We start from the raw sequence: 56,441 nt of genomic DNA, 5'->3' as shown, positions 1-56,441 counted from the left end.
TCGCGCAGGATCAGCTTGATCTCCATCTCGGACGAGCCGCCGTTCAGATCGGTCACATGGATGAACCCTTCGCGCCCGTCGGTGACTTCGGGGGTCATGGTGGCCTGCGGCAGCGTCTGCACGATCTTGGCCGCCAGGTGGGTCGCGTTCACCATCTTGTCTTTGGCCAGACCCGGGTGAATGGAAATGCCCTCGATCCTGATCACCGCCCGGTCGGCCGAGAAGCTTTCATATTCGATCTCGCCCAGTTGCTGACCATCCAGCGTATAGGCGAAGTCGGCGCCCAGATCCTTGGGAAGCGCTTCGGTCACACCCCGGCCGATTTCCTCGTCGGGGGTAAAGGCGATGCGGATCGGTCCGTGCGCGATCGTCCGATCGGCCAGCAGGTGCCGGGCCATCGTCATGATAATCGACACGCCCGCCTTGTCGTCGGCGCCCAGCAGCGTGGAGCCCGAGGCGGTGATCAGGTCGTCGCCGACCTTGCTGGCCAGATAAGGGTGCTCGGCCGGGGACAGCACCAGTGACGGATCGTCGGGGAAGGTGATGTCGCCGCCATTGTAGCCCTTGATGACCCGCGGCTTGACCCCGGTCGCGTTGAACTGCGGCGCGGTGTCCACATGGGCCAGAAAGCCGATGGTCGGCCCCGGCGCGGTGCCCGGAATGGTGGCCAGAACGACTCCGTAGCCCGTCATGGTCACATCCTGCGTGCCCATCTCTGCCAGCTCCTGCCGCAGCAGGTTCAGCATGTCGTATTGGATTTCCGTGCTGGGGGTGGTGGGCGAGTTTTCGTCGCTCTGGCTGTCGATGGCCGCATATCGAACCAGCCGGTCCTCCAGCTCCTGGTCAAATCTGTTCTGCATGGCACCTCACCTCTCTGGCCAAGACAAAGGCCGCAACCGGCCGCCCGAGTCAAGCGCTGCCTCGGGCCCTGAAAGCGTCAACAACTCCGGGCAAAATCTGTACAAACCGGACAAACCCAGTTGCCCGGCCTGTACAAACCGAAAGACCTTATTGGCCTAGCTTCTGCGCAACCAACTGGTTGACCGCCTTGGGGTTGGCCTTGCCGCCGGTGGCCTTCATCACCTGTCCGACGAACCAGCCGGCCAATTTCGGGTTCACCTTGGCCTTCTCGACCTGGGCCGGGTTGGCAGCGATGATCTCGTCCAAAGCAGCCTCGATGGCACCGGTGTCGGTCACCTGCTTCATGCCGCGCTCTTCGACGATCTGCGCCGGGTCGCCGCCTTCGGTATAGACGATCTCGAACAGGTCCTTGGCGATCTTGCCCGAGATGGCGTCCGAGGCGATCAGGTCGATGATCCCGCCCAGCTGCGCGGGTGAAACCGGCGAGTCGGTGATGTCGCGGTCGTCTTTCTTCAGGCGGCCGAACAGCTCGTTGATGACCCAGTTCGCGGCCAGCTTGCCGTTGCGACCCTTGGCGACCTCTTCGAAGTACACGGCCGATTCAACCTCGGCGGTCAGCACCGAGGCGTCATAGTCAGTCAGGCCAAAATCGTTGATGAAACGGGCCTTTTTCTCGTCCGGCAGCTCGGGCAGCTTGGCGGCGATGTCATCGACCCAAGCCTGCTCGATCTCAAGCGGCAGCAGGTCGGGGTCCGGGAAATAGCGATAGTCGTGCGCCTCTTCCTTGGACCGCATCGAGCGCGTCTCGCCCTTGTCGGGGTCATACAGGCGGGTCTCCTGCTCGACCTTGCCGCCGGCCTCGACGATGGCGATCTGGCGACGCGCCTCGACCTCGATGGCCTGCTGGATGAAACGCATCGAGTTCATGTTCTTGATCTCGCAACGCGTGCCCAAGTGCGAAAAGTCCTGCGTTTCCATGTATTTCTCATAGTCGCCCGGACGGCAGATCGACACGTTCACGTCGGCCCGCAGATTGCCGTTCTGCATGTTGCCGTCGCAGGTGCCAAGGTAACGCATGATCTGGCGCAGCTTGGCGATGTAGGCGGCGGCCTCTTCCGGGCCGCGGATGTCGGGGCGGCTGACGATCTCCATCAGGCAGACGCCGGTGCGGTTCAGGTCGACGAAGGACATGTTCGGATCCATGTCGTGGATCGATTTGCCCGCGTCCTGTTCCATGTGGATACGCTCGATGCGCACCATGCGCGCGGTGCCGTCGCCCAGTTCCACCAGAACTTCGCCTTCGCCCACGATCGGGTGATACAGCTGGGAAATCTGGTAGCCCTGTGGCAGGTCGGGATAGAAATAGTTCTTGCGGTCAAAGGCCGATTTCAGGTTGATCTGCGCTTTCAGGCCAAGACCCGTGCGCACTGCCTGTTCCACGCAGAATTCGTTGATCACCGGCAGCATGCCCGGCATGGCCGCATCCACGAAAGACACGTTCGAGTTCGGCTCGGAACCGAATTTGGTCGATGCCCCCGAGAACAGCTTGGCATTGGACGAGACCTGCGCGTGCACCTCCATCCCGATCACCAGTTCCCAGTCGTGCTTGGCACCGGCAATGGTCTTGGGTTTGGGCAGTTCATAGGTCAAGTCGAGCATGGCGCGCCTCATTTCCGCAGAAGTTCAGGCATGGGTATTATGCCCGGCAAGGCCAAGGGGCAAGGGGCAAAGGGCGCCGAGACGCAATTCTCAGTGGCTGGTCAGTTGCAGACCTGAAGGCGTGAAGGTCACGTCGGTCCCGTTGCGCAATTCCTCGCGGAACAGATCACCGATGGCGCGCAAAGCGTCACGCTGTCCACGTGCCGCGAACCGCTCGGGTGAGTTGACGCGGACCGAGTTGTTGAACCCGTTGGCCGCGTGGGCCCAGATGAGCGGGTGCAGTTCGGTCAAATGATCGCGGATCAGCCATTGGGCGGCCTCCCGGATCTGGCACCGGACCAGATCGGCCTTGTCGTCCAGACCGAACCCATTCTGCACCGTGATCGCGCAATACGAGGCCAGCAGGTTGATCGTTTGCTGGTCCGGCATCCGTTGCACAATGTCGCGCAGACCTTCCAGAAAATACTCGACGTCCAGCCGCGCGCAGGCTTGTTCATCCAAGGCAATTGCGTCGAACTGAACCCACGTGTATCCGCCGGCACCCCACGTGTCGCGCGTGTTCGCGGCATTGCGCAGGGCCTGCACCTCAAGCTCTTCATAGCTGCCGAACCATCGCGGCAGCAGGTGGCTGCCCATCGCGCGCATGTGTCGATGGTTTCGCGGATCCAGCGAAATAAGGCGTTCGTACTGATCCGCCACCCGGGCCCGCTGGGTGCGCTGACCAGCCAGCAGGGCACAGTCGGCGGCGGCGGCCACAGGGCTGTCCGGCAGCGCCTTGCGGCACTCGGGCAGGATGGCTGCAGCCCGGTCAAAATGTGCAGCACAGCGTGAACGATGCAGCGGCGGTAGCGCCGCGTCCAGAGCCGTGCCACGCCACGCCCATGCCAGATCGATGTGGGCCAGAGCGACGATGAGAGCAATCATCGGATCATCGGGATGATCCTGTTTCACACCCTCAAGCTCGGAAATACCGCCAAGCAGGTCGTACTCGGCGATCGCACCGCCGTCGGACAGCGCGTGTTCGGCGGCCAGGACAACATCTGATCGCGCGCCAAACGCCAGAAGATCGGCGATGGGCAGCCCGTCCGGGGCTGTTGTCCGCGCTTGGTCCGCGGCCCGGATCTCGGTTGACAGTTCGGCCCAACGATCCTGCCGAGCAAGATGGCGCCCGCGTTCGATCATGTCCCGCCCGATCAGGTCAGCCGCACCCAGTTCCGCAACGGGAATATTGAGACGCCCGACATCTTCCAGACAGCGGGAACCCGCGTCCGAAACCGGAGCCACGTGAGTTGATATGGGATTGATACGGGCAAGACCTGCCCAGAACGACCGGAACATCGAAAACACTCGAAACTGTACAAACTTGTTAACTAGCGATGAATTCTGAACCGGAATTGTGACCAGTTCAAGGATTCTAACATTAAACTTTCTGCTTCAATGGATCAGACAGGATCAATCTACGCGGATTCCGTGAATCGTTTCAGAAAACCGTGAAATGGTGCCGATCAACCCGGAAGCCGGCTTGTTGCAGCGCCTGTTCCAGCTGTTTGTGCGGCGGTAGGGACTCGTCCGGCAGGCGCAACCGCTTGCCGCTGGTCAACACAATCGACACGCGCACGGAAAAATCCCAGCGCGTGTCGAAGCGGAAGAAGTCGATCTCGGTCAGGTCGATCTCGCCCTGCCGCGCGCCCGAATGCCAGCTCAGTTTGGCCGGGTCCATGTTCAGCCCGGCATCGGTGTCGCGCAGCACGTCCCACAACGCGGGCAGGGTGCCCAGCGCCAGCAACCCGATCAGCCACCAGGCCGCGCCGAAAACCAGCACAAGTGCCAGCAGCCCCGCATAGACAGCGGCCAGGATGGCGATGCTGCGGGGCGACCGGTTGTGTCGGGTAAAGCGAAACCCGGAGCCCTCGGGCGCCGTCATGCCCCGAGGATGCGCGAGATCATCTCGGTCGTGTCGCGCGACAGGTTCGGGGTTTCGGCGATGCGGGTCAGTTGGGCGCGGATCAGGTCCTGACGGTCGGCGTCATAGCGTTTCCAGGTCTGGAAGGCGGTGCACATGCGCGCGGTGGTCTGCGGGTTGACCGGGTCCAACCGGATCAGCCAGTCGGCCAGCAGGGCGTAGGCCTCGCCGCTGGCGTGGTGGAACCCGGCATGGTTCATTGCCAGCCCACCCATCAGCGCACGGAACCGGTTGGGGTTCTTCCAGTTGAAATCCGGATGCTCGGACAGGGCGCGGGCGATCCGCGGCGCATCGTCCGGGGCGGCCAGCGAGGCCTGAAGCCCGAACCATTTGTCCAACACCAGCCGGTCATGGCGCCATTGGTCGTAGAATGCCGCCAGTTCCGCCTGACCTTTGCCAGCACGCAGCAGGCAGGACAAAGCGCTAAGCTGCAGGGTCATGTTGTCGGCCTTGGCATAGACCTCGGCCGCCATCGCCCCGCCGTCCAGCCGGGTGGTCAGGGCCAGCGCGGCGCTGCCCAGGGCGCGCTTGCCCGCCTGTTCGGCATCGGGCGAATAGGGGCCGTCGACCAGCGCCTCGGAGTGCAGGCGGGGCAACAGGTCTTGCATGTGCTGGGCGGTGGCCTGGCGCAGGGTCTCGACCGCGCGCCAGATCGCCATCGGGTCGGGCGTTTCGCCCTGTTCGTGCAGCGCGGCGGCCAGTTCCGACTGGGTCGGCAGGCCCAGCATCAGCGCACGATAGGCCGGGTCCAGATCGGCGTCGCGCAGAACCGCCAGCAGGCCATCCAGATATTCGGCATCGGAGGCCGCGTCCTGGGTGATCATGCGCAACAAACTGTTCTGCGCCAGCGTCCGCCCAGCCTCCCAGCGGTTGAACGGATCAGTGTCATGGGCCAACAAAAACGCGCGTTCGGCGTTTGGGCGGTCGTGTTCAAGGATCACCGGCGCCGAGAACCCCCGCAGGATCGAGGCGACGGGCCGCGCGGCCAACCCCTCGAAGGTGAAGCTCTGGCGCGCTTCGGTCAGTTCCAGCACCTCGGTGCCGCGCACCTCGTCGCCATTGGGACCCAACAGACCTACGGCCACGGGGATCACCTGCGGCAGCTTCTCGGGCTGGCCGGGCGTGGGCGGGGTGTGTTGGCTTAGGGTCAGGGTATAGGTGCCGTCGGCCCAGTCCTCCTCGACCTTCACCCGGGGTGTGCCGGACTGGCTGTACCAGCGCTTGAACTGGGTCAGGTCGCGGCCGGTCGTGTCCTCGAACACTTGCAGCCAGTCTTCGATCGTGCAGGCCTGCCCGTCATGGCGTTCGAAATACAGATCCAGCGCTTTGGCATAGGCCTCGTCCCCCACCAGCGTTTTCAGCATGCCAATCACCTCGGCGCCTTTTTCATAGACGGTCGCGGTGTAGAAGTTGTTGATCTCTTGAAAGCTTTCGGGGCGCACGGGGTGCGACAGCGGTCCGTTGTCCTCGGGGAACTGGCGCGCGCGCAGGTCGATCACGTCATGGATGCGCTTGACCGGGGCCGAGCGCATGTCCGAGGTGAACTGCGCGTCGCGGAACACGGTCAGCCCCTCTTTCAGACACAGCTGGAACCAGTCGCGGCAGGTGATGCGGTTGCCGGTCCAGTTGTGGAAATATTCATGCGCGATGATCGCCTCGATCCGTTCGAAATTGGCATCGGTCGAGGTTTCCGGGCTGGCCAGCACTGCTGACGAGTTGAAGATGTTCAGCCCCTTGTTCTCCATCGCGCCCATGTTGAAATCATCCACGGCGACGATGTTGAACACGTCCAGATCGTATTCGCGGCCATAGACATCCTCGTCCCATTTCATCGACCGCTTCAGGGCTTCCATGCCGAAGGCGCATTTGCCCTCGTCCCCGGGCCGGACCCACAGGTTCAGATCGACATGCCGGCCCGATCTGGTGGTGAAACTGTCGGAATGGGCAAGCAGGTCACCGGCGACCAGAGCGAACAGATAGGCGGGCTTGGGCCAGGGGTCGGTCCATTCGGCCCAGCCTTCGCCCTTGCCCGTCGGGTTGCCGTTGGACAGCAGCACCGGCAGGTCGCCGTTAATGCACACGGTGAAGGTGGACATCACGTCGGGCCGGTCGGGATAGAAGGTGATTTTGCGGAACCCCTCGGCCTCGCACTGGGTGCAGTACATGCCGTTAGACATGTAGAGCCCTTCGAGCGCGGTGTTGTTGCCGGGGTCGATCTCGACCTCGGCCTCCCAGATGAACGGCGCGTCGGGGACGCTTGCGGTCAGGCCCTTTTCGGTGACGTCGGGAGTGATCGGGGTGCCGTCGATGCTGGCGCGGATCAGCTTCAGCTCTTCACCGTGCAAAAAGAACGAGTGGTCGGTGGCCTGCGGATTGGGCCGTAACGCGATGCGCGATGTCACGCGCGTCGCATGCGGGGCCAGGTCGAAGGTCAGGTGAACGCTGTCGACCAGAAAACCGAAGGGCGAATAGTCGGACAGGTAGATCGTGGTGGGGGCAGCGTCGCGCATCTGGGGCCTCGTGTCGGTGTGTTCCCGCGCGACGTTAGGAGGATCGCCGTGGCGCTGCAAGCAGGCGGGTCGGGGCGGCATTACCTTGCACGGTTTGAAGCTGTTTCAGGCGGAATTGAAAGGCGGATTGATGCAGCGGCAAGTTGCCTATCGGAAACAATGCCCCTAATTGAAGACTGCATACAACGGCACACGATGGGCAGGAGATTCGAGTCATGAGCGGCAGAGCTATCCGGAGCGGATTGGACGTAGATCAGGTTCTGATCGATTTCATCGAGGAACGAGCGCTTCCCGGAACGGGCGTTGAGCCCGATGCATTCTGGGCCGGTCTTTCGCGGATGGTGTCCGAGTTTGGCCCAAAAAACCGAGATCTGCTGCAAAAGCGCTCGGATATCCAGGGCAGTGTCGACGCGTGGCACCTTGCGCGCAAGGGGCAACCCATCGACATGGCCGAGTATCAGGCGTTCCTGCGCGAGATCGGCTATCTGCTGGATGAAGGCCCCGATTTCCAGATCGACACGGCGAATGTCGACCCCGAGATCGCCGCGACGCCCGGCCCGCAACTGGTGGTGCCGATCACCAATGCACGCTTTGCCCTGAACGCGGCCAATGCCCGCTGGGGCAGCCTGTATGACGCGCTGTATGGCACCGATGCCATGGGCGACCTGCCGCAGGGGGGCGGCTATGACGCGGCCCGCGGTGCGCGGGTGATCGCCTGGGCAAAGGCGTTTCTGGACGAGGCCGCGCCGCTGGCCCAAGGCAGCTGGGCCAATGTGTCCGGTCTGAAGGTCGAAGGCGGCGCATTGGTCTCGGCGCTGGCCGAACCCGGGAAATTCGTGGGCTTCGGCGGTGCGGCCGAGGCTCCGGACTTCGTGCTGCTGAAGAACAACGGTCTGCACATCCAGATCATGATCGACCCGTACAGCACCATCGGCGCCGCGGACCCGGCGGGCATTTCCGACGTGCGCCTGGAATCGGCCCTGTCCACAATCATGGACTGCGAAGATTCGGTGGCCTGTGTCGATGCCGAAGACAAGGTGGTGGCCTATGGCAACTGGCTGGGCCTGATGAAGGGTGACCTGACCGAAGAGGTCACGAAAGGCGGCCGGACCTTTACCCGCAAACTGTCCGATGACATCGCGTTTACCCGGCCTGACGGGTCGGCCGGCAGCCTCAAGGGACGGTCTCTGATGCTGGTGCGAAATGTGGGCCACCTGATGACCAACCCCGCCGTGCTGGACGCCGAGGGCAACGAGATCGGTGAGGGGCTGATGGACGCGCTCTGCACCACGCTGATCGCGATGCACGACCTGCAACGCGATGGCGGCAACTCGGTCCACGGATCGGTCTATGTGGTCAAGCCCAAGATGCACGGACCCGAAGAGGTAGCGTTCTCGGTCAAAATCTTCGACATGGTCGAGGACATTCTGGGCCTGCCGCGCAACACCGTGAAACTGGGCATCATGGATGAGGAACGCCGGACTTCGGTGAACCTCAAGGAGTGCATCCGCGCCGCGAAATCGCGCGTGGCCTTCATCAATACCGGGTTCCTCGACCGGACGGGGGACGAGATCCATACCTCGATGGAGGCCGGGCCGATGCTGCCCAAGGGCGACATGAAGAACACGCCCTGGATCCAGTCCTACGAAGATCGCAATGTCGATATCGGATTGGCCTGCGGGCTGAAGGGGCGGGCGCAGATCGGCAAGGGCATGTGGGCCATGCCCGACCGGATGGGCGAGATGCTTGAGGCCAAAATCGGCCACCCGATGGCCGGTGCGACCTGCGCCTGGGTGCCGTCGCCCACCGCAGCGACCCTGCACGCGACCCATTACCACAAGGTGGACGTTCTGGCCCGTCAGGATGAGATAGCCGCCGGAGGCCCGCGCGGCACGCTGGACGATCTGCTGACCATCCCGCTGCTGAGTGGCCGCAACCTCGGCGACGATGAAATCACCCGGGAGATCGAAAACAACGCGCAGGGCATCCTGGGCTATGTCGTGCGCTGGGTCGATCAGGGTGTCGGCTGCTCGAAGGTGCCCGATATCAATGACGTGGGTCTGATGGAGGATCGCGCCACCTGCCGGATTTCGAGCCAGGCGCTGGCCAACTGGCTGCATCACGACGTGATCGGCGCCGATCAGGTGATGGCCGCGATGAAGAAGATGGCCGCCGTGGTCGATCGGCAGAACGCAGGCGACCCGGCCTATCGGCCCATGGCACCGGGTTTCGACGGCATCGCCTTTCAGGCCGCCTGCGATCTGGTGTTCAAGGGGCGGGTACAGCCCTCGGGCTATACCGAGCCGGTCCTGCATGCGCGACGGCTGGAACTGAAGGCCCGTCACGGCTAGAACCGGGGCAGACCACCGTAGACAGAGGACAAGATCATGTCGGTTTCACTCAGAAAGGCCCGCACCATCATTCGCAAAACCCTTGAGAAAGGGCGCGAGATGGACCTGAAACCCCTGTCGGTGGTGGTGCTGGACGCCGGTGGCCATGTTATCGCCTTCGAGCGCGAGGACGGTGCCGCCCCCGGCCGGTTCGCGATTGCCCATGGCAAGGCCTATGGATCGGTCATGCTGGGCATGGCAGGCACCGCCCAGATGCAGCGGGCTGAGGCGCAGGCCTATTTCATGGCCGCGGTGAATGGGGTCTATGGAGGGCAGGTCGTTCCGGTTCCGGGCGGCGTACTGCTGCGCGACCGCAAGGGCGCAGTGATCGGTGCCGTCGGGGTAACCGGAGACACCTCGGACAACGACGCCGCTGCCGCCATGGCCGGGATCGAGGCCGCCGGGCTGACCGGCGAAACCTGATCTGCACAAGCGCCGTCCCGCCGCGGCCGCCTGTTTCGGGAAATTCGTCCCGCGCTCTGCGGAAATCGGGAACAATATGTGCGTATCTGAACACGTCCTTGCGCCATGGTGCAGGGCGTGTTTTCTTGCACGTTATTGAAGGGGCGGATAATTTCCGACCAGTTCAAGTAAAACAGCAAGGTAGCACAATGTCCCGACCCGTCGTTGGCATCATCGGCAATTCGTATCTGATGAACGACCAGTACCCCACCCATGCCGGGGGGACGATGAATTCGGACGCGGTCGCGAATGTCTCGAACTGTCTGCCGCTGCTGATCCCGGCCGATCCGCGCTATGTCGACGTGACCGAGTTGCTTGAGGTGTGCGACGGGTTCTTGCTGACCGGTGGCCGCCCCAACGTTCACCCCGAGGAATACGGCGAGTCGGCAACTGACGCACATGGCGAATTCGACCGGGCGCGCGATGCGATCACCCTGCCGCTGGTACGGGCCTGCGTGGAACGCGGACAGCCCTTTCTGGGCATCTGCCGGGGCTTCCAGGAGGTCAACGTGGCCATGGGCGGCACTCTGTACCCGGAAATCCGCGATCTGCCCGGCCGGATGAACCACCGCATGCCGCCCGATGGCACGCTGGAAGAGAAATTCGCCCTGCGCCATGTGGTCAAGCTGACCGAGGGCGGGGTGTTCCACCGCCTGTTCGGTGCCAGTGAGGTGATGACCAATACGCTGCACGGGCAGGGCATCAAGACAGTGGGCAAGGGCGTGGTGATCGACGGCCACGCGCCGGATGGTACGCCCGAGGCGATCTATATCCAGGATGCGCCCGGGTTCACCCTGTCGGTGCAATGGCACCCGGAATGGGATGCCGCGAATGACCCGGTGTCGCGGCCTCTGTTTCAGGCTTTCGGCGACGCGGTGCGGGCTTGGTCGGCAAGTGCAATGCCGACGCCGGTGCGGCAATCGGCCTGACAATCGGCTCTCGGATTTCTTCAAAAGACCGGCGCGGCAATCACCGCGCCGGTCTTTTTTCGTTTCACACCAGCAGGTTGAACTGCTTGTTGAGCGGCAGGGTCCGAGCGCGCTGGCCGGTCAGGTCGAACAGCGCGTTGCCAAGCGCCGGCATCGAGGGCGGCGTGCCGGGCTCGCCCGCGCCACCCATGAAGCGGTTGGTTTCCAACACCTGAACCTCAACCTGCGGCGCGGTGTTCATGCGCAGCGCGTCATAGTCGGGGAAGTTCATCTGTTCGACCTCGCCATCGGCGAAGGTGATCTCGCCGTAGCAAGCCGCCGACAGGCCATACATCATGCCGCCGAACATCTGCGCCTTGACGTTTTCAGGGTCCAGCGCCAGCCCCATGTCGCAGGCGATCCAGGCCTTGCTGATGCGGATGGTGCCGTCTTCGTTGACCACCTCGATCACCTGCGCGACCGGGGTGCCGAAGCTGTAGGTGAAGGCCACGCCGCGCCCCACGCCATCGGGGGTCTTGCCCGTCCAGTCGGACATGTCGCGCACCGCCTCGAGGCACCCGGCCGAGGGCGCGTGTTCGTCGCGCATCAGCTCCAGCCGGAACTCCAGCGGGTCGCGTCCGGCGGCATGGGCCATCTCGTCGATGAAGGTCTCGTGGAAGAAACCGTTGTGGCTGTTGCCGACCGAGCGCCAGAAACCCACCGGGATCTTCAGGTCGGCGATATGGCCGCTCATGCGATAGTTGGCCACCGCGTAGGGCTGGTTGAAGAACCCTTCGACCAGAACCTTGTCCGGGCCAGCGCCGGGCATTCCGGTATAGCGCTCAACGGCTTGCTGCGTGCAGGACTGCGCGGCGACCGCACCATCGATGAGCACTGCTTTGCCATCCTGAACCGCACCGCGCATCCGCGCCATCGCACCGGGGCGGTAGTAGTCGTGACGCATATCTTCTTCGCGGCTCCAGGTGGTCTGGACCGGAGTGCCGGGCATCGCCATGGCCACTTTGGTGGCGATGTCGCCGAAATCCAGCTCTCCGCGGCGACCAAACCCGCCGCCCAGATAGGTGGTGTGGATTTGGACGGCTTCGGTGTCCAAACCGGCCGTGTTGGCAACGCGGAACTGGATCAGCGTGGGGGCCTGGTTGCCGCACCACAGTTCCAAGGCGTCGCCGGTGAACAGCGCGGTGGCGTTCATCGGTTCCATCGTGGCGTGGGCCAGGTAGGGGACAGTGTATTCAGCGTCGATCACTGTCGCGCCTTCGGGAACGATGCTGACATCGCCGTCATCGCGCATGGTCGAGTTCGGATCCGCGTCGAAAGCCTTGGCGATCTCGGCAAAGATGGCGTCGGTTTCGGGCGGATAGGGGGCCTCGCCCCAATCGACGTCGATGGCCTCGACCGCCTGGTTGGCAAGCCAGGTGTTGGTGGCGATCACCGCAACACCGTTGCCCAGATCGACAACCTTTTCGACACCAGGCATTGCCTTGGCGGCGCTGTCGTCAAAGCCGTTCATCTGGCCGCCCAGCTTGGGGTTCATCCGGACGCTGGCGAATTTCATGCCGGGCAGGCGCACGTCAACGCCGAACTGGGCGGTGCCGGTGGCCTTTTCCACCATGTCCAGACGCGGCAGGGTCCGGCCCAGATAACGCCACTCGGACGGGTCGCGCAGCTCTGCCTCAATCGGTTCCATCTGCGCCACGTCTGCAGCCAGGTCGGTATAGGCGATCTTGCTGTCATCAGGCGCGATGACATGACCCGAAGCGGTCTTCAACTGAGCCCGATCCACCCCCAGTCGGTCGGCGGCGGCCTGTTTCAGCGTCTCGCGGGCGGAGGCACCAGCCGCGCGCATTCGCTCGAACCCGTCCTTCATCGAGGTCGAGCCGCCGGTGACCTGCAGGCTGAGCGCCTTGCCGATCACGCCCAGGGCCTCGCCCAGATTGTGCTGGAAGTTCGAGACGTCATAGCCCTTGTTGGGCAGGCTCTCGCCGATTAGGGCCGAGTTGTAATAGGCCGCCGCCGCTGGTCCGTGCAGAACGGTGACCTGATCCAGATCCACGTCCAGTTCCTCGGCAATCAGGGCAGCCCATGTGGTTTTGACGCCCTGGCCCATCTCGGCGCGGGGCGCGAACAGGGTCACGCCGTTCTGGTCGATCAGGATGAAGGGGTTCAGGGCCGCTTCGCCGTCGCCCGGTTTCAGCGGGTTCTTGGCGGGACGGTTGACGTAATAGACGCCGAAGGCCACGCCGCCGACGATGGCGGCAGACCCGATCAGGAAGGTGCGGCGCAGGATTTTTCCGATGCTGGCCATGGATCAGGCCTCCTTCATCTTGGCGGCGGCGTCGTGGATCGCGGCGCGGATGCGGGGATAGGTGCCGCAGCGGCACAGGTTGCCCTGCATCGCCTCGTCGATTTCTTCGTCAGAGGGGGCAGGGTTTTCGGCCAGCAGCGCGGCGGCCTGCATGATCTGCCCCGACTGGCAATAGCCGCATTGCGCGACCTGATGGTCGACCCAGGCCTGCTGGATCGTGGCCAGGTTGTCGGGCGTCCCCAACCCTTCGATCGTGGTGACCTCGCCCCAGACATCGGACAGAGCAACCTGACACGAGCGGACGGCCTCGCCATCGATCTGCACCGTGCAGGCTCCGCAGGCGGCCACACCGCAGCCGAATTTGGTTCCGGTCAGGCCCACCTCGTCGCGCAGCACCCAAAGAAGGGGGACATCGTCGGGCAGATCGACCTGATGTGGCTTTCCGTTGATCGTCAGCGTGGTCGCCATGGCGTACCTCTTTTGGCTGTGGCTGGTTTCTGACATAATTGATGAGAAATGTCAGTGCGTCAATTGACAATTTCGCGCGAAACTGTCAGAGGTCAATTCATGGCGGAAAAACTGGATGATACACGGGCAAAGGCGATCCTGACTTCGGCGTTTCAGGCCTTTTCCGCCTATGGGTTCCGCAAGACCTCGATGGATGACATAGCGCGTGGCGCGGGCATGTCCCGTCCAGCGGTCTATCTGCATTACAAGAACAAAGATGCCATCGTTCGCAGCCTGACACAGGCGCATTACGCCGAAAAGATCGCGGCGGTGGCACATGCGCTGCAGGGCGACGGAGCGGTGTCCGAGATCCTGGCGCGGGCGATTGACTCGCAGATCGCCGGGATGGCGGCCATACTGGCCTCGCCGCATGGGCTGGAGATGCTGGATACCAGCAAGTCCACCGCTGCCGACATCGTGGCCGAGGGCGAGGCGGCGCTGGCGGATCTCTACGCTGAATGGCTAAAGCGCGAACTGGCGGCCGGTCGCGTGCGCCTGCCGGACGGTCCGGCCGAGACCGCGCGGACCATCACCGCCGCGCTGAAGGGGATCAAGATGACCGCCTCTAACGCCGAGGAGTTCGAGCAGCGCATCGCCCAGCTAACCGCGCTGATCGGCGCGGGGCTTGAGGTCAGGTAACCCGCTGCCGGACCTTGAATTCCGGTCTGTCCCACAAACGGTTCTGCATGATGTCAGTCAGGATCTCGACGGCGCGCGACACGTCGCATTCGTCGATATACAGCGGCGTGAAGCCGAACCGCATGATGTCGGGCGCGCGGAAATCCCCGATCACGCCGCGGGCGATCAAGGCCTGCATCGCCGCGTACCCGTCGGCAAACCGGAACGAGACTTGGCTGCCACGCATCGCGGGGTCGCGGGGGCTGGCCAGTTCCAGATCGGGGCAGGTGGCCTCGACCTGCTGGATGAACTGTTCGGTCAGGGCGATGGACTTGGCGCGCACATTATCCATGTCGGCCATGTCCCAGATATCCATCGCCGCGGCCAGCGCGGTCATCTGGATCACCGGTGGCGTGCCGACGCGCATGCGCTCGATGCCTGCGCCGGGGCGATAGTCCAAATCGAAGGCAAACGGCGCCTCGTGTCCCAGCCAGCCCGACAGGGCCGGGCGCGCGGTGTCCGCCCATTTCGGAGCGACATAGATGAAGGCCGGGGCGCCCGGACCACCGTTGAGGTATTTATAGGTGCACCCGACCGCGAAATCGGCGTTGCAGCCGGCCAGGTCCACCGGGATGGCCCCGGCTGAGTGGGCCAGATCCCACACCGTGATGACGCCGCGCGCATGGGCCAGATCGGTCAGCGCCTTCATGTCGTGCCTGCGGCCGGTGCGATAGTCGACTTCGGTCAGCATCAGCACGGCGACTTCATCGGTAATGTGCTCGGCCACGGTCTCGCGGTCCACGACCCGAAGCTCGTACTCCTCGCCCAGCGAGCGCAGCAGCCCGTCAGCCATGTAGAGATCGGAAGGGAAGTTGCCATTGTCCGACAGGACCACCTTGCGCCCCGGGTTCAGCTCCAACGCCGAGGCAACCGCCTGAAAGACCTTGATCGACAGCGTGTCGCCGACCACGACCGTACCGGGCGCGGCGCCGATCAGGCGGCCGATCCGATCGCCCAGGTCGGTCGGCATGCCCATCCACCCGGCCTTGTTCCACCCGGTGATCAGCATCTGGCCCCATTCCTCGGTCAGCATCTTCTGTACCTCTGCGGCCGCCGCCTTGGGCAGAGGGCCCAGCGAGTTGCCGTCCAGATACAGAACTCCATCCGGCAGGTTGAACATGGCTTTGGTGGCGGCGAAGTCGGTCATGATAAATCCCGGTGTTTTCTTGTGTCCGAACCGGGGTATCGGATCGGTGCCGGGCTGTCCACGCCCGCCTGTTTGTGGCCCGGGTGCACAATATTCGACCGCAAGGCCAAGATGCTTTGCCATCGGGGTCTGAAAGCGGTAGGACTTGGCCCGGAAGCGACATGTGTCGGTGCATGTCGTCGTTCAAAAGGGATGCTCATGCGCCGTATCGACGTACCGCCACTGTGGCTTTTGGGCTTCGCGGTGTTGGCCTGGTTGCAGGGCCGTTATCTGTCGCTCGGCCTGTCGCTGGAAGGCGGGTTGACCGACCTGCTAAGCGGGTTGCTGATTGGTGGGGGTATCCTGCTGGCGGTTCTGGCCATCGCAGAATTCCGCCGTCACCGTACGACGGTCATTCCGCATGAAACACCCACCGCAATGGTGCAGTCGGGCATCTACAAGCGCAGCCGCAATCCGATCTATCTGGCCGATGTCCTGATCCTTGCCGGGTTGATCCTGCGCTTCGATGCCGTGTTGTCGCTGGTGTTGGTTCCTGTGTTCGTCTGGGTATTGGAACGGCGGTTCATCCTGCCTGAGGAGGACCGCCTGCGCCGCACCTTCCGTGCGGATTTCGCGCGTTACGAACGCAAAACCCGTCGGTGGATCTGAAATGCGCCGACCCGTGACACAACGTAATGAATGCTGCGCTTGCGAAATAATGTTGCGCAGGATAGATCTTTGCTTAACAAACAATACCGACCACCCGCTCGGTCAGAGTGAAAATTAGGGGGACTTGCCGGTGAAAATAGGCACGCCAAAGGAAATACTGAAAGGCGAGAACCGGGTCGCGATGACTCCGGAGTCAGCCGTGCAGCTGCAGAAATTGGGCTATGAATGCGCCGTCGAGAAGGGGGCTGGTGCTGCCGCCGGTTTCTCAGACGAGGCTTACGAGGCCGTCGGGGTCGAAATCGTCAAGACAGCTGCCTCTTTGTGGAAATCGTCGGACATCATCGCCAAGGTGCGCGTGCCCACCGAGACCGAAATGAAACGTCTGACCAAGGGCAAGACGCTGATCTCGTTCTTCAACCCGGCAGGGAACGAAGAAGGGATGGAATTGGCGAAAGCCAAGGGCGCCAATGTCATCGCGATGGAAATGGTGCCCCGCATCAGCCGTGCACAGAAGATGGATGCGCTGTCGTCGATGGCCAACATCGCCGGGTACCGTGCGGTGATTGAGGCGGGCAACAACTTTGGCCGCTTCTTCACCGGCCAGGTGACGGCCGCGGGCAAGGTGCCGCCGGCCAAGGTTCTGATCGTTGGTGCCGGCGTGGCCGGTCTGGCCGCCATCGGGACGTCGACGTCGCTTGGCGCGATCACATATGCGTTCGATGTGCGCCCCGAGGTCGCTGAACAGGTCGAGTCGATGGGCGCCGAATTCGTCTATCTGGACTTTGAAGAAGAACAGCAGGATGGCTCGGCCACCGGCGGGTATGCTTCGGTTCAGTCCGAGGAGTTCCGCAATGCTCAGCTGGCCAAGTTCCGCGAGTTGGCGCCCGAGATGGACATCGTCATCACTACGGCGCTGATCCCCAACCGCCCGGCCCCCAAGCTGTGGCTTGAGGATATGGTCAAGGCGATGAAGCCCGGATCGGTCATTGTGGACCTTGCGGCCGAGCGTGGAGGCAATGTCGAAGGCACCGTGCCGGATGAAAAGGTCGTGACCGACAATGGCGTGACCATCATCGGCTATACCGACTTCCCCAGCCGGATGGCGGCTCAGTCCTCGTCGCTTTATGCGACCAACATCCGTCACATGATGACTGACCTGACCCCGGACAAGGACGGTCAGATCAATCACAACATGGAAGATGACGTGATCCGTGGCGCGACCGTCACCTACGAAGGTGAGATCACCTTCCCGCCGCCACCGCCCAAGGTGCAGGCCATCGCGGCCAAACCCAAGGCCGAGGTCAAGGAACTGACGCCCGAAGAAAAGCGCGCGCAAGAGATCGCGGCCTTCAAGGCGCAGACCAAGCAGCAGGTTACCCTGCTGGGCGTGGGCGGAGCGCTGATGCTGCTGGTGGGGCTGGTGGCTCCGGCCAGCTTCATGCAGCATTTCATCGTCTTCGTGCTGGCTGTTTTCGTAGGTTTCCAGGTGATCTGGAACGTCAGCCACAGCCTGCACACACCGTTGATGGCGATCACCAACGCGATTTCATCGATCATCATCGTGGGCGCGTTGATGCAGATCGGGTCGGGGTCTTTCCTCGTCATTCTGCTGGCGGCGCTGTCGATCTTCATGGCCGGGATCAACATCTTCGGCGGTTTCCTCGTAACCCGGCGCATGCTCGCCATGTTCCAGAAATCTTAAGGAGGCCGGGCACATGGAATTTGGCTTCACCACTGCCGCGTATGTCGTTGCGGCTGTTCTGTTCATCCTTTCGCTCGGCGGCCTGTCGAACCAGGAAAGCGCCAAGCGCGCGGTCTGGTACGGCATCGTCGGCATGGCCTTGGCGGTTTTTGCCACGCTGGTCGGCCCCGGATCGGGCCTGTGGCTGCTGTCGCTGCTGCTGATCATCGGCGGCGGTCTGATCGGTCAATACGTGGCGCAGCGCGTCCAGATGACCGAGATGCCGCAGCTTGTGGCCGCCATGCACTCGCTGGTGGGTCTGGCGGCTGTTTTCGTCGGCTACAACGCCCATTTCGAGATCAAGAACGTCGCCGAAGTCTTTGCGATCGTTGACGCGGCCAAGGATGCCGACCTGTCGGATCTGGGCGCCTTCGCGAAACTGATCGCCAAGAAAACTCCGGCCGAGCTGGCCATTCTGCATGTCGAGTTGTTCCTGGGCATCTTCATCGGTGCGATCACCTTTACCGGTTCGGTCGTGGCCTATGGAAAGCTGGCCGGCAAGGTGACCTCAGCGGCCACCAAGCTGCCGGGCGGGCATGCGCTGAACGCGTCGGCGGCTGGCCTCTCGCTGATCTGTCTGATCTGGTACACCGCTTCGGGTGGGTTCTTCCCGCTGTTCCTGATGACGCTGGCGGCGCTGTTCATCGGTTATCACCTGATCATGGGCATCGGCGGTGCCGACATGCCGGTGGTGGTGTCGATGCTGAACAGCTACTCGGGCTGGGCCGCGGCTGCGATCGGTTTCTCGCTGGGCAACGACCTGCTGATCGTCGTCGGCGCGCTGGTAGGCTCGTCGGGTGCGATCCTGTCCTACATCATGTGCAAGGCGATGAACCGTCACTTTGTCAGCGTGATCCTCGGCGGCTTTGGCGGCACTTCGGGACCCCAGATGGAGGTCGAAGGCGAACAGGTGGCGATCGACGCCGACGGTGTTGCAGCAGCGCTGAACGATGCCGACAGCGTCATCATCATTCCCGGCTACGGAATGGCGGTGGCGCAGGCGCAGCAATCGGTCAGCGAACTGGTCCGCAAGCTGCGCGCCAAGGGCAAGAATGTGCGCTTTGCCATCCACCCCGTCGCGGGCCGTCTTCCGGGCCACATGAACGTGCTGCTGGCCGAGGCCAAAGTGCCCTATGACATCGTGCTGGAAATGGACGAGATCAACGACGATTTCCCGGAAACGGATGTGGCGATCGTCATTGGCTCGAACGACATCGTGAACCCTGCGGCGCAGGAAGACCCGAACAGCCCCATTGCCGGGATGCCGGTTCTGGAATGCTGGAAGGCCAAGCAGGTGATCGTCTCGAAACGCGGGCAGGGCACCGGGTATTCGGGCATCGAAAACCCGCTGTTCTACAAGGAGAACACCCGCATGTTCTATGGCGACGCCAAGCAGTCGCTGGACAAGCTGCTGCCAATGATCGACTGATCTGTGGCTCATATCCTTGGAAAAGGCGCCCCTCGCGGGCGCCTTTTTTCGTTTCAGGGTATGATGCCGTATCAACCCCAATCGGCACGAGGTGTTCCATGCAGAAGGTAAACGGCATCGGCGGCGTGTTCTTCCGCGCCCGGGATCCAAAGGCTCTGTCGCAATGGTACGAGACCCATCTGGGCGTCAATCACTATGACCCGGTCCCGTGGAAGCAGCGTGAAGGCTACACCGTGTTTGCCCCATTCGCCGAAGATACGGACTATTTCGGTGATGCCGCGCAGCAATGGATGATCAATTTCCGCGTCGACGATCTGGCGGCCATGGTCGACCAGCTGCGTGCGGCTGGAATCGAGGTGGAGACCCGTGACGAATGGAACAGCGAGATCGGAAAATTCGCCCGCCTGCACGACCCCGAGGGCAATCCGATCGAGCTCTGGCAGCCAAATCAATGAGATAGCCGGCTTGTATACCGCGGTATCCATGTAAGTATATGAAATAAAAAGATAATTGATGAAATGCTTCGGTGTCGTATAGTGCCCGGAACACAAGGAGCCGCTCATGACGCCAATCGAGGATCATCCGCTGCGCTATGCGCTGGCCAATGAATTGCACGCGCGGCCGTTCCCCGTGGCGCAGGCGCCGTGCACGGTTGTATTCCTTGCGATCAAAAAACCGGTCGCCGCGGTGGCGCGCGACCGAGCCAAAGATATGGCTCACCTGATTGACCTGTTGGACCGCCACGGGGCGCAGCATCCGCAGCCCGATGCCACCCACTATGCCGGCCAGATCGGGCGGCATTGGTTGAAGTGGGAGCACCACACTGAATTCGTGACCTATACGGCCATCACTCAGAATGTCAGCGAGCGCGCGTTCAACCCCGCCGATTTCGAGGTGTTCCCCCCTGACTGGCTGATGGCCAGTCCGGGCCAGCGCGTGACCTCAATCATGCTGCGGGTGGTGCCGCGCCCGGATGACGGGGCCACGCAAGCCGCGCTGGCGGGTTGGTTCGAACCGGAAAGCCTGGCGGTGTCGCGGGTGCTGGACGACTCGGCGATTTGCGCCAGCGATTTTCGCATCGACCCGGCGGGCCACATGCGGTTTGCCCTTTTCGTGTCCGAGGGCACCGGGCGCAGGCGCACCGGCCGGGTCATCCAGCGCCTGTGCGAGATCGAGACCTACAAGGCAATGTCCATGTTGGGCTTTGCCCGGGTTAAGGCCCTGATGCCCCAGATCGGCGAGTTGGACCGGCAACTGACCCAGTTGATGGGCGAGATGACCAAGGATACGACCCATCCCGACGATCTGCTGCCGCAATTGCTGGCCACCTCGACCGAGCTCGAGACGCTGTCGGCGCGTTCGGCCTTTCGCTTTGCCGCGACGGGGGCCTATGAGGCCATCGTGCACCAGCGGATCGAGGCGCTGCGCGAGGATCGCTTCCACGGGCGTCAGACATTCGCCGATTTCATGATGCGCCGCTATGACCCGGCCATGCGCACGGTAAAGGCAACCGAACGGCGGCTGCAGGCACTTTCGGACCGGGCCATTCGCGCCGGCGACCTGCTGCGGACGCGGGTCGATGTCGAGCGCAGCGCGCAGAACCAGGCCTTGCTGGAGAGCATGGACCGCCGGGCGGATCTGGCGCTGCGATTGCAGCACACGGTCGAAGGCCTGTCGGTGGTCGCCATCAGCTATTACGCCGTGTCTCTGGTCAGTTACCTGCTGTACCCGTTGACCAATGCGGGGATCAGCAAGGGGATGCTGACCGCAGGCGTGACGCTGCCTGTAGTGGCGCTTGTCTGGCTGGCCGTGCGCCGCATCCGCCGCAAGCTGGAATAGCGCGGCTTGCCAACCGGCGCGCGGCCTGTATTGCTGCGAGGCAGATATTTCGCAGGCAGGGCAGGTTTCATGATCGGATTGGTTTCAGCCTGGCGGGCCGTGGCCGCCATGTTCATCCTGAACGGCGCCCTGTTCGGCATCTGGGCCTCGCGCATTCCGGCCGTCCGTGACCGTCTGGGGCTGAGCCACGAGGAACTGGGCTATGGCCTGCTGTTCATGGCGGCCGGCGCGGTGTGTTCCTTTCCCGTCACCGGACGCCTAACCGACCGATTCGGCGCGGTGACGGTGACGCGAGTGATCGCGGTTCTGTACACAGCCTCACTGATCTTTCTTGCGGCCGCCGACAGCTTCGCCATGCTGGCTGCGTTCCTGTTCATCTTCGGGGCTTTCCACGGCTCGATGGATGTGGCCATGAACGCCTGGGCCGCCGAGGTCGAGCAGGCCTACGCCAAACCGGTGATGTCCTCGTTCCATGCGATGTGGAGCCTCGGCGCCGGGTTGGGTGCGCTCAGCGGCTATGGCGCGGTTCAGCTGCAGCTTGACGTGTTGCCGCATTTCCTGCTGGCCGGCGGGGCAACCGTCGCGCTGGCGCTTGCCCTGTCCTGGGTCCGATGGACGTCGCGGCGGGTGCAGTCCGACGGCGCCGCGATCTTTGCCTTGCCCAGCGGCGTTCTGGTTTTGGTCGGGCTTACCGCGATGTGCGGCGCGTTGGGCGAGGGAGCGGTGGCCGATTGGAGCGCCATCTTCCTGCGGGATGTCACGGGTGTGGCTGAAAGCGTTGCGGCCTTGGGCTATGCCGTCTTTTCGGTGGCCATGGTCGCGGTGCGTCTGCTGGGGGGCCTCGTGATCGCCCGGTTCGGCCCGGTGCCGGTGGCCCGGGTCAGCGGAGCCTGCGCGGCCGTGGGCGTATTCTTGGTGGTATCGGCCGGCGGCGCGATCGGGGCGCTGGCTGGATTCGCGATGATGGGCGTGGGCTATGCGGTGATCATGCCGCTGGCCTTCAGCCGGGCGGCGAATGATCCGCATGTCCCACCGGGGCAGGCCATCGCCAGTGTCGCCACTTTGGGGTACGGAGGTCTGCTGATCGGTCCGCCGCTTATCGGGCTTCTGGCGGGGATCCTGTCACTGCGGCTGGCCTTTGCCGTCCTGCTGCCGCTGGCGGTGGTGATCGTGGTGTTGGCCGGCGCGCTCAGGCGCGCCGACTGACTTTGGATCAGCGTCCGCGGATACGCGGATCGAGCGCATCGCGCAGGCCGTCGCCCAGGTAGTTCACGCTGAGAACGGTCAGCGAGATCGCCAGGCCGGGCCAGAACACACGCTCGGGGTATTGCTGCAGATAGTCGACGCCATCGAACAGTAGCCGGCCCCAGGTGGGGAAGTCAGGCGGGAAGCCCAGCCCCAGGAAGGACAGCGCGCTTTCCGTGATGATCGCCGTGGCGATGCCCAGCGTGGCCGACACCATGATCGGCGACAGCACGTTGGGCAGGATGTGCCGTGTGATGATCTGCGTGTTGCTGGTGCCGATCGAGCGGGCGGCCAGAACGAACTCGCGTTCCTTGATCGCCAGAACGTCGCCACGCACGATCCGCGCCGTGGGCATCCACGAGGTGATGCCGATCGCGCAGACGATCAGGATGAAGATCCCACGCTCGAGCCCGAACGCAGCGGATAGAGGTTCGCGGAACAGCAGCATCATCACCAGCAGCAGCGGCAGCAGCGGCAGGGCCAGGAACAGGTCGGTCAGGCGCATCAGCGGCCCGTCCAGCCGTTTGAAGAACCCGGCAACCACGCCGATGAACGACCCCAGGAACAGCGCCAGCAGCATCGCGGTGATGCCGACCGATACCGAGGTCTGCCCCCCAGACATCATTCGCGCCATGATGTCCCGGCCCAGCTGATCGGTGCCGAACGGGTGGGCCCAGCTGGGCCCCTGGTTTCGGGCCCGGATGTCGATCTGGGTCGGGTCGATGGTCCACAGGAACGGGCCCAGATAGACGGCCGCGACGATGAAGATGAACAGCATCGCGCCGATCATGGCGCCCTTGTGGGTCTTGAACTGGTCCCACACGTCGCGCCACTGGCTGCGGGGCGGGGTGGTCAGTTCCTCCATTACATCGGCAGTTGGCAAGGCCGTCGAGGCCGGCGCAAGGCCCTCATCAGGGACCAGCGTGTCTGATTGATTGTGATCAGTCATAGCGGATCCTCGGGTCCAGAATGCCGTAAAGAACGTCCGCGATCAGGTTGAACAGGACGATCAACACGGCAAAGATGAAGGTCAGCGTCTGCACCATCGGCAAGTCATTGGCCTGAATGGCGCCGATCAGCAGCTGGCCGATGCCGTTCACCTTGAACACCTGCTCGGTGATGATCGCGCCACCAAAGATCGCCGGAATACCCAGAGCGATCACGGTAACCACCGGGATCATCGAGTTGCGCAGGACATGTACCATGACGACGGTGTATTCGCTCAGGCCCTTGGCGCGGGCGGTACGGACGTAATCCTGGTTGAGGTTGTCCAGCATCGAGGCGCGCATGAACCGGCTGAGCTGCGCGGTGATCTGCAGCGCCAGCACCATCACGGGCATGATCATCTGTTTCAGCTGAATGACGAAGCTGTCCCAGTCATTGACCACATGCGTCGTGTCATAGATCGACGGGAACCAGCCCAACTGGACCGAGAAGATCACGATCACCAGCACCCCCGAGAAGAACGGCGGAACCGAGAAGCCGACCATCGACACGAAGGTGCCCATCTGGTCGAACCAGGAATACTGGCGATAGGCCGAATAGATGCCAATGGGCAGGGCGATCAGGATGGCGACCACATAGGCGGTGCCTACAACCCACAGGGTCTGCGGGATACGCTGAACGACGATGTCCATGACGGGCGAGCGGGTCTGCCACGAAATCACACGCAGGTCACCTTCGGAAAAGGTAGTGCCAAAGATGTGGTCGACCAAAACCTGCGGTTCGATCCAGAAGAACTGCACGATCCATTTCCAGAACCGGACATGCATCGGCTGGCCGAGGCCAAGCGCCTCGCGCATCTTCTCTTTGACTTCGGGCGGAACGGTAAGCGGAACCTGTGCCATCGGGTCGCCGGGGGCGAGCTCGAGCAACAGGAAGATGACGAGACTGATGAACAAGAGCGTCGGAACGGCCAGGATCAGTCGTCGAATGGTGAAGTTGAGCATTAAGAGGCGCCTTTATATGCGTCTTCTTGTTGGTGGAACTTGCGAAAGTCCGCGCCCCGATACAGATCGGGACGCGGCTGTGCAAGGCTAGCGCTTAGGAACCGGTCTTGCGGTACCAGTCAGCGATGTTCCACAGTTCGCTGTCCCACACGTTCAGGACGACACCGCCCAGAGTGTTTGCGTGGGCCGACAGACGACCACGGTGGACCAGCGGGATCATGCCGCCGTTCTGAACCATGATGTCGTTCAGCTGCTTCGCGATTTCGGCGCGCTGCTCCAGACCGGCGGTCTGCGCCAGTTGGGCATGCAGCTTGTCGAACTCTTCGTTGCAGAAGCGGCTGATGTTCTCACCCTGCCACTGGGTCTCGGGACGCGGTGCCTTGTCGCACAGGCCGTTGCCCAGATAGCTTTGCGGGTCGGTGCCGTTGAAGGTGTTGGCGTACATCTCGACGTCAGCATAGAACTTCTGGAACGTGTCGGGCGAGCCCGGGTCACCACCGAAGAAGACCGAGGCGTTGATGTTGCGCAGTTCGGTTTCGATGCCGATCTGGCTCCACCATTCCTTGATCAGCGCTTGGAAGTCCTGACGGACGGCGTTGGTCGAGGTCTGATAGACGATCTTCAGCGGAACGCCATCCTTCTCGCGGACGCCGTCGCCGTCGGTGTCGACGATGCCGGCATCATCCAGCAGTTTCTTGGCGCCTTCGATATCCTGCGTGTCGCAGGTCATCGAGGTCGAGTTGAACGCAGCCGGAGCCGGCACCCAGTTGCAGGTCACTTTACCCGCCTGGCCATAGCCGATCTCAACCAGCAGCGGGCGGTCGATTGCCATCGACATAGCCTTGTAGACCGCCGGATCCTGCAGGAACGGGTGCGGGTGCTTGGCCGTCGAACGCTCGCCTTCCGGCAGTTCGGGCGACGGGTTGGTCTGGTTCAGCATGATGCGCTCGACCAGCGGGCCAAAGCCTGCCACCGGAGTGCCTTTGCCGCCTTCTTGCATCTGCGCGATAACTTCGGGCGCCAGCTGCAGGTTCCAGGCATAGTCGAACTCGCCGGTTTCCATCACGGCGCGACCGGCCGCGGTCGCATCGCCGCCGCCCTTGAAGGTCACGGTTGCGAAGGCCGGTTTCGCCGGGTCACGATAGTTGTCGTTGGCCTTGAAGGTGATCACATCGTTCGGCTTGAACTCGGTGACGACAAACGGGCCGGTGCCGATCGGGTTGAAGTTCTGCTCGGTGCATTCCGGAGCTTTCGCGCCCATGCAGTCCGCGAACTGAGCGGCCTGAATGATCGGGCTTTCGCCGCCGACGAACGGACCGTAGGGGAACGGGGTCGGCTTGTCGAAAGTGACCTTGACGGTCAGATCATCCACAGCTTCGACGTTGGTGACGCCTTCGAACTTGGTCACCTGCGCACAGCCACCTTCGGGGTCCATGCAGTAATCGGCGGTGAATTTCACGTCGGCCGAGGTGAACGGCGTGCCATCCGACCAGGTGATCCCCGGGGCGATCTTCCACGTGATCGAGGTGAGGTCCTCGCTCACGCCGCCGTTTTCGACGGTCGGGATTTCGGCTGCCAGATACGGCACCATGTTGCCGTCCTGGTCGTAGCGGGCCAGAGGTTCGATCACCAGCGAGGCCGCTTCGACGTCTTTGGTGCCGCCCGACAGAAACGGGTTCAGGATCGAGGGTGCTTGCCAATAGATGATGCTGACGTTGCCGTCCGATCCGCGCTCGGCCATGGCCATCGGGGCCATCGCCGTGCTTGCAATCGCACCAAGCAAAAGGGTTTTGATTTTCATCATACACTCCTTGTTGGACACATTCGTGTCTCGATTTTCTCCGCAAGGCCTGCGGATTTGGCGTTGCCGTGCCGGGCTCAAGCCACTGAAACAAAAGACAATTGCGCAAATATCTGCGCACTACGCCCAATTTCTCGGCACGGTTACGCGGGGTATCGAAACAGAGTTTGCAGAAATTGCAAGCCTTGCCGCAGCGAAACTGGCAATGCGTTTGACTTTTCCTGTCAGCCCGCCTTAGCGTTCGGCAAAGAAAACACTCATGCAGCCAAGGGGAGCGCTCGCGTGCTGGATCAGCCTATCGCCCAGATCAGGGAACTTCGGGTCGAATTCCAAACCAAGGATGGGCCCGTCGTCGGGGTCGAGGACGTCTCGTTCGAGGTCCGTCCGGGCGAAACCGTCTGCATCGTGGGCGAATCGGGATCGGGCAAGTCCGTATCTTCGTTGTCATTGATGCGCCTTGTTGAATTCGGCGGGGGTGAAATCGCCGGCGGACAGTTGATTTTCGACCGCAACGACGGGACCGAACTGGATCTGGCCAAGGCCGATCAGGACCTCATGAAGCAGATTCGCGGCAACGAAATCGGGATGATCTTTCAGGAACCGATGACTGCGCTGAACCCTGTTTTCACGGTCGGGCGACAGCTGACCGAAGGGCTGCGGATTCACAAGGATATGTCCAAGTCCCAGGCCGAAGCACGCGCCTTGGAACTGCTGAAACAGGTCCGCATCCCCGAACCCGAGCGGCGGCTCAAGCAGTATCCGCACGAATTGTCGGGCGGGATGCGCCAGCGGGTTGTGATCGCAATGGCCATGGCCTGCGAGCCGCGCCTGCTGATCGCCGATGAACCCACCACGGCTCTGGACGTGACGATCCAGGCCGAGATCCTCGCCTTGATGGACCGGCTGAAGCGTGAAACCGGCACGGCGGTCATGTTCATCACCCATGACATGGCCGTGGTCGCCCAGATGGCCGACAGGGTCGTCGTCATGTACCGCGGCAACAAGGTCGAAGAGGGCACCGTCACCGAGATTTTCGAGAATCCCCAGCATGACTACACCAAGGCTCTGCTGGCCGCGGTGCCCAAGCTGGGTGAGATGCGCGGAAAATCCGCCCCCGAGCCGATGAAGTTGCTGGGTGTCGAAGGTCAGAAGATCGCCCCGATTCCCGGAACCGAGGATGTATTGCTGTCAGTCCGGAACCTGACCACGCGGTTCCCGGTAAAAGGCGGGATCCTGCGCCGCACCATTTCGAATGTGCACGCGGTCGAAGACGTCTCGTTCACCCTGAACAAAGGGCAGACGCTGAGCCTCGTCGGCGAGTCGGGTTGTGGAAAATCTTCGGCCGGACGCTCGATCCTGCGGTTGATCGAGCCCATGGCGGGTGAAATCAGTCTTGATGGCATGGACATCATGAAGCTGGACCAGAAGGGCCTGCGCAAGGCCCGCCTGGACATGCAGATGATCTTTCAGGACCCATTCGCATCGCTGAACCCGCAGATGCAGTTGGTTGATCAGGTGGCCGAGCCGATGCGCAACTATGGCGTGGCGTCGGGGTCGGAACTGCAGGACCGGGTCGCACAGCTGTTCGACAAGGTGCACCTGCCACGCAGCTTCATGCGCCGGTTCCCGCACGAAATGTCGGGTGGGCAGCGGCAGCGAATTGCGATTGCCCGGGCGCTGGCCCTGAACCCGAAACTGATCATTGCGGACGAAGCCGTTTCCGCGCTGGACGTTTCCGTTCAGGCGCAGGTTCTGAACCTGATGATGGAATTGCAGTCCGAACTTGGGTTGAGCTATCTGTTCATCAGCCACGACATGGCCGTGGTTGAGCGGGTCAGCCACCACGTGGGTGTGATGTATCTGGGTCGGATCGTCGAACTGGGCCCGCGGGCGCGTGTTTTCGAGAACCCGCAGCACCCCTATACGCAGGCATTGATGAAGGCGGTTCCGATCGCCGACCCCAATCAGCGCAAAACGGAAAAAGATCTGAATTTCAAACCGATCCCGTCTCCAATTCACCCAATCGGCTATGAGCCTGCGCCTTCGGAGTACCGAGAGGTCGAGCCGGGTCACTTCATCCTGACGACCGACAGCGGCTACTGACCCATATGCCACGGCGCCTGACACCGCTTGAGATCATGACCAAGCTGATCTCGTTTCCCACCGTCAGCCGCGACAGCAACCTGCCGCTGGTCGACTGGGTCGAAGACTACCTGAACGGCCACGGTATCCGCGCCCACCGATGGCCGGATCCGGATCAGCCGCACAAGGCGGCCCTGTTTGCCCATGTCGGCCCCTGGGAGGAAGGCGCGGTCGTGCTTTCCGGTCACACGGATGTGGTGCCGGTGGACGGACAACCCTGGGACAGCGACCCGTTTGTCGTGACCGAACGGGACGGCAAGTATTTCGGACGTGGAACCTGTGACATGAAGGGCTTTGACGCCCTCGCCATCTGGGCGCTGGTCGAGGCGCAATACGCCGACGTCAAGCGCCCGCTGCAATTGGCGCTGAGTTTTGACGAGGAGGTTGGCTGCACCGGTGCGCCGCCCATGATCGTCGCCATGCAGGAGGTTTTGCCCAAGGGCTCGGCCGTGGTGGTGGGCGAGCCGTCGATGATGCAGGCCGTCACCGGCCACAAGGGCGGTTTCGGCTATGATACTCATGTGGTTGGATACGAGGTGCACAGTTCGATCATGCATACGGGTGTCAATGCGATCATGTATGCCGCGCCGCTGATCGACTGGGCAAATGCCCAAAACGACATCAACATGGCGGCGGACCCCAGCGACATCGCGGCAGTCTTTGATCCTCCTTGGACAACCTGCCACGTGGGCATGATCAAGGGCGGCACTGCGCACAACATCACGGCCAAGGATTGCCGTTTCATGATAGATTTCCGGGTCGTACCCGGCGAGCAGGCATCAGCTTGGAAAGAAGCCTATCTGGAACAGGTAAGAGTGGCGGAAGAGAAGATGCAGCAAGTGCATCCTGACGCCCATATCGAGGTGAAGGCCAGCTTTGCCGTTCCGGCGTTGGTCCCGGAAACCGATGGTGAAGCCGAGACGCTGGTGCGCGCCCTTACGGGCGACAACGCAACCCATGTCGTCAGCTATGGCACCGAAGCCGGTCAGTTTCAGGAAGCCGGTTACTCGGCCGTGATCTGTGGGCCCGGAGATATCGCCCAGGCGCACCAGCCGAACGAATACATCACGATCGCTCAGTTCAACGCCGGCCATGACTTCATGCAGCGTCTGGTCTACAAACTGGCGGCGTGACCCAAAAAGAGGCACTGGAAACTCAGGATTTCAGTCAGAAGCTCGGAGAGTTGAACATGCCGGTCAAAAACAGACTTGCTGAAATGCACGCCGAGATAACCAAGTGGCGGCGGCACCTGCATGCGCATCCCGAGTTGATGTACGACGTGCATGAAACCGCCGGCTTCGTTGTCGACCGACTCAAGGCGTTCGGTGTCGATGAAATCACGCCGGGTATAGGTAAAACCGGTGTCGTGGCCGTGATCCGAGGGCGGACGGACACGCAGGGGCGGGTGATCGGGTTGCGGGCCGACATGGATGCCTTGCCGATCAACGAGGCGACCGGACTGGACTATGCCTCGACCGTGCCGGGCAAGATGCATGCCTGCGGGCATGACGGGCACACCTCGATCTTGCTCGGCGCTGCGCAATATCTTGCCGAGACGCGCAATTTCGACGGAACGGTGGTTCTGATCTTTCAACCGGCCGAAGAAGGCGGAGCCGGCGGTCTGGCCATGTGCCGCGATGGGCTTATGGATCGATGGGGCATTCAGGAAGTCTACGGCTTGCACAACATGCCCGGCCTGCCTGTCGGAGAGTTCGCAATCCGGCCCGGCGCGCTGCTGGCGTCGTCGGACGAGTTCGAGATTGTCGTGACCGGCAAAGGTGGCCACGCCGCCGCACCGCATGAAGCCATCGACACAACCTTGGTGGCATCGCATATCGTGGTTGCGCTGCAATCGGTTGTATCCCGCACCGTTGATCCAATCCGACGGGTGGTGCTGACGGTGGGGACGTTTGAAACTGACAGCGTCGCTTCGAACGTGATTGCGCACACGGTCCGGCTGCAGGGCACGGTTCGCACACTGGACCCGGAATACCGTGGCATCGCCGAGGAGCGCGTGCGCCGGATCGCCGAAGACACAGCCTCGGCTTTTGGCGCCAAAGCCCGCGTGACCTGGACGCCCGGCTACCCGGTGACGGTGAATTCCGAAGCGGAAACGGCCTTCGCCGCCGAAGCCGCCGAGGCGGTGGCCGGCAAGGTCAATGACGCAACGGATCCGATCATGCCGTCGGAAGACTTCGCCTACATGCTTGAAGAACGGCCCGGAGCCTACATCTTCTTGGGGAACGGCGACACGGCCATGTGCCACCATCCCGAATACAATTTCGACGACCAGGCCATTCCTGCCGGATGCAGCTGGTTCGCCGAGCTTGTCGAACGACGAATGCCCATCGCCTGAAACAGGAAAGACAGTCATGCCGATCAAGAACCGTTTTGCCGAAATGCACCCCGAAATCACCGGTTGGCGGCGCGACATACATCAACACCCCGAAATTCTCTACGATACCCATCGGACCAGCGCATTGGTTGCGGAAAAACTGAAAGAGTTCGGTTGCGACGATGTCGTGACCGGAATTGGCCGGACCGGGGTGGTCGGCGTGATCAAGGGCAGGACCGACACCCAAGGCCGGGTGATCGGTCTGCGGGCCGATATGGATGCGCTGCCAATGCAGGAGCAGACGGGTGCGGAATATGCCTCCAAGACTGCGGGCGCCATGCATGCCTGTGGCCATGACGGTCACACTGCGATGGTTCTGGGCGCCGCCAAATATCTGGCCGAGACCCGAAACTTCGATGGGACCGCGATCGTGATCTTTCAACCGGCCGAAGAAGGCGGCAACGGTGCTGAAGCCATGTGCCAGGACGGTTTGATGGACCGCTTCGGCATCCAGGAAGTCTATGCGATGCACAACGTGCCGGGCCTGCCGTCCGGGCAGTTTGCCATTCGCTCCGGGCCTCTGCTGGCGGCGGCGGACGAGTTTGACATCCATCTTGAAGGCCGCGGCGGTCATGCCGCCAAGCCGCAGGAAACCGTGGATACTACGGTCATGCTGTCGCAACTGATCGTGGCCCTGCAGACCATCGTTTCGCGCAACGCCGACCCGATCTTGCAGGCCGTTCTGTCGGTCACTGCGGTCGAGACCTCGTCGAATGCGTTCAACGTGATCCCGCAATCGGCCCGGCTGCGTGGCACCGTCCGCACCCATTCGAACGAGATGCGCGACCTGATCGAACAACGACTGAATGAAGTTGTGCAGGGTGTCGCGGCGACCATGGGTGGCACCGCCACGGTAACCTACTCGCGCGGCGTTCCCGTCACGATCAACGCGGAAGAGCAGACCGGATATGCAGAATCCGCGGCAATTGCCGTCGGTGGCAGCTGTGCCGAAGCACCGATGGTGATGGGGGGCGAAGACTTCTCGTTCATGTTGCAGGAACGTCCCGGCGCCTTCATAGTCCTGGGAAATGGCGACAGCGCCGGGCTTCACCACCCCGAATACGATTTCAATGACGAGATCATTCCGATCGGATGCTCGTGGTTTGCAGAAATGGTCGAACGCCGGATGCCGGTGGCCTGAGATTTTTTTAAGGAGAGAAGACGAAGATGCCAGTGAAGAACCGCTTTGCCGAATTGCAGGATGAAATCACCGCCTGGCGGCGTGATATTCACGAGAATCCTGAAATTCTGTTCGATACGCATCGCACCAGTGCGCTGGTTGCGGAAAAGCTGAAGGAATTCGGCTGCGACGAGGTGGTCACGGGGATTGGCCGCACCGGAGTTGTCGGGGTGATCAAAGGCAAGGTCGACACCAAGGGGAAGGTGATCGGATTGCGGGCGGATATGGACGCTTTGCCGATCCACGAAGCGACGGGGTTGGACTATTCTTCGAAAACGCCGGGTGCGATGCATGCCTGCGGCCATGACGGCCACACCGCCATGCTGCTGGGGGCGGCAAAATACCTGTCGGAAACGCGCAATTTCGACGGAACCGTCGTTGTGATCTTCCAACCCGCCGAGGAGGGCGGCGGCGGCGGCCGCGAGATGTGCGAAGACAACCTGATGGAGCGTTGGGGCATTCAGGAAGTCTACGGAATGCACAATTGGCCCGGTAAGCCTGTGGGCAGCTTCTCGATCCGGCCGGGGGCGTTCTTCGCGGCGACTGATCAGTTCGATATCACGTTCGAAGGTCGTGGCGGCCATGCCGCCAAACCGCATGAAACCGTGGACACCACTGTCATGACTGCGCAGGCCGTTCTGGCGTTGCAGACCATCGCGTCGCGCAATGCCGATCCGATCGATCAGGTCGTTGTTTCGGTCACCTCGTTCGAGACTTCGTCGAAGGCGTTCAACGTGATCCCGCAGAAAGTGCAGATCAAGGGCACCGTGCGCACGATGAGCAAAGAGATGCGCGACCTTGCTGAGCAGCGCATCAACGAAATCTGCTCGGGCGTCGCCGCGACATTCGGCGGTACGGCCGATGTCACTTATATCCGGGGCTATCCGGTCATGATCAACAGCGACGAGCAGACCGAATTCGCCGCCGAGGTCGCCCGCTCGATCTCAGGGGCCTGCGAGGAGGCACCTTTAGTCATGGGCGGCGAAGACTTCGCCTACATGCTGGAAGAACGTCCCGGTGCCTATATCCTGGTCGGCAATGGCGACACGGCGATGGTCCACCATCCTGAATACAACTTCAACGACGAGGCGATCCCTGCCGGTTGCAGCTGGTGGGCCGAGATCGTCGAACAGCGGATGCCCGCAGCCTGACACCGTGGCGGGGGCGCAGGCCCCCGCTGCCGCTTGCGGTCAGGGGCCTGCGTCCTCCAAACCCAGCTTGTCGCATAGCGTATCCACAACCGAATCCAGCGCCGATTTCTGGGTGTTCACGCAGGACTGCGCCGCCGCTTGCGCTGCGGCCAGCGCCGATCTGTCCGACAGCCAAAGCGCGACCGCCTCGGCCAATTCCGGCGCCGAAGCGACTTCGACCGCGCCGCCGCTGTCCACCAGCGGGGCAAATGTCTCGGCGAAATTGTAGTAACCCGGCCCGGTGATCACCGCGGCCCCGGCCTGGGCCGGCTCGAACGGGTTGTGGCCGCCGATCTCTTTCAGCGACCCGCCCAGAAACACGATCGGGCACAACGCGTACCATGTTCCGGTTTCGCCCAGCGTATCGGCCACATAGACCTGCGTGTCGTCGGTGATCGGCTGCCCGGCGCTGCGCAGAGCATGCCTTTGACCCTTGGCATTAATCAGGACGCAGACCTCGTCCCGCCGTTCCGGGTGGCGGGGGATCAGCAGCAGCAGCAGGTCGGGCCAGCGGTTCAGCAATTCGGCATGGGCGGCCAGAACGGTTTCCTCCTCGCCGGCATGGGTCGAGCTGGCGATCCAGACCGGCCGCGCGCCGATCTGGGTGCGGGTTTGCGACAGCGTGTCCTGATCCACCGGCAGCGGATCGGACATGGCCTTGAGGTTGGTGCCGGGCTGCACCAGATCGGCGGGTGCGCCCATGGCGATCAGGTTTGCGGCCGTGCGGTCGTTTTGCGTCAGGAACAGGCGGAACTGGCTCAGGACAAAGCGGGCGGTGTCGGGGCGCTTCTTCCACCCGGCCACCGATTTCTCGGACAGGCGCGCGTTCAGCAGGGCGAAGGGCGTCCCGCGCCGGGCGGTCTCGACGATCAGTCGTGGCCAGATCTCGCTTTCGACGAAGACGCCGGCATCGGGCCGCCAGTGATCCAGAAACCGCGCCACCGGGCCGGCGCTGTCCAGCGGGGGGTATTGGTGGCGGGTGCGCGGTGGCAGACGTTTTTCCACCAGCGCCGCCGAGGTCGGGGTGCCAGAGGTGATTAGGAACTGCGCATCCTCGATCCGTTCGCTCAAGCGCTTGATCAGGCTCAGAACCGACAGGCTCTCGCCCACGCTGGCCGCGTGGAACCAGATCAACCGACCGTCGGGGCGGGGCTGGCTCGCATGGCCCAGCCGCTCGCGCTGACGGATTTCGGATACACCTGCCGACTGCAGCTTGGCGCGAACGGTGCGCCAGGCCAACGGCATCGCGAAGGATGTCAACGCGCAGTACACACGGTACAGCGCCGTGGGTCGCCCCGACAAGTCTGACATGTCAGCCGCCCGTGTGGCTCATGTGACGGCTCATCTGGCCATCGATCTTCTGGCGGGAATAGTCGAAATCATGGCCCTTGGGCTTGAGGGTGATCGCCGCGCGGATCGCCTGTTCCAACGGCTCTTCGCTATTGGGGTAGTCGCGCAGGGGGGCGCGCAGGTCGGCCATGTCCTCTTGGCCCAGGCACATGTACAACTCGCCCGTGCAGGTCAGGCGTACCCGGTTGCAACTTTCACAGAAATTATGGCTGAGCGGCGTGATGAAACCGATCTTCTGCCCGGTTTCCTCTAGCCGGACATAGCGCGCCGGGCCCCCCGTGCGCTCGGCCAGATCGGTGACAGTATAGTGGTTTTCGTACTCGGCCCGCACGTCTTTCAGCGACCAGTACTGGTCCAGCCGGTCCTCGTTGCCGATGTCACCCATGGGCATGACCTCGATCCAGGTCAGGTCCATGTCGCGCTCGGCGCACCAGCGGGTGATCTTGGGGAGTTCGTCCTCGTTGAACCCTTTCAGGGCCACCGCGTTGATCTTGACGCGCAACCCGGCCTTCTGCGCGGCATCGATCCCGCCCAGGACCTGTTTCAAGCGACCCCAACGGGTGATCTGGGCGAATTTGTCCTCGTCCAGCGTGTCGAGCGAGACATTCACCCGCCGCACCCCGGCGGCATACAGGTCGTCGGCGAACCGGGCGAGTTGCGAGCCATTGGTGGTCAGCGTCAGCTCTTTCAGTGCGCCGCTGTCCAGATGCCGGGTCATCGAGTCGAAGAACCCCATGATCCCACGGCGCACAAGCGGCTCGCCCCCGGTGATCCGCAGCTTTTCCACGCCCAGTCGAATGAAGGTCGAACACATCCGGTCCAGTTCTTCCAGCGTCAGCAGCTCTTTCTTGGGCAGAAAGGTCATGTTTTCAGACATGCAGTAGACACAGCGGAAATCGCAGCGGTCCGTGACGGAGACGCGGAGATAGGTGATTGCGCGGGCAAACGGGTCGATCAACGGAGCAGTCATGCCCAATAGGTAAAGCGCACCGTGCCTTGCGACAAGTCAGAACTGCGCTTGAGGGGTGGAACGCGGGCGCGGGCAGGGGTAGGCTGGTCGCATGCGATACCTGTTTGTTCTTTTTCCTGCGTTTCTGACCGGCTGTGATGCGGTGCGGCAAGGCCTTGATCGCGCGCCGGATGCGGAACCTGCGCAGGCGACAGAAACCGCCGCTGCGACCGCAGAGGTGGAAGCAACGCCTGTTGCGGCTGTGAACACCGGATGGGCCGGCGCCAAGACAACGATTGCCGGACTGGGCGATCCGAACAAGCCCGGACGCTGGCTTGAAACGCCGTTGGTCGAAACTGAGATCAATGGCCGGGTGGTCGTACCCAAGACGGGCGCGCAGGCGTATATCACACTTGTGCCGGCACCCTCGGGCGGCAGCCGCCTGTCGGTTGAGGCGATGCGTGCGCTATTGGTGCCGTTTGACGAACTGGTTGAACTGGACGTTTATTCCAACTGATCTTTCAGGTACTTGCCGGCCTCTTTGCGGGCAAAAGGCTTCATCGCGTGACCGTGCGCGGCCAGAAACGCCCGGACCCGGTCGGGGTCATGTTTGGACAGGTCGCGCAGCCACCAGGCCACCGCCTTCTGGATGAACCAGTCGCGATCGGGGACATACTTGGCGGCCCAACCCAGGATGCGGTCGCGGCGCTGTAGGTCCTCGGGCTTGGGGTGGTTTTGCTTGGTCCAGGGCAGAGTGGCGACCAGAGCCGCGCGCCGGGTCCACATGTGATCAGAGGTCGTCCAGTTTTCGACCTGGTCCAGCCGCGACGGATCGGCCCACAGGCGCTTTTGCATGGCCATGCCGGCATGATCGGCCACCGCCCAGGCGTCGAAATCGGGCAGCCAGCTTTGCAGCAAGTCCCAAACCGCCTGATCGGGGCGGATGCGCGCCTGCGTCAGCAGCTTGGCGGCGGCCAGCCGGGCCTCGTGGATGTTGGTCTGCCACAGCTGATCGGCCAGCGCGACACGGGCGTCCACGTCCATCTGTTGCCGCCAGCTTTTGGTCAGATCATTCAGCACCGGGTTCGGTACCCCAAGATAGGGACGATCGACCTTGTGATAGGCTGCCATCTGGGCGGCTCGGTCCGGGTCGGCATGCGCCTTGATCTGGTCCAAAGGGCTGTCCGGCATGGCGGCTTACTCGACCGTGACGGATTTCGCCAGGTTGCGGGGCTGGTCCACATCGGTGCCCTTGGCGACCGCCGTGTGATAGGCCAGCAGTTGCGCGGGCACCGAATACAGGATCGGCGCGACCGAGCCGTGGGCATGTGGCATGCGGATCGTGCTCCAGACCCCGTCCTTGGCATCTGCGATCCCGTCGTCGTCCGAGACCAAAATGACCTTGCCCTTGCGCGCCATGACCTCTTGCATGTTCGACACGGTCTTGTCGAACACCGCATCGCGCGGGGCCATCACCACCACGGGCATGTGCTTGTCGATCAGGGCGATGGGGCCGTGCTTCAGCTCGCCTGAGGCATAACCTTCGGCGTGGATATAGCTGATTTCCTTGAGTTTCAGCGCGCCTTCGAGGGCCAGCGGGTACATCAGGCCGCGTCCCAGGAACAGAACGTCGCGCGCCTCGGACAGGCGCTGGGCGGATTTCCGGATCGCCTCCTCCTGGTCCAGCGCGGCATTCAGCAGTGTCGGCAGGCCGCGCAGCGCGGCGGCGTGATCGGCCAGCGCATCGTCGTCCAGTGTGCCCCGGTCGGCCGCGGCCTTGAGCGCCAGCATCAGCAGAACGCTCAGCTGGCAGGTGAAGGCCTTGGTCGAGGCCACGCCGATCTCGACCCCGGCATGGATGGGCAGGGCCAGGTCGCTTTCCCGCGCGATCGAGCTTTCGGGGACATTGACCACCGACACGATCTTGTCGGCCTTTCCCTCGCAATAGCGCAGCGCGGCTAGGGTGTCGGCGGTTTCGCCCGACTGGCTGACGAACAGGGCCAGCGTGCGGTCGGTGATCGGTGGTTCGCGATAGCGGAACTCGCTGGCGATATCGACCTCGACCGGCATCCGGGCCAGTTGCTCGAACCAGTACTTGGCGGTCAGACAGGCATAGAAGGCCGTGCCGCAGGCCACCATGGTCAGGCGGTCCAGCTTGGAGAAATCAAGGTCCGTGTCCGGTAGAACCACCCGGTCGCCGCCGGTTGGCAGGTACGAGCGGATCGCTTCGGCCACCACCACCGGCTGTTCGGCGATTTCTTTGGCCATGAAGTGCTTGTGCCCGCCCTTGTCGGTCCGGGTCTGATCCAGCTGGATCTTGCGGATCTCGCGATTTGCGATTTCACCGGCCTCGTTGCGGATCTCGACCGAAGTGCGGGTGACCACGGCGCGGTCGCCTTCTTCCAGATAGGTGATCCGGTCGGTCAGCGGCGCCAGTGCGATGGCGTCCGAGCCCACGAACATCTCGCCATCCCCGTGCCCGATGGCCAGCGGCGAGCCCTTGCGGGCGGCGACGATCAGGTCATCCTCGCCGTCGAACAGAAAGGCCAGCGCAAAGGCGCCTTGCAGCCGGTCGATGGTCTTGAAGGCGGCCTCGACCGGGCTCAGCCCCGATTTCATGTAGAATTCGGTCATCAACGCGACGGTTTCGGTGTCGGTCTCGGTCTGGAAATCGATGCCGTTCTCAGCCAGTTCGGCCCGCAGCTCGCGATAGTTTTCGACGATGCCGTTGTGGACCACGGCAACCGGTCCGGCCTGATGCGGGTGCGCGTTGCTGACCGAGGGGGCGCCATGGGTCGCCCACCGCGTGTGACCGATGCCGGACTTGCCCGGCAGGGGGTCATGCACCAGCAGGTCGCTGAGATTGACCAGCTTGCCCACCGCGCGCCGACGACCCAGCTTGCCGCCGTTTACGGTTGCGATGCCCGCGCTGTCATAGCCGCGGTATTCCAGCCGCTTCAGCGCTTCGACCAGGATGGGCGCCGCTTCGTGCTTGCCCAATACGCCAACAATTCCACACATTTACTCAGGCTCCCTTGTCCCGGCGTGCCTTTTTCGCCTTCAGCATCTCGAACAGCTTGCGGGCATAGCCCGGCTTGTTTTCTTGTTTGGCGCGGCCCACCGTCAGGGCGTCGGGTTCGACGTCGCGGGTCACGATGGTGCCGGTGGCCGTCATCGCGCCGCTGCCCACGGTGACCGGGGCCACCAGCATGGTGTTCGAGCCGACAAAGACATTCTCGCCGATCACCGTGCGGTGCTTCATCACGCCGTCATAGTTGCAGGTGATGGTGCCGGCGCCGATATTCGTGCCCGCGCCGACCGAGGCATCGCCGATATAGCTGAGGTGATTGACCTTTGCGCCCTCGGCGATTTCGGCATTCTTGATCTCGACGAAATTGCCGATACGGGTGTTCTCGGCCAGTTCCGCCCCCGGGCGCAGCCGGGCATAGGGGCCGACCACGGCGCCGCGGCTGACATGGCAGCCTTCTAGGTGCGAAAACGCCCGGATCGTCGCGCCGCTTTCGACGGTGACACCGGGGCCGAAGACCACGTTGGGTTCGATCACCGTGTCTCGGCCGATCACCGTGTCGGCGGCCAGATAGACCGTTTCGGGGGCCATCAGGGTGACGCCCAGATCCAGCAGCTCGGCCCGGGCGCGGGCCTGGAACACGGCATCGGCCGCGGCCAGATCAGCGCGCGAGTTCACGCCCAGCGTCTGCGCTTCGTCGCACGAAACGGCAGTGACCTTCAGGCCGCGTTCGCGCGCGATCTGGACCACGTCGGTCAGGTAGTATTCGCCCGACGCGTTGTCGTTTCCGACCGCGTCGATCAGGTCGAACAGGGTGCCCGCGTCGCAGGCCAGAAGACCGGAGTTGCAGAAGGTTATGGCGCGTTCTTCATCTGACGCATCCTTGAACTCGACGATCCGTTCCAGAGCATCTCCGTTCATCACCAAACGGCCATACCGGGCCGGGTCGGCGGCCTCGAAGCCCAGGATCACCAGATCGTTGTCAGCCCGCGCGGCGATCATGCGCTCCAGCGTGTCAGGCTGCAGAAACGGGGTATCGCCATACAGAACGACCACGTCACCGGTGAACCCGTCCAGGGCCTCGCGCGCCTGGGCGACGGCATGGGCGGTGCCCAGCTGTTGGTCCTGCACGACGATGCGGGCGTCTTCATCCTCGGCCTGCGCGACTTTGGCCACCGCCTCGGCGCCGTGGCCGGTGACGATGACCGTGCGTTCGGGTGCCAGAACCGACCCGGCGCGCATGGCGTGCACCAGGATCGGAACCTGGGCGATCGGGTGCAGAACCTTTGGAATATCCGAATTCATCCGGGTGCCTTTTCCGGCGGCAAGGATGACAAGGGCAGTGCTCATGAATGCGTTTTCTCTTTTGTTTTGTCGCGGTCCGTTTTATCCGCTGAGGGCAAAGGCGCAAGCCGTTCGGCCATCAAACAAGATTGCCGTTTGCAACACGACATGGCGGAAAACTGCCGAGCAAGGAGACAGAATGCGCACGGTCATCTTCGATCTGGACGGGACTTTGGCCGATACGTCGGGCGATCTGCTGGCGGCGGCCAACCATTGTTTCCGGCAGATGGGGCATGGCGATGTGCTGGTGCACGGGCAGGATGCGGCGGTAGCTTTGCGCGGCGGGCGGATGATGCTGACCCACGGGTTGAAACGCGTGGGCTCCTATGACGAAGAGACCGTGAACGCCTATTACCCGGTCCTGCTCGAGGCTTATGGGCAGGCGATCGACACCCACACCACTTTCTATCCCGGCGCGCTGCAGGCGGTCGAGGCGCTGAAGGCCGCCGGATACGGTGTCGGCATCTGCACCAACAAGCCCGAGGCGCTGGCCGAGCTGCTGATGACGCGGCTGGGCGCGCGGGCGCTGTTCGGCTCGCTGGTGGGGGCGGATACTCTGCCGGTGCGCAAGCCCGACCCTGCGCCGCTGCGGGAAGCCGCGCGCCGGGCCGGCGGGCATCCCGACCACTGCATACTGGTGGGCGACTCGGATACCGACCGTAACACGGCCCGCGCCGCAGGGGTGCCTTCGATCCTTGTGACCTTCGGCCCGTCCGGCGATGACATGGCCGCCTTGCAGCCCGAGGCGCTGCTGCACCATTTCGACGATCTGCCCGCAATCGTCGCCGAGCTTGTGGGCGCGGCGGCCTGATCTCTTGACCCGGGCTGCGACTGGCCCCACAAACGACGCCATGACCGAGCGATTTTCAGGCAGTTTCACCCAACAGGAGCCGATCCCCGACGCGGCGATCGAGGCGGCGCTGGCCGTTCTGCGCCACGGGCGGTTGCACCGCTACAACGTGGCCCTCGGAGAGCTGAGCGAAACCGCCCTGTTGGAGCAGGAATTTGCCGCGCAGATGGGGGCGAAATACTGTCTGGCCGTGTCCTCGGGCGGCTATGCGCTGGCCACGGCCCTGCGTGCCGTGGGTGTCCAACCGGGGGACGCGGTTCTGACTAACGCTTTCACGCTGGCCCCAGTGCCGGGGGCGATCGCCTCGGTCAATGCGCGCCCGGTTTTCGTCGGTGTGACCGAGGGGCTGACCATCGATCTGGACGATCTGGAGGCCAAGCTGGACCGCGCCAAGGTTCTGATGCTCAGCCACATGCGCGGGCACCTCTGTGACATGGACCGGTTGATGCAGATGTGCGACGCCGCCGGGGTGACGGTGATCGAGGATTGTGCCCACACGATGGGTGCCGCCTGGCGCGGGCAGTTGTCCGGCCGTCAAGGAGCGATCGGCTGCTATTCCTGTCAGACCTACAAACATGTGAACTCGGGCGAGGGTGGTCTGTTGATCACCGATGACGAGATGCTGGCGGCCAAGGCCACGATGCTATCGGGCTCGTACATGCTGTACGAACGCCACCTTGCGGCGCCGGGTCCCGAGGTGTTCGAGCGGATCAAGTACACCACGCCGAACGTGTCGGGGCGGATGGACAATCTGCGCGCGGCGATCCTGCGCCCTCAGTTGCGCGATCTGGATCGGCAGGTGCGGCGCTGGAACGAACGCTATGCCGAGATCGAGGCGGGTCTGCGCGGCACACCCGGCCTGACCATCGTCGAGCGGCCTGCCGAGGAGAGCTATGTCGGCTCCTCGATCCAGTTTCTTCTGCTGGATTGGGCGCCTGAGCAGATCGCCGAGGTTCTGCGGCGCTGCGCAGATCGCGGGGTCGAGCTGAAATGGTTCGGCGGGGCCGAGCCGACCGGGTTCACCTCGCGCTATGACAGCTGGCGCTATGCCGAGTCGGAGCGGATGCCCGAGACCGACCGGATTCTGCGCGGGATCATCGACATGCGCGTTCCGCTGACCTTCTCGCTGGACGATTGCCGCCTGATTGCCGGCATCATCCGCGCCGAGGTCGGCGCTGTTTTCCAACAGTAATTCAATCGAGTGCGCCATGCGGCGCACGCTCGAATCCTGAAAAAGCCGCCTTGGGGCGGCTTTTTCATTTGGGTCACGCGATGATTGACCGCGCGGGGAAAGGTCTGTATCAGTTTATTGAACACCTGTTCATTAACGCGAAAGAGGAGAGCGCGGATGTTCACGGCGACAATGCAATTCGATCTGGGTGAAGATGTGAACGCGCTGCGCGAGATGGTGCACCGCTGGGCGCAGGAGCGGGTCAAGCCGCTGGCGGCCGAGATCGACAAGACCAACGCCTTTCCCAACGAACTGTGGAAGGAAATGGGTGAACTCGGTCTGCTGGGCGTAACCGTTCGCGAACAGTATGGCGGCGCCGAAATGACCTATCTGGCGCATACGATCGCGGTTGAAGAAATCGCACGAGCCTCGGCATCGGTGGCGCTGTCCTACGGGGCGCATTCCAACCTCTGCGTCAACCAGATCAAGCTGAACGGCACTGAAGAACAGAAGCAGAAATACCTGCCGCGCCTGATTTCGGGCGAACACGTAGGTGCCCTGGCAATGTCGGAACCCGGGGCGGGGTCGGATGTTGTGTCGATGAAACTGCGAGCGGAAAAGCGCAACGACCATTACCGCCTGAACGGCAACAAATACTGGATCACCAACGGGCCGGATGCCGATACGCTGGTCGTCTATGCCAAGACCGACCCGGAGGCCGGGTCCAAGGGCATCACGGCCTTCCTGATCGAGAAAGAGATGAAAGGGTTCTCGACCTCGCCCCATTTCGACAAGCTGGGTATGCGGGGCTCGAACACGGCCGAGCTGATCTTTGAAGATGTCGAGGTGCCGTTCGAGAACGTGCTGGGCGAAGAAGGCAAGGGCGTCGCCGTGCTGATGTCGGGCCTCGACTATGAGCGCGTGGTTCTGGCCGGGATCGGCACCGGCATCATGGCTGCCTGCCTGGACGAGATCATGCCCTATCTGGCCGAGCGCAAGCAGTTCGGCAAACCGATCGGAACCTTCCAGCTGATGCAGGGCAAGATCGCCGACATGTACACCGCGATGAATTCGGCCCGGGCCTATGTCTACGAGGTCGCCAAGGCCTGTGACCGGGGCGACGTGACCCGGCAGGATGCGGCGGCGTGCTGCCTCTATGCGTCCGAGCAGGCGATGGTGCAGGCGCATCAGGCTGTTCAGGCCATGGGCGGGGCCGGGTTCTTGGCGGATGCGCCAGTCAGCCGGATCTTCCGCGATGCCAAGCTGATGGAGATCGGCGCGGGCACCAGCGAGATCCGCCGGATGCTGATCGGCCGCGAATTGATGAACGAAATGCTCTGAAGAAAAACGCCTCGCCGACGAGGTCACGGCGAGGCGTTTCCGATCAAGGGATCAGAAGCGATGGACGTAGGACACGCCAACCAGCCACGGATCGATCTCGGCCTTGCCGATGTCGGCTCCGTTGAGGGTGACGTCCGAGTCGATGTCGAACCAGCGGACGTTCAGGCGAACCGCGCCCTTGTCCGTGACCATGTAGTCCAGGCCGGCCTGCAGCGACACGCCGAACGAGTCGTCGACCTTGAGATCGCCCAGCGGCGATTCCTCGTCAAAGAACACGGTGTAGTTCAAACCGGCGCCGACATAGGGTTTCCAGGCGCTGTTGGTTGCAAAGTGGTAGTTCAGCGACAGTGTGGGCGGCAGGTGCTTGACGCTACCCGCGTCGACGCTTCCGCCCAGCGTGATGTCATGGCTGAACGGTGTTGCGGCCAAAAGCTCGATGCCCAGATTGTCGCGGATGAAATACTCGGCGGTGAAGATCGGGCGGGTGTCCGAGTCGACGTCGGCGCTGAAGCCGGCGAGGGAGCCGTTGTCGGATTTCGGGTCGAGGTAGCCGATACCGACACCAACGGTCCAGTCCCCCTGCGACTGGGCGAATGCGGGGGCCGAAACAGCGGCCAACGCGGTGGAAAGGGTGAGGATGGCGAGTTTGCTGGTCATGTTCTTGCCTTTGGTTTTGTGTGCAAGCCGACCATGCCTGCAGGACGGGGCGCACACCCTGATCTGCATCAATTTTCGACGATGTTCGATATTCAACTTGGCGTGGCAAATCGCTTAAATATAAGGGAAAAACGCCATGTGTCCCGCTGAGGTCATACCGGGTTTGCGGTCTGGTGGCAGCTGGGACATTCCGCCTAGGTTGAACATGGCCCGTCAGTGCCTGTCGCGGCCTAGTGAGCAGGTGGCGATCCTCGATCTGTCTTCCGAGGCTACGACCGAGATCACCTATGGTGAACTGGAACAAATGACCGACCGGCTGGCGCGCGGGTTGCTGGGCAGGGTGCAACCCGGCGATCGGGTCGGCGTGCTGCTCAGCCAGTCGCCGTGGTGCGCAGCGGCGCATCTGGCCATCTGGAAGATTGGGGCAATCTCGGTGCCGTTGTTCAAGCTGTTCAAACGCGATGCTTTGGCCTCGCGCCTCGGCGATGCGGGGGCCGGGTATGTGCTGACCGACGGCGAGGGCGCCGGTATGCTGGGTGATCTGGCGCAGCCGCTGATCGTGTCCGAGCTTGGGGCGGACGGCCCTGCCGTGGATTTTGCTGACACCGGTCCCGAGGATCCGGCGGTGCTGATCTATACCTCGGGCACGACGGGCAAGCCCAAGGGCGCGCTGCACGGGCACCGGGTGCTGACCGGGCATCTGCCGGGCGTTTCGATCAGCCACAACCACCTGCGCGCGGGTGACTGCCTGTGGACGCCGGCCGACTGGGCCTGGATCGGCGGGTTGTTCGACGTGCTGATGCCGGGGCTGGCGCTGGGCATTCCGGTTGTCGCCGCGCGGCTCGACAAGTTCACTCCCGAGGCCTGCTTGGACGTGATTGCGCGCGGCGGCGTGCGCAACGTGTTCTTTCCGCCCACGGCCCTGCGGATGCTCAAGGCCGCGGATGTGACGATCCCCGGCCTGCGGTCCGTGGCTTCGGGCGGAGAGCCGCTGGGCGCGGAAATGCTGGCGTGGGGAGAGCGGGCCTTTGGCCTGACGATCAACGAATTCTACGGCCAGACCGAATGCAATATGGTGGTTTCCTCCTGCGCCGAGGATTTCCCCGCGCGCCCGGGCTGCATCGGCAAACCGGTGCCGGGGCATGAGGTCGCGGTGATTGACGCGGACGGCAACCCGACCGACGCCGAGGGTGACGTGGCCATTCGGCGGGGCTCGGCCTCGATGCTGCTGGAATACTGGAACAACCCGCAGGCCACGGCCGAGAAGTTTCGCGGCGATTGGCTGGTCACCGGTGACCGCGGCGTGTGGGAGGGCGACTATCTGCGCTTTGTAGGCCGCGAGGATGACGTGATCACCTCGGCCGGATACCGCATCGGCCCGGCCGAGATCGAGGATTGCCTGCTGACCCATCCGGCGGTGGCCACCGTGGGCGTGGTCGGCAAACCTGATCCGCTGCGGACCGAGATCGTGAAGGCCTATGTGGTGCTGAAACCGGGGTCTGAGGCTTCGGAACAAGAGCTGCAGGATTGGGTCAAGGACCGTCTGGCGCATTATTCCTACCCGCGAGAGGTGGCTTTTGTGCAAGACTTGCCTTTGACCGTGACGGGAAAAGTCATTCGCAAGGAATTGAAACGTCGCGCGTCCGAGGAGATATGCCATGGCAGATAAATCCAGCGTCCGGACCGGAATCGAGTTCAGCGCGACCGTCATCGCGGTCATCGGGGCTGTGTGGGCCGGAAAGACCTATTTCGAAACGTGGATGCACGACACGATCGACAAGGCTGTCGAAGAAAAGATCGCCGTCATCGAAAAACTGCAATTGGCCGACCTTCTGGTTTTATACGGCTACCCGGATGAGGCCATCTCGGAATTGCGCAAGATCGCCGATCGGGTCGCGAGGCTGGACGCTGAAGACAAACGCAGGATCGCGTTCTACGACAACTATCTGGATGCGGTGGCCGATTCCGACGGCACCCTGAAATTCGAACCGGAAATCCGGATGCTGCACAGCGTCTTCAGCAACGAGATGCAGACCGACGGCTGGCACGACGAGAAGCTGGCCTATGTCGCAATGTTCCTGCCCGAGGCACAGGCGGATGACGGGTATTTCGACCGTCAGGTCGTGGGGCGGCTCAAGCTTGCGGTCAACCAATACGAGGCAGACGACGACTATGAGAGCCTCGGGAGCGCCTATCGTAACCTGTCGCTGGCCTATCTGTGCCGGGGTGAACAAGACATGGCCGTCGAGGCGATGGAAATGGCGGCCGAGATGCAGCCGTTCGAGTATTATTTCATGGTTCCGATGTGGGACCTTGAGGATTTCCTCGAAGAGCCGGAAATCAAGAAGCTGGACACCGTCTGCTCCAGCAACGTGTCGCAGGGCTACGCGCGCATCATGCAGAGCTTTGGCGTCAGCGAAAACCCCGTTCGCGAATTCCTGAGAGAGTATACCAGATGAAGCTGCGATCTTCCGCTTTGCCCTCGTCCGATGGCTTCAAGCAAAACCGTGCCGCGCACCTCGACGCGCTGGCGCAGATATCTGAGGCCGCCGAGGCCGCGCGCATGGGTGGGGGCGAGAAATCGCGCGAACGCCATGTGTCGCGGGGCAAGATGCTGCCGCGCCGGCGGGTGGCGAACCTGCTGGACCCGGGGTCTCCGTTTCTGGAAATCGGCGCGACGGCGGCGCATGGCATGTATGGTGGCGCGGCCCCCTGTGCCGGGGTCATTGCAGGCATCGGCCGGGTGCAGGGGCAAGAGGTCATGGTGGTCTGCAACGACGCCACCGTGAAGGGCGGCACCTATTATCCGTTGACGGTCAAAAAGCACCTGCGCGCGCAGGAGATCGCCGAGGAAAATCATCTGCCCTGCATCTATCTGGTGGACAGCGGCGGCGCGAACCTGCCCAACCAGGACGAGGTCTTTCCCGACCGCGACCATTTCGGCCGCATCTTCTACAACCAGGCTCGGATGAGCGCCAAGGGCATCCCGCAGATCGCTGTGGTCATGGGCTCGTGCACCGCGGGCGGCGCCTATGTGCCGGCCATGTCCGACGTGACCATCATCGTCAAGGAACAGGGCACGATCTTTCTGGCTGGCCCGCCGCTGGTCAAGGCCGCGACGGGCGAGGTCGTCAGCGCCGAAGACCTGGGCGGCGGCGACGTGCACACGCGCCTGTCCGGCGTGGCCGATTATCTGGCCGAGGATGATGCCCACGCGCTGGCTCTGGCCCGCCGGGCCGTTGGCTCGTTGAACCGGAACAAGCCGCAGACGGTGGATTGGGCCAGCCCCGAAGACCCGGCCTATGACCCCGAGGAAATTCTGGGCGTCGTCCCGGCCGATCTGCGCACCCCGTATGACATTCGCGAGGTGATCGCACGTCTGGTCGATGGCTCGCGCTTTGACGAGTTCAAGCCTCGGTTCGGTGAAACGTTGGTGACAGGCTTTGCTCATGTCAAAGGCTGCCCCGTCGGGATCATCGCCAACAATGGCGTGCTGTTTTCCGAGGCCGCGCAGAAAGGCGCGCATTTCGTCGAACTGTGCAGCCAGCGCAAGATCCCGCTGGTCTTCCTGCAAAACATCACCGGCTTCATGGTGGGCCGCAAGTACGAGAACGAAGGCATCGCGCGCCACGGCGCCAAGATGGTGACCGCCGTGGCCACCACGAGCGTGCCCAAGATCACCATGCTGGTGGGCGGCTCTTTCGGGGCCGGGAACTATGGCATGGCGGGCCGCGCCTATCAGCCGCGGTTCCTGTGGACCTGGCCGAACAGCCGCATCTCGGTCATGGGCGGCGAGCAGGCCGCCGGTGTTCTGGCAACGGTCAAGCGCGACGGGATCGAACGGCAGGGCGGCACATGGTCGGCCCAGGAAGAGGCCGAGTTCAAACGCCCGACGCTCGAGATGTTCGAGGAGCAGTCGCACCCGCTCTATGCCTCTGCCCGGCTGTGGGATGACGGCATCATCGACCCGCGCAAAAGCCGCGACGTGCTGGCCCTGTCGCTGAGCGCCGCGTTGAACGCCCCGATTGAGGACACGCGCTTTGGCGTGTTCCGGATGTAGAAGGGGCGGTTTGATGCTGGAAAGCTTGAAAGAAAGATATCCGGGGGCCGAGACCTTTCAGTTCGGCGACAACCGCGCATTGTGCGACGAGTTGCTGGCTCTGGTCCGCTCGGGGCGCAAGACAGCGACATGTGGCGCGTTGCGTGACTTTGCGACGGGTGGCGAGGCGATGCCGCAGGCAGGCCGCCGCGACATCGCGTTGGACTGGGACGGACGGCCCGCGCTGGTCATCGAAACGGTCGATGTGACGGTTCGGCGCTATTGCGATGTGGACGAGTCATTTGCCCTGGCCGAGGGCGAAAACGACAGCCTGGAAGGCTGGCGCGAGGATCATCGCAGATATTTCGAAAGAAACGGCGGCTTCGACCCGAAGATGGAGTTGGTCTGCGAACGGTTTCGCCTTGTGGAAGATCTGGCAGGGAAAGGGTAACGGCCATGTTTGACAAGATCCTGATCGCCAACCGGGGCGAGATTGCTTGCCGGGTCATCGAAACGGCGCACAAGATGGGCGTGGCCTGCGTTGCCGTGTACTCGGATGCGGACGCGTCCGCCAAACATGTGCAGATGGCGGATGAGGCCGTACATATTGGCGGGGCGGCTCCGGCCGACAGTTATCTGAAGGGCGACGTGATCATTCAGGCCGCGCTGGATATCGGCGCGCAGGCGATCCACCCAGGGTACGGGTTTCTGTCCGAGAACCCCGATTTCGTGGATGCCGTGCAGGCCGCGGGCCTGACCTTCATCGGCCCCTCGGCGGATGCGATCCGCAAGATGGGCCTGAAGGATGCCGCCAAGGCGCTGATGGAGCAGGCTGGCGTCCCGGTCGTGCCCGGCTATCACGGCGACAACCAGGACCCTGAGCATCTGGCCGGAGCGGCCGACACCATCGGCTATCCGGTTCTGATCAAGGCGGTAGCCGGCGGTGGTGGCAAGGGGATGCGGCTGGTCGAGAGGCCGGCGGATTTCGCGGCTGCTCTGGACAGCGCCCGGGGCGAGGCCAAGACTGCTTTTGGCAATGATGCCGTTCTGGTCGAGAAATTCGTGGCCAAGCCCCGCCATATCGAGGTGCAGGTCTTTGGTGACGGCACTCATGCCGTGCATATGTTCGAACGCGACTGCTCGCTGCAGCGCCGCCACCAAAAGGTGATCGAGGAAGCACCGGCCCCCGGCATGACGCCCGAGATGCGCGAAGCGATGGGCCAGGCGGGCGTGCGTGCCGCCGAGGCCATCGGCTACAAGGGCGCAGGCACCGTGGAGTTCATCGTCGATGCCTCGGACGGGCTGCGCCCCGACCGCTTCTGGTTCATGGAGATGAACACCCGCCTGCAGGTCGAACACCCGGTGACCGAGGCCATCACCGGAATCGACCTGGTCGAATGGCAGTTGCGGGTTGCGGCGGGGGAAAGCCTGCCCAAGCGGCAGAGCGAGCTGTCGATCAACGGCCATGCCTTCGAGGCCCGGCTCTATGCCGAGGACGTGCCCAAAGGGTTCCTGCCCGCGACGGGCACTCTGACCCATCTGGAGTTTCCGCACGGCTGCCGCGCCGACAGCGGCGTGCGGGCGGGTGACACGATCAGCCCATGGTATGACCCGATGATCGCCAAGGTGATTGTGCACGGCCGGACCCGCGCGGTGGCGCTGGAACAACTGCACCGCGCGCTGCGCCGGACGCAGGTGGCGGGAACCGTCACCAACCTGTCTTTCCTGGGCGCACTGACCCGGCACGCCGGGTTTGCGGCGGGCGATGTCGATACCGGGTTGATCGGCCGCGATCTGGACGATCTGGTGCGCGAACCCGCCGTCACCCCGGCAATGACCGTTGCGGCGGCGATGGCCGCGACCGGGCTGGACAAACCCGCCCAGGACACCGGATTTACCCTCTGGGCCCCGCTGCACAGGGCGCTTCAGCTGAAGCGCGACGGCGAGGTTCTGGATCTGGACGTTCAGGTTGCAGGACCGGACAGGCAGGACTGGCAGGTCGGCGGGACCAGCGTGATCGCCGAACGGGTCAACGGCCGCTGGATCATAGACGGCCAGCCTATGCCGCCGGTTGCGATTGCCGGCCACGATGTCACCGTGTTCGACGCCTATGGCGTGAGCTTCGAGGTGCTGGACCCGCTGGACCGCGACGTCAGCGCCGCCGGTGATACCAACGTGGTCGAGGCGCCGATGCCCGGGCTGGTCAAGGCGGTGTTCGCCGCGCCGGGGCAGGCGGTGAAGGAAGGCGATCGGCTGGCCATTCTCGAGGCCATGAAGATGGAGCATTCACTGCTGGCCGCCCGCGACGGTGTCGTGGCCGAGGTTCTGGCCGAGGCCGGATCGCAGGTCGAGGCCGGCGCGGCGCTGGTCCGGCTGGAAGACGACTGAAACCCTGAACGCCCGCCCTGGACGGGACGGGCCGGGATTGAACAGGAGGGCACCGCGATGGCGGAACGTGTCGAGATTTTCGAAGTGGGGCCGCGCGACGGGCTGCAGAATGAAAAGCGCGAAATCCCGGTTTCCGAGAAGATCGCGCTGGTCGACTGCCTTAGCCGGGCGGGGTTCAGCCGGATCGAGGTGGCCAGTTTCGTGTCGCCCAAATGGGTGCCGCAGATGGCCGGCAGCGCCGAGGTTCTGGCCGGGATCACCCGCGCCCCCGGCGTGCGCTATGCCGCGCTGACCCCGAACATGCGCGGCTATGAGGACGCGCTGGCTGCCGGGGCGGATGAAATCGCGGTGTTTGCCTCGGCCTCCGAGGGGTTTTCCAAGGCCAACATCAACGCGACCATCGCCGAATCCATCGAGCGGTTCGTCCCGATCCTCGAGGCGGCGCGCCATATCGACCTGCCGGTGCGCGGCTATGTTTCCTGCGTGACCGACTGCCCCTATGACGGGCCGACTCCGCCCGCCAAAGTGGCCGAGGTGGCCGACCTGCTGTTCTCGCACGGCTGTTACGAGATCTCGCTGGGCGACACGATCGGGCAGGGGACACCCGACAGCATCGCGCGGATGCTGCTGGCAGTGCGTGAATATGTGCCCGCGACCCGCCTGGCCGGCCATTTCCATGACACCAACGGGCGCGCGATCGACAATATCGACGCGTCGCTTGCGCTGGGCGTTCGAGTATTCGACGCAGCCGTAGGCGGATTGGGCGGCTGCCCCTACGCTCCGGGCGCGGCCGGGAATGTGGCAACCGAAGCCGTGGCCGCGCATCTCGGGCGGCTGGGCTATGACACCGGACTGGACGCCGCTGTGCTGAACCAAGCGGCGGAAATGGCCCGCGCGATGCGCGCGGGATAAGAGGCTGACATGTTTGAAACCATCTCGATTTCCACCGACCTGCGCGGCGTCGCTACGCTGACGCTGAAACGGCCGGAAAAACACAACGCGATGTCGGCGCAGATGATCGCCGAGTTGACGCAGGCCGCCGTGCAGCTGGGGGACACCAACGACGTGCGCATCGTAGTTCTGACCGGCGCGGGCAAAAGCTTCTGCGCCGGGGGCGACCTTGGCTGGATGCAGGCCCAGATGGCCGCAGACCCCGAGACCCGCTTTGTCGAGGCGCGCAAGCTGGCCGAGATGCTGAACGCCCTGAACACCCTGCCAAAACCGTTGATCGGCGCGCTGCAGGGCAACGCCTTTGGAGGTGGCGTGGGCATGGCCGCGGTCTGCGACGTGGCCATCGGTGTAGACAGCCTGAAGATGGGTCTGACCGAAACCCGGCTGGGGCTGATCCCGGCTACCATCGGGCCCTATGTCATCGCCCGCATGGGTGAGGCCCGCGCGCGACGCGTGTTCATGTCGGCCCGTCTGTTTGATGCGGCCGAGGCGGTAGAACTCGGCCTGCTGGCGCGGGCCGTTCCGGCAGATGAGTTGGGTGCCGCGATCGAAGCCGAAGTGCAGCCTTATCTGTCCTGTGCGCCGGGCGCCGTGGCCTCGGCCAAGGCGTTGGTTCGGGACCTCGGGCCGCGCATCGACGACGCGGTGATCGATCACACGATCCGAGCGCTGGTCGACCGTTGGGAAACCGACGAAGCGCATGAGGGAATCAGCGCTTTCTTCGACAAGCGAAAACCTTCATGGAATAGTAAGGTTTGACCGCCCGCGACCATTTGAAGCCAAGGGCTTGCGCCTAGTGCAGCGCTGGGCGTTGGCAAGCCGAATATTCGGTGCCATGCGCGCTTCTGCTCGGTTGACCCTCTGACCCCGCGCGGATAGAGAATGTCCAGTCAACACGCCAATTGACGGCGCGTCTCGTTCGGGATGCGCAGGAAAGGAGCCACTCGTGGAAGAGCTGTTGCGGGAATATCTCCCGATCCTGGTGTTTCTGGCCGTCGCCGTGGGCCTTGGAATCGTCCTGATTCTGGCCGCCGTCGTTCTGGCCGTCCGCAATCCCGACCCCGAAAAGGTCAGCGCCTATGAGTGCGGGTTCAACGCGTTCGACGATGCGCGGATGAAATTCGATGTCCGATTCTATCTGGTGTCGATCCTGTTCATCATCTTCGACCTCGAGATCGCGTTCCTGTTTCCCTGGGCCGTGGGCTTCAAGGACATCAGCGATGTCGGCTTCTGGTCGATGATGGTGTTCCTGGGCGTTCTGACCATCGGCTTTGCCTATGAATGGAAGAAGGGGGCCCTGGAATGGGAGTGATGACGGGTGCAAACACCGCGGGCGTCGACAAGGAAGTCGCCACCCAGGCCCTCAACGCCGAGCTGCAGGACAAAGGGTTCCTGCTGACCTCGTCCGAGGACATCATCAACTGGGCGCGCACCGGCTCTCTGCACTGGATGACCTTTGGTCTGGCCTGCTGCGCGGTCGAGATGATGCACACCTCGATGCCGCGCTACGACGCCGAACGCTTCGGCATCGCGCCGCGCGCATCCCCGCGCCAGTCGGACGTGATGATCGTGGCCGGTACGCTGACCAACAAGATGGCCCCGGCGCTGCGCAAGGTTTATGACCAGATGCCCGAGCCGCGCTACGTGATCTCGATGGGATCCTGCGCCAATGGTGGTGGCTACTACCACTATTCCTATTCCGTCGTGCGTGGGTGCGACCGCATCGTTCCGGTGGACATCTATGTGCCCGGCTGCCCGCCGACGGCCGAGGCGCTGCTGTACGGTCTGCTGCAGCTGCAGCGCAAGATCCGCCGCACCGGCACCATCGTCCGCTGAGGAGGGACCGAGATGAGCGAAGCACTCAAGGAACTCGGCACGCATATCGAGCTGAAGCGCACGGACTGTGTTCTGTCATGGAGCGTTGCCCATGACGAACTGACGGTGGATGTTGCACCCTCGAGCCTGGTGGAATTTGTCGAGTTTCTGAAGACGGATCAGAACTGCAAGTTTTCGACCTTGGTCGACATCACCGGAGTTGATTACCCCGAACGCGCCAAACGGTTCGACGTGGTTTACCACTTCCTTTCGATGTACCAGAACCAGCGTATCCGGATCCGGATCTCGGTGCGCGAGGAAGACATGGTTCCGTCGATCGTCGATGTGCACCCCTCGGCCAACTGGTTCGAGCGTGAAGTGTTCGACATGTTCGGCATCCTGTTCTCGGGCCACCCGGACCTGCGTCGCATCCTGACCGACTATGGGTTCCGCGGCTATCCGCTGCGCAAGGATTTCCCGACCTCCGGGTATATCGAAGTCCGCTATGACGAAGCGCAGAAACGGGTCGTGTACGAACCGGTCTCGCTGGTTCAGGAATATCGCCAGTTTGATTTCATGAGCCCGTGGGAAGGTGCGAACTATGTTCTGCCGGGGGATGAAAAACAGGAGACCTGACAATGGGTGGCATCTGGTGGCTGATCCTTTCTGCACTGACCATCATTCCGATGGTGAAGATTTTGCCGTTTTTTGGGATCAACAAATACTGGTGCCTTCTCTGCCTGGTCCCATTCGGCACGATCGCGTTGCTGTGGTGGGTCGGTTTGAAACTGCAGGAACTGGAGCGCCGCTGAGATGGTCATGCTGCTGGGGGAACTGATTGCGTTGGGTGCGCTGGGGGTCCTGCTGGCGGGGGCCGCGGCCAAGGCGCTTGAGGCGGAAAAGGTCCTGGTTCGGGCCGAAGCGAAAAAGAAACGAGGGCGTTGATGGACGGCTCAAGATACGATGACGGCAGCACGGACGCGCTGAGCGGAGAACAGAAGATCCGCAACTTCAACATCAACTTTGGCCCGCAGCACCCTGCGGCGCACGGAGTTTTGCGTCTTGTGCTTGAGCTGGACGGCGAGATCGTCGAGCGTTGCGACCCGCATATCGGCCTGCTGCACCGCGGTACCGAAAAGCTGATGGAAAGCCGGACGTATCTGCAGAACCTGCCATATTTCGACCGGTTGGACTATGTGGCGCCGATGAACCAGGAACATGCCTGGTGCCTTGCCATCGAAAAGCTGACCGGCGTCGAAGTTCCGCGCCGGGCCTCGTTGATCCGGGTCCTGTATTCCGAGATTGGGCGCGTTTTGAACCATCTGCTCAACGTGACCACGCAGGCGATGGACGTGGGCGCGCTGACCCCGCCGCTGTGGGGCTTTGAAGAGCGTGAAAAGCTGATGGTGTTCTACGAGCGTGCCTGCGGTGCGCGCCTGCACGCGGCCTATTTCCGCCCCGGCGGTGTGCATCAGGACCTGCCGCCCGAGTTGCTGGATGACATCGAGACCTGGAGCCACGAATTCCCCGCCGTTCTGGACGACATTGACGGACTGCTGACCGAGAACCGCATCTTCAAACAACGCAACTGCGACATCGGCGTGGTGACCGAGGAAGATATCCAGCAATACGGTTTTTCGGGCGTGATGGTGCGCGGTTCGGGCCTGGCCTGGGACCTGCGTCGCGCGCAACCCTATGAATGCTACGACGAGTTTGAGTTCCAGATCCCCGTCGGCAAGAACGGGGACTGCTATGACCGTTACCTGGTGCGGATGGAAGAAATGCGCCAGTCGGTGTCGATCATCCGTCAGGCCATCGCCAAGCTGCGCGACTGCCCGGGCGACATTCTGGCCCGCGGCAAGATCACCCCGCCGAAACGCTCGGACATGAAGACCTCGATGGAGAGCCTGATCCATCACTTCAAGCTGTATACCGAAGGCTTCCACGTCCCCGCAGGCGAAGTCTATGCCGCCGTCGAGGCCCCCAAGGGCGAGTTCGGCGTCTATCTGGTCGCCGACGGCACCAACAAGCCGTACCGCGCCAAGCTGCGTGCGCCCGGTTTCCTGCACCTGCAGGCTATGGACCACGTCGCCAAGGGCCACCAACTGGCCGACGTCGCCGCCATCATTGGCACCATGGACGTCGTATTTGGAGAGATTGACCGCTAATGCTCCGCCGTCTTCATCCCGAACAACCCGAAAGCTTTGCCTTCACCGCTGCCAACCAGCAATGGGCCGAAGTGCAGATCACCAAATACCCCGAGGGCCGTCAGGCCAGCGCGGTCATCCCGCTGCTGTGGCGCGCGCAAGAGCAGGAGGGCTGGCTGAGCCGTCCGGCGATTGAAACCGTCGCTGACATGCTCGGCATGTCGTACATCCGGGTGCTCGAAGTTGCATCCTTCTACTTCATGTTCCAGCTGCAACCGGTTGGGTCCGTCGCGCATATTCAGGTCTGTGGCACCACGTCCTGCATGATCTGCGGGGCCGAGGATCTGATTGCTGTTTGCCGCGAAAAGATCGCGCCCAAGCCGCACCAACTGTCGGCGGACGGCAAGCTGAGCTGGGAAGAGGTCGAGTGCCTGGGTTCCTGCACCAACGCGCCGATGGCACAGATCGGTAAAGACTATTACGAGGACCTGACCGCCGAGAGTTTTGGTCGGATCATTGATGAACTGGCCGCTGGCAAGGTTCCGGTGCCCGGGCCCCAGAATGGGCGTTACGCGGCCGAGCCTCTGGGCGGGGTGACCAGCCTGAAGGATTACGAGAGTGGCAAGGCAAAGCACAATGCCAGTGTACAACTGGCCACGGAACTGGGCGATACCGTCAAGCGCATCGACGGAACCGAGGTTCCGATCCTGACGCCTTGGTTGGGCAAGGATGGCAAGGCCGCCGGAGCGAAAGCCGCACCCAAGCCGCCGAAGGTGCCAGAGCAGGGCAAACCAGCCGCCCGTCAGGCCGCGCCCAAGAAATCCGCCAAGGCCGAGCCATCTTCGCCCGAGGGCGCCGCGGCCAAGCCAGAAGCGACTGAGGCTCAGCCCGAAACGCTGAGCGGTGCGCGCGACGGCAAGCCCGACGACCTCAAGCTGCTGAAGGGTGTGGGGCCGAAGCTCGAGCAGACGCTGAACGAGCTCGGGTTCTACCACTTCGATCAGATCGCAGCTTGGACGCCAGAGCATGTGGCCTGGGTTGATGCCCGGCTGAAGTTCAAGGGCCGGATCGAACGCGACGGCTGGATCGAGCAGGCGGCCAAGCTGGCTGCTGGCGAGGAAACCGAATTTGCCAAACGTGCCAAGCAAGACGGCACCTACGAAGACTGAGAGACGGTGCCCGATAAGGGCGCCGGAGTGTGATGGACAAGGACAAGGAACAGGCCATCGCCCGCAAGGGTCGACATATCGGCGTGGTCATCGCGGTGACCATGCTGTTGTGGCTTGCCATGACCCTGTTCATCGGCCCGGCGCTGGAGCTGCCGGGACGCTTTGCGCTGCTGTTTGATTTCGCCGCGATCGCGGCGTTCATCTATGCGGGCGTCAACATATTTCAACTCTGGCGCATGCGTCAGGACAGCTGAAGGTAACACGCGATGCTG

At 63.0% G+C, this 56,441-nt stretch carries 52 protein-coding genes (2 of these 52 only partly in view); 35 read left to right on the top strand and 17 right to left on the bottom strand.

The window, feature by feature from the left end; genetic code table 11:
• The 5 genes from pepT to pepN form a co-directional block, all read right to left on the bottom strand.
• Positions 1-860: the 5' portion of a peptidase T gene (gene pepT / locus ACR0NB_RS08045; RefSeq protein WP_480775371.1), read on the bottom strand. The gene continues 397 nt to the left of window position 1, outside the view; the window shows 860 of its 1,257 coding nt (coding positions 1-860); its start codon is at positions 858-860; the stop codon falls past the left edge of the window.
• 148 nt (positions 861-1,008) lie between these two features.
• The gene (gatB, locus tag ACR0NB_RS08040; protein WP_480775370.1) at positions 1,009-2,520 is read right to left on the bottom strand and encodes an Asp-tRNA(Asn)/Glu-tRNA(Gln) amidotransferase subunit GatB; all 1,512 of its coding nucleotides are present in this window, start codon (positions 2,518-2,520) and stop codon (positions 1,009-1,011) included.
• A 90-nt stretch (positions 2,521-2,610) separates the two neighbouring features.
• The gene (locus tag ACR0NB_RS08035) at positions 2,611-3,858 is read right to left on the bottom strand and encodes a hypothetical protein (protein WP_480775369.1); all 1,248 of its coding nucleotides are present in this window, start codon (positions 3,856-3,858) and stop codon (positions 2,611-2,613) included.
• A 142-nt stretch (positions 3,859-4,000) separates the two neighbouring features.
• On the bottom strand, positions 4,001-4,444 hold the full coding sequence (locus ACR0NB_RS08030) for a hypothetical protein (protein WP_480775368.1): 444 nt from the start codon (positions 4,442-4,444) through the stop codon (positions 4,001-4,003).
• Complete coding sequence (gene pepN / locus ACR0NB_RS08025) at positions 4,441-6,993, bottom strand: aminopeptidase N (protein ID WP_480775367.1); 2,553 nt, start codon at positions 6,991-6,993, stop codon at positions 4,441-4,443. The genes ACR0NB_RS08030 and pepN overlap by 4 nt, the downstream gene beginning before the upstream one ends.
• A 215-nt stretch (positions 6,994-7,208) precedes the next feature.
• Between pepN and ACR0NB_RS08020 the strand changes: the two genes are divergently transcribed.
• The 3 genes from ACR0NB_RS08020 (at position 7,209) to ACR0NB_RS08010 (ending at position 10,774) form a co-directional block, all read left to right on the top strand.
• Positions 7,209-9,344 (top strand): malate synthase G, encoded by a 2,136-nt coding sequence (locus tag ACR0NB_RS08020; protein ID WP_480775366.1) that lies wholly within the window; start codon positions 7,209-7,211, stop codon positions 9,342-9,344.
• A gap of 36 nt (positions 9,345-9,380) precedes the next feature.
• Entirely contained in the window at positions 9,381-9,806 is a 426-nt protein-coding gene (locus ACR0NB_RS08015) for a GlcG/HbpS family heme-binding protein (RefSeq protein ID WP_093964871.1), read from the top strand.
• A 188-nt stretch (positions 9,807-9,994) separates the two neighbouring features.
• Positions 9,995-10,774 carry a gamma-glutamyl-gamma-aminobutyrate hydrolase family protein gene (locus ACR0NB_RS08010; protein WP_170340336.1) on the top strand — a complete coding sequence of 260 codons (780 nt, stop codon included), beginning with the start codon at positions 9,995-9,997 and terminating at the stop codon, positions 10,772-10,774.
• A 64-nt stretch (positions 10,775-10,838) separates the two neighbouring features.
• Here ACR0NB_RS08010 and ACR0NB_RS08005 read toward each other — a convergent pair whose 3' ends face one another.
• Positions 10,839-13,079, bottom strand: coding sequence for a xanthine dehydrogenase family protein molybdopterin-binding subunit (locus tag ACR0NB_RS08005; protein WP_480775365.1), 2,241 nt, complete (start codon positions 13,077-13,079; stop codon positions 10,839-10,841).
• Positions 13,080-13,082: 3 nt separating this feature from the next.
• Positions 13,083-13,547: a (2Fe-2S)-binding protein gene (locus tag ACR0NB_RS08000; RefSeq protein ID WP_149774764.1), complete on the bottom strand. Its 465-nt coding sequence runs from the start codon at positions 13,545-13,547 to the stop codon at positions 13,083-13,085.
• 99 nt (positions 13,548-13,646) lie between these two features.
• Between ACR0NB_RS08000 and ACR0NB_RS07995 the strand changes: the two genes are divergently transcribed.
• On the top strand, positions 13,647-14,225 hold the full coding sequence (locus ACR0NB_RS07995) for a TetR/AcrR family transcriptional regulator (protein ID WP_170340949.1): 579 nt from the start codon (positions 13,647-13,649) through the stop codon (positions 14,223-14,225).
• Here ACR0NB_RS07995 and kynU read toward each other — a convergent pair.
• Entirely contained in the window at positions 14,218-15,411 is a 1,194-nt protein-coding gene (gene kynU / locus ACR0NB_RS07990; protein WP_480775364.1) for a kynureninase, read from the bottom strand. The two genes, ACR0NB_RS07995 and kynU, sit on opposite strands and share 8 nt — an antisense overlap.
• A 198-nt stretch (positions 15,412-15,609) precedes the next feature.
• Between kynU and ACR0NB_RS07985 the strand changes: the two genes are divergently transcribed.
• The 6 genes from ACR0NB_RS07985 (at position 15,610) to ACR0NB_RS07960 (ending at position 22,274) form a co-directional block, all read left to right on the top strand.
• On the top strand, positions 15,610-16,059 hold the full coding sequence (locus ACR0NB_RS07985) for a methyltransferase family protein (RefSeq protein WP_480775363.1): 450 nt from the start codon (positions 15,610-15,612) through the stop codon (positions 16,057-16,059).
• Between the two features lie 130 nt (positions 16,060-16,189).
• A complete protein-coding gene (locus ACR0NB_RS07980) occupies positions 16,190-17,761 on the top strand; it encodes a Re/Si-specific NAD(P)(+) transhydrogenase subunit alpha (protein WP_480775362.1) in 1,572 nt (523 codons plus the stop codon).
• 13 nt (positions 17,762-17,774) lie between these two features.
• Positions 17,775-19,229, top strand: coding sequence for an NAD(P)(+) transhydrogenase (Re/Si-specific) subunit beta (locus ACR0NB_RS07975; protein ID WP_170357315.1), 1,455 nt, complete (start codon positions 17,775-17,777; stop codon positions 19,227-19,229).
• 98 nt (positions 19,230-19,327) lie between these two features.
• The gene (locus tag ACR0NB_RS07970; protein ID WP_480775361.1) at positions 19,328-19,684 is read left to right on the top strand and encodes a VOC family protein; all 357 of its coding nucleotides are present in this window, start codon (positions 19,328-19,330) and stop codon (positions 19,682-19,684) included.
• 106 nt (positions 19,685-19,790) lie between these two features.
• The gene (locus ACR0NB_RS07965) at positions 19,791-21,068 is read left to right on the top strand and encodes a DUF3422 family protein (RefSeq protein ID WP_480775360.1); all 1,278 of its coding nucleotides are present in this window, start codon (positions 19,791-19,793) and stop codon (positions 21,066-21,068) included.
• 69 nt (positions 21,069-21,137) lie between these two features.
• A complete protein-coding gene (locus ACR0NB_RS07960; protein WP_480775359.1) occupies positions 21,138-22,274 on the top strand; it encodes an MFS transporter in 1,137 nt (378 codons plus the stop codon).
• Between the two features lie 7 nt (positions 22,275-22,281).
• Here ACR0NB_RS07960 and ACR0NB_RS07955 read toward each other — a convergent pair whose 3' ends face one another.
• The 3 genes from ACR0NB_RS07955 to ACR0NB_RS07945 form a co-directional block, all read right to left on the bottom strand.
• Positions 22,282-23,262, bottom strand: a complete 981-nt coding sequence (locus ACR0NB_RS07955) for an ABC transporter permease (RefSeq protein WP_093964881.1) — start codon at positions 23,260-23,262, stop codon at positions 22,282-22,284.
• Positions 23,255-24,262 carry an ABC transporter permease gene (locus ACR0NB_RS07950; RefSeq protein WP_170340961.1) on the bottom strand — a complete coding sequence of 336 codons (1,008 nt, stop codon included), beginning with the start codon at positions 24,260-24,262 and terminating at the stop codon, positions 23,255-23,257. The genes ACR0NB_RS07955 and ACR0NB_RS07950 overlap by 8 nt, the downstream gene beginning before the upstream one ends.
• A gap of 94 nt (positions 24,263-24,356) precedes the next feature.
• Positions 24,357-26,063: a peptide ABC transporter substrate-binding protein gene (locus ACR0NB_RS07945; protein WP_170450694.1), complete on the bottom strand. Its 1,707-nt coding sequence runs from the start codon at positions 26,061-26,063 to the stop codon at positions 24,357-24,359.
• Positions 26,064-26,345: 282 nt separating this feature from the next.
• Here ACR0NB_RS07945 and ACR0NB_RS07940 point away from each other — a divergent pair, with 282 nt between their 5' ends.
• The 5 genes from ACR0NB_RS07940 to ACR0NB_RS07920 are packed head-to-tail and all read left to right on the top strand — an operon-like array spanning position 26,346 to position 32,931.
• Entirely contained in the window at positions 26,346-28,166 is a 1,821-nt protein-coding gene (locus tag ACR0NB_RS07940; RefSeq protein ID WP_170391039.1) for an ABC transporter ATP-binding protein, read from the top strand.
• Positions 28,167-28,171: 5 nt separating this feature from the next.
• Complete coding sequence (argE, locus tag ACR0NB_RS07935; protein ID WP_480775358.1) at positions 28,172-29,338, top strand: acetylornithine deacetylase; 1,167 nt, start codon at positions 28,172-28,174, stop codon at positions 29,336-29,338.
• A gap of 56 nt (positions 29,339-29,394) precedes the next feature.
• Positions 29,395-30,561 (top strand): M20 aminoacylase family protein, encoded by a 1,167-nt coding sequence (locus ACR0NB_RS07930; protein WP_170357322.1) that lies wholly within the window; start codon positions 29,395-29,397, stop codon positions 30,559-30,561.
• Between the two features lie 16 nt (positions 30,562-30,577).
• Positions 30,578-31,741, top strand: coding sequence for a M20 aminoacylase family protein (locus tag ACR0NB_RS07925; RefSeq protein WP_480775357.1), 1,164 nt, complete (start codon positions 30,578-30,580; stop codon positions 31,739-31,741).
• A 26-nt stretch (positions 31,742-31,767) separates the two neighbouring features.
• Entirely contained in the window at positions 31,768-32,931 is a 1,164-nt protein-coding gene (locus ACR0NB_RS07920; protein ID WP_480775356.1) for a M20 aminoacylase family protein, read from the top strand.
• 39 nt (positions 32,932-32,970) lie between these two features.
• Here ACR0NB_RS07920 and ACR0NB_RS07915 read toward each other — a convergent pair whose 3' ends face one another.
• Positions 32,971-34,281, bottom strand: a complete 1,311-nt coding sequence (locus ACR0NB_RS07915; RefSeq protein WP_480775355.1) for a 3-deoxy-D-manno-octulosonic acid transferase — start codon at positions 34,279-34,281, stop codon at positions 32,971-32,973.
• Position 34,282: 1 nt separating this feature from the next.
• Positions 34,283-35,290, bottom strand: a complete 1,008-nt coding sequence (gene moaA / locus ACR0NB_RS07910) for a GTP 3',8-cyclase MoaA (RefSeq protein ID WP_480775354.1) — start codon at positions 35,288-35,290, stop codon at positions 34,283-34,285.
• Positions 35,291-35,381: 91 nt separating this feature from the next.
• Here moaA and ACR0NB_RS07905 point away from each other — a divergent pair, with 91 nt between their 5' ends.
• Positions 35,382-35,786: a hypothetical protein gene (locus ACR0NB_RS07905; RefSeq protein WP_480775353.1), complete on the top strand. Its 405-nt coding sequence runs from the start codon at positions 35,382-35,384 to the stop codon at positions 35,784-35,786.
• On the opposite strand, the gene ACR0NB_RS07900 is transcribed toward ACR0NB_RS07905, so the two are convergent.
• Genes ACR0NB_RS07900 through glmU form a run of 3 tightly spaced genes read right to left on the bottom strand, consistent with a single transcriptional unit; the run spans position 35,774 to position 39,647 of the window.
• A complete protein-coding gene (locus ACR0NB_RS07900) occupies positions 35,774-36,460 on the bottom strand; it encodes a DNA alkylation repair protein (protein ID WP_480775352.1) in 687 nt (228 codons plus the stop codon). The genes ACR0NB_RS07905 and ACR0NB_RS07900 overlap by 13 nt on opposite strands.
• A gap of 6 nt (positions 36,461-36,466) precedes the next feature.
• Entirely contained in the window at positions 36,467-38,290 is a 1,824-nt protein-coding gene (gene glmS, locus ACR0NB_RS07895; protein WP_480775351.1) for a glutamine--fructose-6-phosphate transaminase (isomerizing), read from the bottom strand.
• Positions 38,291-38,294: 4 nt separating this feature from the next.
• The gene (glmU, locus tag ACR0NB_RS07890) at positions 38,295-39,647 is read right to left on the bottom strand and encodes a bifunctional UDP-N-acetylglucosamine diphosphorylase/glucosamine-1-phosphate N-acetyltransferase GlmU (protein WP_480775350.1); all 1,353 of its coding nucleotides are present in this window, start codon (positions 39,645-39,647) and stop codon (positions 38,295-38,297) included.
• 133 nt (positions 39,648-39,780) lie between these two features.
• Between glmU and ACR0NB_RS07885 the strand changes: the two genes are divergently transcribed.
• From ACR0NB_RS07885 to ACR0NB_RS07875, 3 genes are all read left to right on the top strand, one after another.
• A complete protein-coding gene (locus ACR0NB_RS07885; protein WP_170454646.1) occupies positions 39,781-40,452 on the top strand; it encodes an HAD-IA family hydrolase in 672 nt (223 codons plus the stop codon).
• Positions 40,453-40,492: 40 nt separating this feature from the next.
• Positions 40,493-41,683, top strand: coding sequence for a DegT/DnrJ/EryC1/StrS family aminotransferase (locus ACR0NB_RS07880; protein WP_480775349.1), 1,191 nt, complete (start codon positions 40,493-40,495; stop codon positions 41,681-41,683).
• 156 nt (positions 41,684-41,839) lie between these two features.
• On the top strand, positions 41,840-43,003 hold the full coding sequence (locus tag ACR0NB_RS07875; RefSeq protein ID WP_480775348.1) for an isovaleryl-CoA dehydrogenase: 1,164 nt from the start codon (positions 41,840-41,842) through the stop codon (positions 43,001-43,003).
• Between the two features lie 51 nt (positions 43,004-43,054).
• Here the strand turns inward: ACR0NB_RS07875 and ACR0NB_RS07870 are convergent, their stop codons facing one another.
• Complete coding sequence (locus ACR0NB_RS07870; RefSeq protein ID WP_093965074.1) at positions 43,055-43,660, bottom strand: OmpW/AlkL family protein; 606 nt, start codon at positions 43,658-43,660, stop codon at positions 43,055-43,057.
• 136 nt (positions 43,661-43,796) lie between these two features.
• Between ACR0NB_RS07870 and ACR0NB_RS07865 the strand changes: the two genes are divergently transcribed.
• From ACR0NB_RS07865 to nuoF, 16 genes are all read left to right on the top strand, one after another.
• On the top strand, positions 43,797-45,329 hold the full coding sequence (locus ACR0NB_RS07865; protein ID WP_480775347.1) for an AMP-binding protein: 1,533 nt from the start codon (positions 43,797-43,799) through the stop codon (positions 45,327-45,329).
• On the top strand, positions 45,319-46,119 hold the full coding sequence (locus ACR0NB_RS07860) for a hypothetical protein (RefSeq protein ID WP_170585831.1): 801 nt from the start codon (positions 45,319-45,321) through the stop codon (positions 46,117-46,119). The genes ACR0NB_RS07865 and ACR0NB_RS07860 overlap by 11 nt, the downstream gene beginning before the upstream one ends.
• Positions 46,116-47,720, top strand: a complete 1,605-nt coding sequence (locus ACR0NB_RS07855) for a carboxyl transferase domain-containing protein (RefSeq protein WP_480775346.1) — start codon at positions 46,116-46,118, stop codon at positions 47,718-47,720. Before ACR0NB_RS07860 ends, ACR0NB_RS07855 begins: the two co-directional genes overlap by 4 nt.
• A gap of 13 nt (positions 47,721-47,733) precedes the next feature.
• A complete protein-coding gene (locus tag ACR0NB_RS07850) occupies positions 47,734-48,150 on the top strand; it encodes an ASCH domain-containing protein (protein ID WP_480775345.1) in 417 nt (138 codons plus the stop codon).
• A 5-nt stretch (positions 48,151-48,155) separates the two neighbouring features.
• Positions 48,156-50,087, top strand: coding sequence for an acetyl/propionyl/methylcrotonyl-CoA carboxylase subunit alpha (locus ACR0NB_RS07845; protein WP_480775344.1), 1,932 nt, complete (start codon positions 48,156-48,158; stop codon positions 50,085-50,087).
• 57 nt (positions 50,088-50,144) lie between these two features.
• Entirely contained in the window at positions 50,145-50,999 is an 855-nt protein-coding gene (locus tag ACR0NB_RS07840; protein WP_170369311.1) for a hydroxymethylglutaryl-CoA lyase, read from the top strand.
• Between the two features lie 9 nt (positions 51,000-51,008).
• Positions 51,009-51,797 (top strand): crotonase/enoyl-CoA hydratase family protein, encoded by a 789-nt coding sequence (locus ACR0NB_RS07835; RefSeq protein ID WP_480775343.1) that lies wholly within the window; start codon positions 51,009-51,011, stop codon positions 51,795-51,797.
• 187 nt (positions 51,798-51,984) lie between these two features.
• Positions 51,985-52,350 (top strand): NADH-quinone oxidoreductase subunit A, encoded by a 366-nt coding sequence (locus ACR0NB_RS07830; RefSeq protein WP_093964903.1) that lies wholly within the window; start codon positions 51,985-51,987, stop codon positions 52,348-52,350.
• The gene (locus ACR0NB_RS07825; RefSeq protein WP_093964904.1) at positions 52,341-52,874 is read left to right on the top strand and encodes a NuoB/complex I 20 kDa subunit family protein; all 534 of its coding nucleotides are present in this window, start codon (positions 52,341-52,343) and stop codon (positions 52,872-52,874) included. The genes ACR0NB_RS07830 and ACR0NB_RS07825 overlap by 10 nt, the downstream gene beginning before the upstream one ends.
• Positions 52,875-52,886: 12 nt before the next feature.
• Complete coding sequence (locus ACR0NB_RS07820) at positions 52,887-53,489, top strand: NADH-quinone oxidoreductase subunit C (RefSeq protein WP_480775342.1); 603 nt, start codon at positions 52,887-52,889, stop codon at positions 53,487-53,489.
• A 2-nt stretch (positions 53,490-53,491) separates the two neighbouring features.
• Positions 53,492-53,665 carry a hypothetical protein gene (locus tag ACR0NB_RS07815; protein WP_010442775.1) on the top strand — a complete coding sequence of 58 codons (174 nt, stop codon included), beginning with the start codon at positions 53,492-53,494 and terminating at the stop codon, positions 53,663-53,665.
• A 7-nt stretch (positions 53,666-53,672) separates the two neighbouring features.
• Positions 53,673-53,798: a hypothetical protein gene (locus ACR0NB_RS07810; protein ID WP_480775341.1), complete on the top strand. Its 126-nt coding sequence runs from the start codon at positions 53,673-53,675 to the stop codon at positions 53,796-53,798.
• Positions 53,798-55,021: an NADH-quinone oxidoreductase subunit D gene (locus ACR0NB_RS07805; protein WP_170340391.1), complete on the top strand. Its 1,224-nt coding sequence runs from the start codon at positions 53,798-53,800 to the stop codon at positions 55,019-55,021. The genes ACR0NB_RS07810 and ACR0NB_RS07805 overlap by 1 nt, the downstream gene beginning before the upstream one ends.
• Positions 55,021-56,169 carry an NADH-quinone oxidoreductase subunit E gene (locus ACR0NB_RS07800; protein ID WP_480775340.1) on the top strand — a complete coding sequence of 383 codons (1,149 nt, stop codon included), beginning with the start codon at positions 55,021-55,023 and terminating at the stop codon, positions 56,167-56,169. Before ACR0NB_RS07805 ends, ACR0NB_RS07800 begins: the two co-directional genes overlap by 1 nt.
• A 32-nt stretch (positions 56,170-56,201) precedes the next feature.
• Positions 56,202-56,423 (top strand): DUF5337 domain-containing protein, encoded by a 222-nt coding sequence (locus ACR0NB_RS07795; RefSeq protein WP_093964908.1) that lies wholly within the window; start codon positions 56,202-56,204, stop codon positions 56,421-56,423.
• 12 nt (positions 56,424-56,435) lie between these two features.
• Positions 56,436-56,441 carry the beginning of an NADH-quinone oxidoreductase subunit NuoF gene (gene nuoF, locus ACR0NB_RS07790; RefSeq protein ID WP_093964909.1) on the top strand. It continues 1,293 nt past the right edge of the window, so the window shows 6 of its 1,299 coding nt (coding positions 1-6); it begins with the start codon at positions 56,436-56,438; the stop codon falls past the right edge of the window.

This window comes from Ruegeria sp. CG3, from assembly GCF_056537205.1.
The sequence above is the reverse complement of the archived record's forward strand: the minus strand, read 5'-3'. Positions and strand labels throughout refer to the sequence as shown.

Coding starts and splice junctions, on each gene's coding strand:
- gatB (WP_480775370.1), bottom strand. CDS start 2,520: ATGCTCGACTTGACCTATGAACTGCCCAAACCCAAGACCATTGCCGGT.
- ACR0NB_RS08035 (WP_480775369.1), bottom strand. CDS start 3,858: ATGTTCCGGTCGTTCTGGGCAGGTCTTGCCCGTATCAATCCCATATCA.
- ACR0NB_RS08030 (WP_480775368.1), bottom strand. CDS start 4,444: ATGACGGCGCCCGAGGGCTCCGGGTTTCGCTTTACCCGACACAACCGG.
- pepN (WP_480775367.1), bottom strand. CDS start 6,993: ATGCGCGACGCTGCCCCCACCACGATCTACCTGTCCGACTATTCGCCC.
- ACR0NB_RS08020 (WP_480775366.1), top strand. CDS start 7,209: ATGAGCGGCAGAGCTATCCGGAGCGGATTGGACGTAGATCAGGTTCTG.
- ACR0NB_RS08015 (WP_093964871.1), top strand. CDS start 9,381: ATGTCGGTTTCACTCAGAAAGGCCCGCACCATCATTCGCAAAACCCTT.
- ACR0NB_RS08010 (WP_170340336.1), top strand. CDS start 9,995: ATGTCCCGACCCGTCGTTGGCATCATCGGCAATTCGTATCTGATGAAC.
- ACR0NB_RS08005 (WP_480775365.1), bottom strand. CDS start 13,079: ATGGCCAGCATCGGAAAAATCCTGCGCCGCACCTTCCTGATCGGGTCT.
- ACR0NB_RS08000 (WP_149774764.1), bottom strand. CDS start 13,547: ATGGCGACCACGCTGACGATCAACGGAAAGCCACATCAGGTCGATCTG.
- ACR0NB_RS07995 (WP_170340949.1), top strand. CDS start 13,647: ATGGCGGAAAAACTGGATGATACACGGGCAAAGGCGATCCTGACTTCG.
- kynU (WP_480775364.1), bottom strand. CDS start 15,411: ATGACCGACTTCGCCGCCACCAAAGCCATGTTCAACCTGCCGGATGGA.
- ACR0NB_RS07985 (WP_480775363.1), top strand. CDS start 15,610: ATGCGCCGTATCGACGTACCGCCACTGTGGCTTTTGGGCTTCGCGGTG.
- ACR0NB_RS07975 (WP_170357315.1), top strand. CDS start 17,775: ATGGAATTTGGCTTCACCACTGCCGCGTATGTCGTTGCGGCTGTTCTG.
- ACR0NB_RS07970 (WP_480775361.1), top strand. CDS start 19,328: ATGCAGAAGGTAAACGGCATCGGCGGCGTGTTCTTCCGCGCCCGGGAT.
- ACR0NB_RS07965 (WP_480775360.1), top strand. CDS start 19,791: ATGACGCCAATCGAGGATCATCCGCTGCGCTATGCGCTGGCCAATGAA.
- ACR0NB_RS07960 (WP_480775359.1), top strand. CDS start 21,138: ATGATCGGATTGGTTTCAGCCTGGCGGGCCGTGGCCGCCATGTTCATC.
- ACR0NB_RS07955 (WP_093964881.1), bottom strand. CDS start 23,262: ATGACTGATCACAATCAATCAGACACGCTGGTCCCTGATGAGGGCCTT.
- ACR0NB_RS07950 (WP_170340961.1), bottom strand. CDS start 24,262: ATGCTCAACTTCACCATTCGACGACTGATCCTGGCCGTTCCGACGCTC.
- ACR0NB_RS07945 (WP_170450694.1), bottom strand. CDS start 26,063: ATGAAAATCAAAACCCTTTTGCTTGGTGCGATTGCAAGCACGGCGATG.
- argE (WP_480775358.1), top strand. CDS start 28,172: ATGCCACGGCGCCTGACACCGCTTGAGATCATGACCAAGCTGATCTCG.
- ACR0NB_RS07930 (WP_170357322.1), top strand. CDS start 29,395: ATGCCGGTCAAAAACAGACTTGCTGAAATGCACGCCGAGATAACCAAG.
- ACR0NB_RS07925 (WP_480775357.1), top strand. CDS start 30,578: ATGCCGATCAAGAACCGTTTTGCCGAAATGCACCCCGAAATCACCGGT.
- ACR0NB_RS07920 (WP_480775356.1), top strand. CDS start 31,768: ATGCCAGTGAAGAACCGCTTTGCCGAATTGCAGGATGAAATCACCGCC.
- ACR0NB_RS07915 (WP_480775355.1), bottom strand. CDS start 34,281: ATGTCAGACTTGTCGGGGCGACCCACGGCGCTGTACCGTGTGTACTGC.
- moaA (WP_480775354.1), bottom strand. CDS start 35,290: ATGACTGCTCCGTTGATCGACCCGTTTGCCCGCGCAATCACCTATCTC.
- ACR0NB_RS07905 (WP_480775353.1), top strand. CDS start 35,382: ATGCGATACCTGTTTGTTCTTTTTCCTGCGTTTCTGACCGGCTGTGAT.
- ACR0NB_RS07900 (WP_480775352.1), bottom strand. CDS start 36,460: ATGCCGGACAGCCCTTTGGACCAGATCAAGGCGCATGCCGACCCGGAC.
- glmS (WP_480775351.1), bottom strand. CDS start 38,290: ATGTGTGGAATTGTTGGCGTATTGGGCAAGCACGAAGCGGCGCCCATC.
- glmU (WP_480775350.1), bottom strand. CDS start 39,647: ATGAGCACTGCCCTTGTCATCCTTGCCGCCGGAAAAGGCACCCGGATG.
- ACR0NB_RS07885 (WP_170454646.1), top strand. CDS start 39,781: ATGCGCACGGTCATCTTCGATCTGGACGGGACTTTGGCCGATACGTCG.
- ACR0NB_RS07880 (WP_480775349.1), top strand. CDS start 40,493: ATGACCGAGCGATTTTCAGGCAGTTTCACCCAACAGGAGCCGATCCCC.
- ACR0NB_RS07875 (WP_480775348.1), top strand. CDS start 41,840: ATGTTCACGGCGACAATGCAATTCGATCTGGGTGAAGATGTGAACGCG.
- ACR0NB_RS07870 (WP_093965074.1), bottom strand. CDS start 43,660: ATGACCAGCAAACTCGCCATCCTCACCCTTTCCACCGCGTTGGCCGCT.
- ACR0NB_RS07865 (WP_480775347.1), top strand. CDS start 43,797: ATGTGTCCCGCTGAGGTCATACCGGGTTTGCGGTCTGGTGGCAGCTGG.
- ACR0NB_RS07860 (WP_170585831.1), top strand. CDS start 45,319: ATGGCAGATAAATCCAGCGTCCGGACCGGAATCGAGTTCAGCGCGACC.
- ACR0NB_RS07855 (WP_480775346.1), top strand. CDS start 46,116: ATGAAGCTGCGATCTTCCGCTTTGCCCTCGTCCGATGGCTTCAAGCAA.
- ACR0NB_RS07850 (WP_480775345.1), top strand. CDS start 47,734: ATGCTGGAAAGCTTGAAAGAAAGATATCCGGGGGCCGAGACCTTTCAG.
- ACR0NB_RS07845 (WP_480775344.1), top strand. CDS start 48,156: ATGTTTGACAAGATCCTGATCGCCAACCGGGGCGAGATTGCTTGCCGG.
- ACR0NB_RS07840 (WP_170369311.1), top strand. CDS start 50,145: ATGGCGGAACGTGTCGAGATTTTCGAAGTGGGGCCGCGCGACGGGCTG.
- ACR0NB_RS07835 (WP_480775343.1), top strand. CDS start 51,009: ATGTTTGAAACCATCTCGATTTCCACCGACCTGCGCGGCGTCGCTACG.
- ACR0NB_RS07825 (WP_093964904.1), top strand. CDS start 52,341: ATGGGAGTGATGACGGGTGCAAACACCGCGGGCGTCGACAAGGAAGTC.
- ACR0NB_RS07820 (WP_480775342.1), top strand. CDS start 52,887: ATGAGCGAAGCACTCAAGGAACTCGGCACGCATATCGAGCTGAAGCGC.
- ACR0NB_RS07815 (WP_010442775.1), top strand. CDS start 53,492: ATGGGTGGCATCTGGTGGCTGATCCTTTCTGCACTGACCATCATTCCG.
- ACR0NB_RS07810 (WP_480775341.1), top strand. CDS start 53,673: ATGCTGCTGGGGGAACTGATTGCGTTGGGTGCGCTGGGGGTCCTGCTG.
- ACR0NB_RS07805 (WP_170340391.1), top strand. CDS start 53,798: ATGGACGGCTCAAGATACGATGACGGCAGCACGGACGCGCTGAGCGGA.
- ACR0NB_RS07800 (WP_480775340.1), top strand. CDS start 55,021: ATGCTCCGCCGTCTTCATCCCGAACAACCCGAAAGCTTTGCCTTCACC.
- ACR0NB_RS07795 (WP_093964908.1), top strand. CDS start 56,202: ATGGACAAGGACAAGGAACAGGCCATCGCCCGCAAGGGTCGACATATC.